The 47126-nt window shown below is 61.0% G+C and carries 44 protein-coding genes, 1 tRNA gene and 1 pseudogene (1 of these 46 running past the window's edge); 13 read left to right on the top strand and 33 right to left on the bottom strand.

Translation table 11 applies throughout. The features are described from left to right. Positions 1-75: 75 nt before the first annotated feature. The 4 genes from N6L25_RS14270 to N6L25_RS14255 form a co-directional block, all read right to left on the bottom strand. Positions 76-151, bottom strand: a tRNA-Phe gene (locus N6L25_RS14270). Positions 152-271: 120 nt separating this feature from the next. Then, positions 272-544 carry an oxidative damage protection protein gene (locus N6L25_RS14265; RefSeq protein WP_271981548.1) on the bottom strand — a complete coding sequence of 91 codons (273 nt, stop codon included), beginning with the start codon at positions 542-544 and terminating at the stop codon, positions 272-274. A 54-nt stretch (positions 545-598) separates the two neighbouring features. After that, positions 599-1675 (bottom strand): A/G-specific adenine glycosylase, encoded by a 1077-nt coding sequence (mutY, locus tag N6L25_RS14260; RefSeq protein WP_271981546.1) that lies wholly within the window; start codon positions 1673-1675, stop codon positions 599-601. Continuing rightward, entirely contained in the window at positions 1672-3909 is a 2238-nt protein-coding gene (locus N6L25_RS14255; RefSeq protein ID WP_271981544.1) for an AsmA family protein, read from the bottom strand. The genes mutY and N6L25_RS14255 overlap by 4 nt, the downstream gene beginning before the upstream one ends. Positions 3910-4121: 212 nt before the next feature. On the opposite strand from N6L25_RS14255, the gene N6L25_RS14250 reads away from it, so the two are divergent. The 5 genes from N6L25_RS14250 to hisF all read left to right on the top strand — a co-directional run bounded on the left by N6L25_RS14250 (position 4122) and on the right by hisF (position 7650). Next, a complete protein-coding gene (locus N6L25_RS14250) occupies positions 4122-4583 on the top strand; it encodes an SRPBCC family protein (RefSeq protein ID WP_271981542.1) in 462 nt (153 codons plus the stop codon). A gap of 226 nt (positions 4584-4809) precedes the next feature. Then, positions 4810-5403 carry an imidazoleglycerol-phosphate dehydratase HisB gene (gene hisB / locus N6L25_RS14245; protein ID WP_271981540.1) on the top strand — a complete coding sequence of 198 codons (594 nt, stop codon included), beginning with the start codon at positions 4810-4812 and terminating at the stop codon, positions 5401-5403. A 21-nt stretch (positions 5404-5424) separates the two neighbouring features. Continuing rightward, on the top strand, positions 5425-6066 hold the full coding sequence (gene hisH, locus N6L25_RS14240; RefSeq protein ID WP_271981538.1) for an imidazole glycerol phosphate synthase subunit HisH: 642 nt from the start codon (positions 5425-5427) through the stop codon (positions 6064-6066). Between the two features lie 45 nt (positions 6067-6111). Then, the gene (gene hisA, locus N6L25_RS14235) at positions 6112-6843 is read left to right on the top strand and encodes a 1-(5-phosphoribosyl)-5-[(5-phosphoribosylamino)methylideneamino]imidazole-4-carboxamide isomerase (protein ID WP_271981536.1); all 732 of its coding nucleotides are present in this window, start codon (positions 6112-6114) and stop codon (positions 6841-6843) included. A 33-nt stretch (positions 6844-6876) separates the two neighbouring features. Beyond that, positions 6877-7650 (top strand): imidazole glycerol phosphate synthase subunit HisF, encoded by a 774-nt coding sequence (gene hisF / locus N6L25_RS14230; RefSeq protein ID WP_271981534.1) that lies wholly within the window; start codon positions 6877-6879, stop codon positions 7648-7650. Between the two features lie 93 nt (positions 7651-7743). On the opposite strand, the gene N6L25_RS14225 is transcribed toward hisF, so the two are convergent. The 4 genes from N6L25_RS14225 to gpmM form a co-directional block, all read right to left on the bottom strand. After that, positions 7744-8529 carry a divergent polysaccharide deacetylase family protein gene (locus tag N6L25_RS14225; RefSeq protein WP_271981556.1) on the bottom strand — a complete coding sequence of 262 codons (786 nt, stop codon included), beginning with the start codon at positions 8527-8529 and terminating at the stop codon, positions 7744-7746. A 37-nt stretch (positions 8530-8566) separates the two neighbouring features. Further along, on the bottom strand, positions 8567-9958 hold the full coding sequence (locus N6L25_RS14220) for a S41 family peptidase (protein ID WP_271981532.1): 1392 nt from the start codon (positions 9956-9958) through the stop codon (positions 8567-8569). Positions 9959-10084: 126 nt separating this feature from the next. Beyond that, complete coding sequence (locus tag N6L25_RS14215) at positions 10085-11245, bottom strand: murein hydrolase activator EnvC family protein (RefSeq protein ID WP_271981530.1); 1161 nt, start codon at positions 11243-11245, stop codon at positions 10085-10087. 33 nt (positions 11246-11278) lie between these two features. Beyond that, the gene (gpmM, locus tag N6L25_RS14210; RefSeq protein WP_271981528.1) at positions 11279-12826 is read right to left on the bottom strand and encodes a 2,3-bisphosphoglycerate-independent phosphoglycerate mutase; all 1548 of its coding nucleotides are present in this window, start codon (positions 12824-12826) and stop codon (positions 11279-11281) included. 223 nt (positions 12827-13049) lie between these two features. Here gpmM and N6L25_RS14205 point away from each other — a divergent pair, with 223 nt between their 5' ends. Both N6L25_RS14205 and secB read left to right on the top strand, forming a co-directional pair. Next, positions 13050-13466 carry a rhodanese-like domain-containing protein gene (locus tag N6L25_RS14205; RefSeq protein WP_271981526.1) on the top strand — a complete coding sequence of 139 codons (417 nt, stop codon included), beginning with the start codon at positions 13050-13052 and terminating at the stop codon, positions 13464-13466. 162 nt (positions 13467-13628) lie between these two features. Then, positions 13629-14132: a protein-export chaperone SecB gene (secB, locus tag N6L25_RS14200; protein WP_271981524.1), complete on the top strand. Its 504-nt coding sequence runs from the start codon at positions 13629-13631 to the stop codon at positions 14130-14132. 177 nt (positions 14133-14309) lie between these two features. On the opposite strand, the gene N6L25_RS14195 is transcribed toward secB, so the two are convergent. From N6L25_RS14195 to traF, 6 genes are all read right to left on the bottom strand, one after another. Further along, a complete protein-coding gene (locus N6L25_RS14195) occupies positions 14310-15071 on the bottom strand; it encodes a hypothetical protein (protein ID WP_271981522.1) in 762 nt (253 codons plus the stop codon). Between the two features lies 1 nt (position 15072). Next, positions 15073-15537, bottom strand: coding sequence for a tRNA (uridine(34)/cytosine(34)/5-carboxymethylaminomethyluridine(34)-2'-O)-methyltransferase TrmL (gene trmL / locus N6L25_RS14190; protein WP_271981554.1), 465 nt, complete (start codon positions 15535-15537; stop codon positions 15073-15075). A 20-nt stretch (positions 15538-15557) separates the two neighbouring features. Continuing rightward, a complete protein-coding gene (locus tag N6L25_RS14185) occupies positions 15558-16736 on the bottom strand; it encodes an acetyl-CoA C-acetyltransferase (RefSeq protein ID WP_271981520.1) in 1179 nt (392 codons plus the stop codon). Positions 16737-16908: 172 nt separating this feature from the next. Then, complete coding sequence (locus N6L25_RS14180; RefSeq protein WP_271981518.1) at positions 16909-17652, bottom strand: pteridine reductase; 744 nt, start codon at positions 17650-17652, stop codon at positions 16909-16911. After that, on the bottom strand, positions 17649-18776 hold the full coding sequence (locus N6L25_RS14175) for a multifunctional CCA tRNA nucleotidyl transferase/2'3'-cyclic phosphodiesterase/2'nucleotidase/phosphatase (RefSeq protein WP_271981516.1): 1128 nt from the start codon (positions 18774-18776) through the stop codon (positions 17649-17651). The genes N6L25_RS14180 and N6L25_RS14175 overlap by 4 nt, the downstream gene beginning before the upstream one ends. A gap of 132 nt (positions 18777-18908) precedes the next feature. Beyond that, positions 18909-20153 carry a conjugal transfer protein TraF gene (traF, locus tag N6L25_RS14170; RefSeq protein ID WP_271981514.1) on the bottom strand — a complete coding sequence of 415 codons (1245 nt, stop codon included), beginning with the start codon at positions 20151-20153 and terminating at the stop codon, positions 18909-18911. Positions 20154-20494: 341 nt separating this feature from the next. Here traF and N6L25_RS14165 point away from each other — a divergent pair, with 341 nt between their 5' ends. Then, positions 20495-21046 carry an LPP20 family lipoprotein gene (locus N6L25_RS14165; protein WP_271981512.1) on the top strand — a complete coding sequence of 184 codons (552 nt, stop codon included), beginning with the start codon at positions 20495-20497 and terminating at the stop codon, positions 21044-21046. A 4-nt stretch (positions 21047-21050) separates the two neighbouring features. After that, positions 21051-22289, top strand: a complete 1239-nt coding sequence (locus N6L25_RS14160) for a flagellar assembly protein T N-terminal domain-containing protein (protein WP_271981511.1) — start codon at positions 21051-21053, stop codon at positions 22287-22289. 49 nt (positions 22290-22338) lie between these two features. On the opposite strand, the gene N6L25_RS14155 is transcribed toward N6L25_RS14160, so the two are convergent. The 15 genes and pseudogenes from N6L25_RS14155 to N6L25_RS14085 all read right to left on the bottom strand — a co-directional run. Next, entirely contained in the window at positions 22339-22797 is a 459-nt protein-coding gene (locus N6L25_RS14155; RefSeq protein WP_271981509.1) for a SufE family protein, read from the bottom strand. Continuing rightward, positions 22798-23340, bottom strand: a complete 543-nt coding sequence (sufT, locus tag N6L25_RS14150; RefSeq protein ID WP_271981507.1) for a putative Fe-S cluster assembly protein SufT — start codon at positions 23338-23340, stop codon at positions 22798-22800. A 61-nt stretch (positions 23341-23401) separates the two neighbouring features. Then, positions 23402-23755 (bottom strand): HesB/IscA family protein, encoded by a 354-nt coding sequence (locus tag N6L25_RS14145; protein ID WP_271981505.1) that lies wholly within the window; start codon positions 23753-23755, stop codon positions 23402-23404. A gap of 13 nt (positions 23756-23768) precedes the next feature. Continuing rightward, on the bottom strand, positions 23769-25049 hold the full coding sequence (locus N6L25_RS14140) for an aminotransferase class V-fold PLP-dependent enzyme (protein ID WP_442915249.1): 1281 nt from the start codon (positions 25047-25049) through the stop codon (positions 23769-23771). Between the two features lie 5 nt (positions 25050-25054). Continuing rightward, on the bottom strand, positions 25055-26341 hold the full coding sequence (gene sufD / locus N6L25_RS14135) for a Fe-S cluster assembly protein SufD (protein ID WP_271981501.1): 1287 nt from the start codon (positions 26339-26341) through the stop codon (positions 25055-25057). A gap of 12 nt (positions 26342-26353) precedes the next feature. After that, positions 26354-27124, bottom strand: coding sequence for a Fe-S cluster assembly ATPase SufC (gene sufC / locus N6L25_RS14130; RefSeq protein WP_271981499.1), 771 nt, complete (start codon positions 27122-27124; stop codon positions 26354-26356). Positions 27125-27202: 78 nt separating this feature from the next. Next, positions 27203-28651, bottom strand: coding sequence for a Fe-S cluster assembly protein SufB (gene sufB, locus N6L25_RS14125; protein ID WP_271981496.1), 1449 nt, complete (start codon positions 28649-28651; stop codon positions 27203-27205). 356 nt (positions 28652-29007) lie between these two features. Next, positions 29008-29457 (bottom strand): hypothetical protein, encoded by a 450-nt coding sequence (locus tag N6L25_RS14120; protein WP_271981494.1) that lies wholly within the window; start codon positions 29455-29457, stop codon positions 29008-29010. A gap of 150 nt (positions 29458-29607) precedes the next feature. Next, positions 29608-31326: a bifunctional protein-serine/threonine kinase/phosphatase gene (locus N6L25_RS14115; protein WP_271981492.1), complete on the bottom strand. Its 1719-nt coding sequence runs from the start codon at positions 31324-31326 to the stop codon at positions 29608-29610. Next, complete coding sequence (locus N6L25_RS14110; protein ID WP_271981490.1) at positions 31323-32792, bottom strand: MFS transporter; 1470 nt, start codon at positions 32790-32792, stop codon at positions 31323-31325. Before N6L25_RS14110 ends, N6L25_RS14115 begins: the two co-directional genes overlap by 4 nt. A gap of 403 nt (positions 32793-33195) precedes the next feature. Beyond that, positions 33196-34020, bottom strand: a complete 825-nt coding sequence (locus N6L25_RS14105; protein ID WP_271981488.1) for an ion transporter — start codon at positions 34018-34020, stop codon at positions 33196-33198. 113 nt (positions 34021-34133) lie between these two features. Next, entirely contained in the window at positions 34134-34589 is a 456-nt protein-coding gene (locus N6L25_RS14100; protein ID WP_271981486.1) for an EVE domain-containing protein, read from the bottom strand. A gap of 68 nt (positions 34590-34657) precedes the next feature. Then, entirely contained in the window at positions 34658-35104 is a 447-nt protein-coding gene (locus tag N6L25_RS14095) for a hypothetical protein (RefSeq protein ID WP_271981484.1), read from the bottom strand. A gap of 224 nt (positions 35105-35328) precedes the next feature. Then, positions 35329-36702, bottom strand: a complete 1374-nt coding sequence (locus N6L25_RS14090; RefSeq protein ID WP_271981482.1) for a nicotinate phosphoribosyltransferase — start codon at positions 36700-36702, stop codon at positions 35329-35331. A 200-nt stretch (positions 36703-36902) separates the two neighbouring features. After that, a pseudogene (locus tag N6L25_RS14085) lies at positions 36903-37967 on the bottom strand (bifunctional nicotinamide-nucleotide adenylyltransferase/Nudix hydroxylase); the annotation flags it as partial. Positions 37968-38079: 112 nt separating this feature from the next. Here N6L25_RS14085 and N6L25_RS14080 point away from each other — a divergent pair. Beyond that, on the top strand, positions 38080-38823 hold the full coding sequence (locus N6L25_RS14080; protein ID WP_271981480.1) for an NUDIX hydrolase: 744 nt from the start codon (positions 38080-38082) through the stop codon (positions 38821-38823). A gap of 102 nt (positions 38824-38925) precedes the next feature. Beyond that, positions 38926-39732 carry an amidohydrolase family protein gene (locus N6L25_RS14075; protein ID WP_271981478.1) on the top strand — a complete coding sequence of 269 codons (807 nt, stop codon included), beginning with the start codon at positions 38926-38928 and terminating at the stop codon, positions 39730-39732. Positions 39733-39735: 3 nt separating this feature from the next. Here N6L25_RS14075 and N6L25_RS14070 read toward each other — a convergent pair whose 3' ends face one another. Continuing rightward, a complete protein-coding gene (locus N6L25_RS14070) occupies positions 39736-42159 on the bottom strand; it encodes an EAL domain-containing response regulator (RefSeq protein WP_271981476.1) in 2424 nt (807 codons plus the stop codon). Positions 42160-42536: 377 nt separating this feature from the next. On the opposite strand from N6L25_RS14070, the gene N6L25_RS14065 reads away from it, so the two are divergent. Beyond that, positions 42537-42914 (top strand): nuclear transport factor 2 family protein, encoded by a 378-nt coding sequence (locus N6L25_RS14065; protein ID WP_271981473.1) that lies wholly within the window; start codon positions 42537-42539, stop codon positions 42912-42914. A 100-nt stretch (positions 42915-43014) separates the two neighbouring features. Here N6L25_RS14065 and N6L25_RS14060 read toward each other — a convergent pair whose 3' ends face one another. Together N6L25_RS14060 and N6L25_RS14055 are read right to left on the bottom strand one after the other, a co-directional pair. Further along, entirely contained in the window at positions 43015-43851 is an 837-nt protein-coding gene (locus N6L25_RS14060; protein ID WP_271981471.1) for a phytanoyl-CoA dioxygenase family protein, read from the bottom strand. A gap of 64 nt (positions 43852-43915) precedes the next feature. After that, complete coding sequence (locus N6L25_RS14055) at positions 43916-45085, bottom strand: aromatic ring-hydroxylating oxygenase subunit alpha (RefSeq protein WP_271981469.1); 1170 nt, start codon at positions 45083-45085, stop codon at positions 43916-43918. A 196-nt stretch (positions 45086-45281) separates the two neighbouring features. Here N6L25_RS14055 and N6L25_RS14050 point away from each other — a divergent pair, with 196 nt between their 5' ends. Beyond that, positions 45282-46322 carry an AraC family transcriptional regulator ligand-binding domain-containing protein gene (locus N6L25_RS14050; RefSeq protein ID WP_271981467.1) on the top strand — a complete coding sequence of 347 codons (1041 nt, stop codon included), beginning with the start codon at positions 45282-45284 and terminating at the stop codon, positions 46320-46322. 146 nt (positions 46323-46468) lie between these two features. Here N6L25_RS14050 and N6L25_RS14045 read toward each other — a convergent pair whose 3' ends face one another. Continuing rightward, on the bottom strand, positions 46469-47126 hold the 3' portion of the coding sequence (locus N6L25_RS14045; RefSeq protein WP_271981465.1) for a LysR substrate-binding domain-containing protein. 248 nt of this gene lie beyond the right edge of the window; only the last 658 of its 906 coding nucleotides appear in the window; the start codon falls outside the window, past its right edge; its stop codon occupies positions 46469-46471.

Raw genomic sequence — 47126 nt, 5'->3', positions numbered from 1 at the left:
AGATTGTCGGTGGACACTACGTGGACACCAGAAACGACAAAACCCGCTAAAAAGCGGGTTAAGTCATTGAATTAGTGGTGCCCGGACGCGGAATCGAACCACGGACACGGGGATTTTCAATCCCCTGCTCTACCAACTGAGCTATCCGGGCATGTTGCGGTAGTGCTCTGCAACGGGGCGCTATTAAACCGGTTTAGCGGTATTGAGTCAAGGCTGATCGATAAAAATTTCTGAAACTTTTCCGGGCTGTGCAAAGCCTGATCAATTGCGTTCAGGCCTCGGGTGGCACGTAGCCTTCGGCCTTGTCGAAGGGCTCGTTGTCGAGGAAGTGTTCCATCTGGGCCTGCAGGTATTTGCGGGTGTTGGGCTCCATCAGGTTCAGGTGCTTTTCATTGATCAGCATGGTCTGCTGGGACTGCCATTCCTGCCAGGCCTTTTTGGAGACGGTCTGGTACAGCTCCTCGCCCTTCTTGCCTGGCATGGGGGGGAAGTCCAGGCCTTCGAGTTGTTCCTGGTACTTGCGGCAGAAAACGGTGCGGCTCATATCGGCTCCTGTGGTGGTTGGCCTGTGAATCGGCGTGCCGGGAATGATATCAGATCACAGCAGGGCAGGCTGGTCAGAGTCCGGCCGGGTCAGCAGGGTGCGGATGGGAGCCGGCAGCCCCAGGCTGATGGCTTCGTCACGGAATAGCCAGCGCTGGTCGGCATCGTCCGCAATGGCGGCACCGACACCGACGCCGGTGGTCAGGCGGGCGGGCTGAATGTGCAGGTGGTAGTGGCTGAAGGTATGGCGAAAGCCGGTTTGCACCTCGGCCTCGCCGCAGCTCAGTCCCAGGGTCTGCTCACAGGCTTCGGGCAGCTCCTCGGCGGTGTAGGCCGGGTCCAGCTCCGGCAGTGACCACAAACCGCCCCAGATGCCACTCGGAGGCCGGCGTTGCAGCAGTATCCGGCCCTGGCGGTCCTCGAGGATCACCATCCAGGTGGTTTTTTCTGGCTTCGCCTTTTTTGGTTTTGAGCCGGGATAGCGGGCAACTTCATCGCGGGCGTTGGCCTGGCAGCTGGCTTGCAGCGGGCAGGCATCGCAGGCTGGCCGGCTGCGGGTGCACACCATGGCGCCCAGGTCCATGATCGCCTGGGTGTAGTCTCGGACCCGGTCGTGGGGAGTGTGGGTCTCGGCGTGCTGCCACAGCTGGTTCAGCACCGCGGTCTGGCCAGGCCAACCCGCCACGGCGTGGTGGCGGGCCAGCACCCGCTTGACGTTGCCGTCGAGAATGGTCGCCCGTTGCTGGAAGGCCTGCGCCAGGATGGCCGCCGCGGTGGAGCGGCCGATACCGGGCAGGGATTCCAGCTGGCTCTGGTCGGCGGGGAACTTGCCCGCAAACTGGTCGACCACCGTCTGAGCGGCCTTTTGCAGGTTGCGGGCGCGGGCGTAGTAGCCGAGGCCTGACCAGTGGCTGAGCACGTCGTCCACCGGTGCCGAGGCCAGTGCCCCGACATCGGGGAAACGTTGCATAAACGCTTCGTAATAGGGGATGACGGTTGCCACCTGGGTCTGCTGCAGCATGATCTCCGAGACCCAGACCCGGTAGGCGTTGCGATCCTGGTGCCAGGGCAGGGTCTTGCGGCCATGGTGGTCGTACCAGTCCAGTAATCGTTGGGCAATGCTGTCGTTCATCGGCCAAACAACCCTTTTAAAGCGTCCTTGACCTGTTCGGCCTCCTCGCTGTCGAGGCGGCGCTCCAGCTCTTCGGTCACCCGTTCTTCAGCGCGTCCGCGAGCCCGCTCCACTTCTTCCTGAGCCTTGGCCCGGGCAGCGTTGGCGGCGATGGTCTTGAGCGTATCGCGGAAACGGGATCCGTCGAAGGAACACAGTCCGGCGGGGTCTTCCGCGAAGTCACCCCGGCATTCCACCGGAATCACCACGTTTTCCACGTACTCGGTCACCCGGCAGGCTTCATCCCGGTGAATCTCGCCGATAATGCGCAGGCCGGCTTCGTAATCCAGCGCCGACGCCGCCAGATCGACGGTGCCGTTGCCCTCCAGTTTCATACCGGCCAGCGCCGCCACCAGGTCGGTGTTGGTGAGGGTGTTGCCGTCCACCTTGAGAGTACCGCGCATGTCGTTGAACGGGGTGCTGGTGCCCCAGCCGGTGGTGGCCAGGGTGTCCTGGTTGGCGAGGGCGACGCCCTGGCAGGCCATGCGGGTAAGATTCATGCGGGTGAATTCGCCTTCGGCGAGATTGAAGCCGATGTCACCCTTGGCGTTGTTGCGCAGCGCGGATATGCGGTTGCCGGCGGTTTTCAGGTCGATATTGAGGTTGGCGCCTCCGGCCAGCAGGTCCACTTCCGCCAGGTCAGTCAGCAGTGGCAGGGTCTGTACGTTATTGACCCTGGAGCCGATGGACCAGGTCGGATTGTCGGTGCGGGCGTCGAGGGTCGCGTTGGCGTTAAATCCGCCTTCGTACAGCTTGCCACTGAGTTCGTTGACCTTGAGTACACCGTTGTTCGCGGTCATTACCGCTTTGAGGTCGTTGATGGTCAGATTGCTGGCCACCAGTTCGCCCAGGCCCAGCTTGATGTCCAGGGCCAGGGTGCGCAGCGTATCCAGCGGCAGCAGGTCGCCCTCTTCGGTGCTGGTGGCTGTCTCGGTTGGCGTGCTGGGCGAGGAGGCGTTGTCGCCGGTCTGGGCTTCGTCCTCAGCGGCGGGTGGCAGGTAGCGATCAACGTTGAAGGTGTCGCCCTGCAGGTCCAGGGCGATGGCGCTGTTGGCCAGGGTATAGCGGGCATTGCCGGCGAAGGTGGTGTCATCCACCGTGATGGACAGGTTGTCCAGGTTGACTTGCCCGGCCGGCCCATTGACGTTCATCGACAGCGCCAGCGCCTTGAGCACGTCCGGGTCGGTGGTCTCGATGGCCGGCTGGCCCAGGGCCTCCAGCAATTTCTTCAGGGAGAAGCGGGCAATGTTCAGGTTGCCGCTCAGCTCCGGCGTGTCGCCGAAGCCGGTCACGTTGAGGTTGCTGGTCAGCTCCAGGTTCGCCAGGGTTACGGTGAGGTCGTTTACCGCGGCGGTCTCGTTTTCAAGGTCGGCGACGGCGCCGCCTTTGATCACGGCCTGCACCGTCTTGTTGCCGAATGGCTCGCCGCTGAGGGCGAAGCGGGAATTAAGGTTGGCCATGGCAAATCGGTTCAGCGCTTGGTTGACATCCAGGTCGGCACGGAGGCTGCCGTCTACCGCAAACTCGGGCTGGCTGGTGGCGAAGCGGAAGGCCATTTCCATCGGGAAGCCCTTGCCCAGGGTGATCTCGCTGGCGCTGAGGCTGACGTTTTCCAGGGTCACCGACTGGCCGCTGCTCTTGTCGTTGTAGAGCACGCTGGCGTTGGTGACCTGTACGCTCTCCACATTAAAGTTGAGCGGCGCGCCTGCGTCCGCGGTCTCTGTCTCGGTCTCGGTATCGATACCTGCTTCAGCTGCCGGGGCGGGCCGTTCCGTGGATGGAACCGAATCGGCGACAGCTTCGTCTGACTGGGGCATGATGCGGGTCCAGTTGCCGTTGCCTTGCTGATCCACCACCAGGTGGGCGTTCAGGCCATCGAGCACGAAGGTGTTCACCTGTGGTGACAGGGTAATCAACGACCAGAAATCGACCTGGGCAATCAGTCTTTCCAGGCGCACCAGGGGGTCGTTCTCCAGGGTAGCTTCGACACCATTGAGTTCCAGGCCGAGGGGAATAAATGACCAGCCGATCTCGCCCTCTAATATGAGATCAAGATTGGTGGTGTCCTCGACGGCCTTCTCGATCTGGGGCTTGTAGTCGTTGGGGTCGATAACGGCGATGGCAACCGCAATCGCCGCCAGCGCGAGGACGATCAGGCCAATGACGGCTAAGGCCAGATAACGTACTGTTTTCATGGTGTCGGCATCCTTTCGGGTGAGATCCGGGGAAATGGCGCAGATGTCTGCAAGGATAACCTAGGCGCCCCAAAATAAAAGTTGCACTGTATGACAATCCATTAGGATTCATACAGAATAATTACTTAAAAACGTGGCCGGGATGGCCCGCAGCGTTCGCTCGGTGAACGGACTAGAGACATTATTTCAACATTGAGTTTAAGGAGAGATTTGTGGCTATCACTGTGTCCATTGAATTGAGTCGGGATTTCGAGATTTCGGCTGCCTATGGCGATGTGTTCGAATTGTTGGCGGATGTACCCCGTTCGGCGGGCTATTTCCCCAAAGTGGATAAGCTGGTGGATCTGGGTGATAACGCCTATCGCTGGGAGATGGAAAAAATCGGCGTCGACAAGCATGCGATTCAGTCCGTCTATGCCTGCACCTACAGCGCCGACCGAGATGCCGGCACCATTTTCTGGAAGCCGGTGAAAGGCGAGGGTAATGGCGTAGTGCAGGGCGAGTGGAGTATTCAGGCCAACGGTGACAATGCCACCACCCTGAAGTTCAAGACTTCCGCCGAGCTGACCCTGCCGTTGCCGGGACTGCTCAAGCTGGCCATCAGTCCGGTCATCAAGCATGAGTTCAATAGCCTGGTTGATACCTACGTGGCGAACCTCAAGAAGGCCTTCTAATGCCGTGCTGCGTGACGCGAGCTGAACGCGTTCTCGCAGCACTCCGTACCCCTTTTTAGTTCAGGGAGTCTCTCGCTCGGGCAGGCCTGCCTTGCGAGGCTCTCAGGCCTTGCTTTAAGACTCCCCAGAGAATTCAGGCCGTGGTGAGACGCTGAGTGCAAGAACAGGTATAATCCGCACACGAAAGTTATTTGGCATTGCGCCGTCTCATTGCACTGGAGTCCCCATGGCCGAACGCAAGGCTCGGGTAGAACGAAATACCCTTGAAACCCAGATTACCGTCGAGATCGATCTCGACGGAACCGGTAAAGCCACCTTCGATACCGGTGTCCCCTTCCTGGAACACATGATGGATCAGATTGCCCGCCATGGCCTGGTGGACCTGAATATCGTGTCCAAGGGAGATCTGCACATCGACGATCACCACACCGTAGAAGACATCGGCATCACCCTTGGTCAGGCGTTCAAGCAGGCCGTTGGCGACAAGAAGGGCATCCGCCGCTATGGCCATGCTTATGTGCCGCTGGACGAAGCTCTGTCCAGAGTTGTGATCGACCTGTCCGGCCGCCCCGGCCTGATCATGGACGTGCCCTATACCCGTGGCTCCGTGGGCGGATTCGATGTCGATCTGTTCGAGGAATTCTTCCACGGCTTTGTGAACCACTCCATGGTCAGCCTGCACATCGACAACCTGCGGGGCAAGAACACCCACCACCAGATTGAGACGGTGTTCAAGGCGTTCGGCCGTGCCCTGCGCATGGCGATTGAAATGGATGAGCGCATGGCGGGGATGACCCCGTCCACCAAGGGCTCGCTGTAACCTGCCGGAGTGATGCTTTAGATGAAGACCGTTGCCATTATTGATTACGGCATGGGAAACCTGCACTCCGTAAGCAAGGCGGTGGAGCATGTGGCGCCGGATGTCCGGGTGCTGGTGACCGACAACGCCGATCACATCCGCGAGGCTGACCGGGTGATTTTGCCGGGGGTGGGCGCAATCCGTGATTGCATGGCGGAGATCCGCCGCCTGGGCGTTGATGCCCTGGTGAAGGAAGTTGCCGTTGATCGTCCGCTGCTGGGCATCTGTGTCGGCATGCAGGCGCTGATGTCCCGTAGCGAGGAAAACGGCGGCGTGGATTGCATCAATCTGTTCCCGGCCCAGGTGCGCTACTTTGGCGATAACCTCCTGGAGCAGAACGCTGAGCGTCTGAAAGTTCCCCACATGGGCTGGAACGAGGTCTACCAGGCCGTCGACCATCCGGTGTGGCACAACATTGCCGACGGCGAGCGTTTCTACTTTGTTCATAGCTTCTATGCCGAGGCGGATCACAATCCGGACCTGGCCGGTCGAACCCATTATGGCGTCGACCTGGCGGCAGCGGTGGCCCGTGACAACATCTTTGCGGCTCAGTTCCACCCGGAGAAGAGCCATAACGCCGGCTTGCAGTTACTGAAGAACTTTGTGGCCTGGACCGGCACCTGAGCCGGTCCGGATACTGAATCGATAGACAGATACGGACTCCCTCTCATGCTGATTATTCCCGCCATCGACCTCAAAGACGGCAAATGCGTGCGCCTGCGTCAGGGGCGTATGGACGATTCCACCGTGTTTTCCGATGATCCCGTAGACATGGCCGCCCGTTGGGTGGACGCCGGCGCTCGTCGCCTGCACCTGGTGGATCTGAACGGCGCCTTTGCCGGCGAGCCGGTCAATGGCGAGATCGTGCAGGCCATCGCCAAGCGTTACCCGGACCTGCCGATCCAGATTGGCGGGGGTATTCGTTCCGCCGAGACCATCGAGGCCTACCTCAAGGCTGGCGTGCAGTGGGTGATCATCGGCACCAAGGCGGTCAAGGAGCCTGAATTCGTCACTCAGATGTGCAAACAGTTTCCGGGCCACATCATTGTCGGGCTGGACGCCAAAGACGGCCGGGTGGCTACCGACGGCTGGGCGGAAGTGTCCGAGGTCATGGCCACCGACCTGGCCAGGCGGTTTGCCAGTGATGGCGTCGATTCCATCGTCTACACCGACATCGCCCGTGACGGCATGATGCAGGGCGTTAACGTCGAGGCGACGGCGGCCCTGGCCGAAGCCGGCGGTATCCCGGTCATCGCATCCGGCGGCGTCACCAACATGGACGACCTCAAGCGACTGGCCGCCGTTGCCGACAAGGGCATCCTCGGTGCCATCACCGGTCGGGCGATCTACGAGGGCACGCTGGACGTGGCCGAAGCTCAGGCTTTCTGCGACAGCCTGTAAGACTGAACTTTCCACCTAGCGGAGTGCACCACCATGTCATTGGCCAAACGCATCATTCCCTGCCTCGACGTTGACAAGGGTCGGGTAGTGAAAGGGGTGAACTTTGTTGATATCCGCGATGCCGGAGATCCCGTGGAGGTGGCGCGCAAGTACAACGAGCAGGGCGCCGACGAGATCACCTTCCTCGACATCACCGCCAGCCATGAAAGCCGCGACACCACCTATGAAACCGTTGAGCGGATGGCTGCCGAGGTGTTTATTCCGCTCACCGTCGGTGGCGGCGTGCGCACCGTGGAGGACATCCGCAAGTTGCTGAATGCCGGGGCGGACAAGGTGTCCATCAACACCGCGGCGGTGTTCAACCCGGAGTTTGTCCGCGAGGCCGCCGAGCGATTTGGTAGCCAGTGCATCGTGGTGGCCATTGACGCCAAGAAGGTGAGCGGGGAGGGCGAGCCTGAGCGCTGGGAAATTTTCACCCACGGCGGTCGCAAGCCCACCGGGCTGGATGCGGTGGCATGGGCGAAGAAGATGACCGAGCTGGGTGCCGGCGAGCTGCTGTTGACCAGCATGGACCGGGACGGCACCAAAATCGGATTCGATCTCGGTCTGACCCGCGCCGTCAGCGACGCGGTGTCGGTGCCGGTGATTGCATCCGGGGGTGTCGGCGAGCTGCAGCACCTGGCCGACGGCGTCACTCAGGGCGGTGCCGATGCGGTGCTGGCGGCCTCCATCTTTCATTTCGGGCAACACACCATCCCCGAGGCCAAGCAGGCCATGCGGGAACAGGGCATCGAAGTACGACTCTAAAGCCCGCCAGGCATCGCCCCATAAAAAAGCAGGTCTCCCAGGAGGCCTGCTTTTTTGTTGAGTCTGCGTCTACTCCGGAGTGTGCAGACGTTACTAGCGGGTGGTGGCCAGCGCCGGGCTGATGCTCTGCTTCTCGCCTTCGGCAAACATTTCCCGGTTGTCGTTGCGCAACGCCCACACCGCGCTCACCGTGGCCACGGCAATGCCCTGCTGATCCAGCAGGGGCAGGTGTTTTTCCAGATAGTCGACGGTGACTGTGTGGGGGTGGCCAATGCCAATGGCGCTGCCATTTTTCCGCGCCAGGCGGATCAATTCCTGGAACTGCCGGTGGACGAACTCCTCGGTCTGCTCGTGATCCAGGAAAACGTCGCGTACCAGCGTGGGAATCTGATAGGCCTGGGCCACATCACTGGCTATGGAGCTGGCGATGGTGCGGCTGTCAACGAAGTACAGCGGGTAACGGTAGAGCTCCGACATTACCCATTCCATGGGTTCCATCATCTGAGTGAGCCGGCTGCCCATGTGATTGTTGACGCCCTGAACGTGGGGAATGGATTGCAGGGCCCGACGCAGGGTCGTGATGGTGCCTTGGCGGTCCATCTCGCTGGTCAGCCCGCCCGGCCCCAAAGCGAAGTCGTGGGTGTTCGCCATGGGGGCGTGCAGCATGATCTCCTTGTTGTTACGGTGGGCCTGCTCCGCGAGCCAGGAGGTGTAGCGACGGTAGGGCAGGAACGCCAGGGTAATGGGCTGCTCGAGCGCAATCAGCCGCTCACCCTCGTGCCTATTGTGGCCCACATCGTCGATGATGATGGCGATGGTGGGTGGCAGCTGGCCGGCGCTATCGCTGTTGGACTCCGCCCAGGTCAATGCGGGCGCCATCAAGACGCCGATCAGCAACGCAATTCGTACCATCCGTTTACTGCGCTCCATGCTGTCTTTGGTCCAGGATCTTCATGCCTTTGAGCAGGTTGAGGGCAGACCGGAGCTGGAAGTCCTGGTCAATGGGGGAGGGAACGTCGCCCTCGACGGCGCGGCTCTGGGAATCCGGCTCTTCTTCATCGCCGTTCTCAAGGTGTCCGCTGAGATCCGCCTCGGTGAAAAACGGGCGCCGCTCCAGTTCGGTCAGCTGCGCCGGACGTACCTCGATATCGGGGACAATACCGCGGGCCTGAATCGAACGGCCATTGGGGGTGTAGTAGCGGGCCGTGGTCATCTTGATGGCGTGGGTTTCGTCCAGTGGGATAACGGTCTGCACCGAGCCCTTGCCAAACGACTGGGTGCCCATGACCACGGCACGGTGGTGGTCCTGCAAGGCGCCAGCGAGGATTTCCGAGGCTGAGGCAGAGCCGCCATTAATCAGCACGATGGTTGGGGTGCCGGAGGTGATGTCTCCCTGAGTGGCACTGAACCGCAAGCGGGAACTCTGGATCCGGCCCTCGGTGTAGACAATGAGGCCTTCATCGAGCAGGGCATCGGCGGCCTCCACTGCGGTCTGAAGGATGCCGCCAGGGTTGTTGCGCACGTCGATGATCAGGCCATCGAGGCTGCCGCCATTTTGGGTCATCAGGTTGGTAATGGCGGCGCGGAAGTCTGCGCCGGTTTCTGACTGGAACTGGGTAATGCGGACATAACCGTAGCCGTTCTCCAGCATGCGGAATTTCACGCTGTTGACCTTGATAATGGCGCGTTCGACATCGATTTCGATCGGCGCGTTCTCGCTTTCCCGCAGGATGGTGAGGGTGAGAATGGTGCCGGGTTTGCCGCGCATCAGGTTGACCGCCTCCTCCAGCGACATGCCCTTGACCGGCTGATCGCCGAGCTTGATGATCAGATCGCCGGCCAGCACGCCGGCTTTCTGGGCGGGGGTGTCATCGATGGGGGCGATGACCTTGACGAAACCGTCCTCCATGCCCACTTCAATGCCCAGGCCGCCAAACTCACCGGTGGTGCTTTCTTCGAGTTGTTCGTAGTCCTGCGGGGCCAGGTAGGTGGAATGCGGGTCCAGGTCGGCGAGCATGCCCTTGATGGCGCTCTCGAGCAGTTGCCGGTCGTCAACATCCTCGACGTAGGCTTCCTTGATGCGGCTGAACACTTCGGTGAATTTGCGCAGGTCGTCCAGGGGCAATTGTTCTTCCGGATCCGGTAGGCGGATCTGCACTTGCTGGCCGTTGTTGATCTCTTCCAGCAGGCGCTTTTGTGCTTCGGTGTCATCCTGGCCCTGGGCGAAGGCGGGAAGGGCGATCAAACAGGCGGCGCCAATCAGCGCGTGCAAACCTTGCGGGTACCGATTACTTCTTGCCTTTCCCATTCAGCTGTCCTGTTCCAGTCAAATAATGAAAAGTTTTCTTATGCTTAGCCAACAGTATGGCGTCCTGGGCGGGCTTTGTCAGCCCGCGGAAATTGGACTCGCCGCCCACCGGATGCCCGTGAAGGCTCAGCGTTGGCTAAGCCAGCGTCTGGGGTTCTGGGGGGTGCCCTGGTGGCGGACCTCAAAGTACAGCGCGGGTTGATCGGTACCGCCGGTCTGGCCCGAGATGGCGATGGCCTGGCCCGCCGTAATCCAGTCGCCCGGACTGGTGAGCAGGCTGCTGCTGTGTCCGTAAAGGCTCATAAAGCCGTCGCCGTGATCGATAATGGTTAGCAGGCCGAAGCCTCGCAGCCAGTTGGCGAACACCACCCGACCATAATGCACCGCTTTCACCTCGGCGTCACTGCTTGTACTGATCAGCAGGCCATTATGGCGAAGCCGGCCCTGAGCCAGGCTTTCCCCGAAGTTGCGAACGACCCGGCCTTGTACCGGCCAGGGCAGCTTGGCCCGTAGCGACTGAAAGGGTTGCGATTCGTTGGGTGCGGGAATGCTGGCGATGGCGGCCTGTACCTCCCGCAACAGCCTCTCCAGTCGTACCCGATCGGCCTCCAGTCGTTCCCGGCGGTCCTGGCGGGTGCCGATCTCGGCCTTGAGAGCGACCAGGGTCCGTTCGCGCTCGGCACGGCTGTCTTGCAGTTGCCGCTGGCGTTGGGCCACGTCCTGTTCCAGTTTGGCCAGGCGGGTTTCGGTGGCGTTGGCTTCGTGCTGGGTGGAGCGCAACTGGCGCAGGTTGGCGTTGAACGCCTCGAGCCGACGGACCGTGTCCTGGCTGAGGTATTCGTAGTAGGTCATGGTGCGGGCGACATCCTGAGGGTCTACCTCGTTCAGCAATACCTTGATGGCCGGGGTGTCCCCTTCCATCCAGGCCGCACGAAGCTGGCGCTTGAGGCCGTCGCGTTGGCGGTCGAGTACCGCGATCAGGTCCCGTTCCTGCTGCTGCAGTGCGGCCAGGCGATTGCGTTGCTGCGCCAGCTGCTGGCGCAGTTCCCGGCGTTGCCGGGTCAGCCGACTGATCTGCTGTTCGGCGCGGACCAGGGCCTGCTGCAGATCGGAACGCTCTTCTTCGGCATCTTGCAGCCAGTCGTCGATATCGGCGATCTGTTCCTTGAGTGCTTCAATCTGTTGCGGTGAGACGTCGTCGGCGAGTGCCGACGCGCACAGTAACAGCACGCCCAGGCAAAAGCCCGGGAGTGCTGTGGATCTGAGGCGTCGGAGCGGTTGCTGCATGGACATACCGACCGGTCCGCAGGACCGGCCCGCCTACTGGGGTTCGACCAGGCTGTGCCCGGTCATCTCCGCCGGTGGTTCGAGGTCCATCAGGCTGAGTAGCGATGGTGCGACGTCGCTGAGACTGCCGTCGTCCTTCAGCCGCAGCTTGCGCGGGCCAACGTAGACCAGCGGTACCGGGCCAATGGTGTGGGAGGTGTGCAGTTGGCCGGAATTGGGGTCGGTCATCTGCTCGCAGTTGCCGTGGTCGGCGGTAATCAAAGCCTGGCCGCCCACTTCCTCAAGGGCCTCGGTGACCCGCTGCACGCACTGGTCCAGACATTCGGCGGCTTTGATGGCGGCGTCCAGCTTGCCGGTATGGCCCACCATGTCGCCATTGGCATAGTTGCACACCACCAGGTCGTACTTGCCACTCTTGATGGCCGCCACCAGTTGGTCGGTGACCTCCGGTGCGCTCATCTCCGGCTGCAGGTCATAGGTTGCGACCTTGGGCGAAGGCACCAGGATGCGGTCTTCGCCCTCGAACGGTGTTTCCAGGCCACCGTTGAAGAAAAAGGTGACGTGGGCATACTTCTCGGTTTCAGAGATGCGCAGTTGGGTCTTGCCCAGTTTGGCCATGACTTCGCCGAGGCCGTTGGTGAGCGCCTCCGGCGGGTAGGCACAAGGGGTCTGGATATCGGCGGCGTACTCGGTGAGCATGACGAAATCCGCCAGCTGCGGAAGCTTGCGGCGCTTGAAGCCGTCAAACCCCGGCTCGACGAAGGCGCGGGTCATTTCGCGGGCGCGGTCGGCACGGAAGTTCATGAACACCACGGCATCGCCTTCATTGATGGTGGCTTCGCTTTCCCCTGGGGCGTGAATCCGGGTCGCTTTGACGAACTCGTCGTTTTCGCCCCGCTCATAGGCCATGTCGAGCGCTTCCTGAGGGTTGGTGGCGGTGAACTCGGCCTCGCCCAGGGTCATCAGGTTATAGGCTTCCTCGACCCGGTCCCAGCGGTTGTCCCGGTCCATGGCGTAGTAACGGCCAACAATGGAGGCTACCCGGCCAACGCCGAGGGACTTCAGGGCGGCGGCGGCTTTTTCCAGCGACGGCTGGGCGCTGCGTGGCGGCATGTCGCGGCCGTCGAGGAAGGCGTGAACATAGACTTCCTTGGCGCCCCGTTGGGCAGCCACTTCGGCGGCGGCGAGGATGTGGTTCTCATGGCTGTGGACGCCGCCCGGAGAGAGCAGGCCCATCAGGTGGACGGCGCGACCGTTAGCGACGGCCTGGTCGATGGCCCGGCAGATCACTGGGTTGTTGGCAAAGGCGCCGTCTTCCAGATCCTTGTCGATGCGGGTCAGGCTCTGGTACACAACCCGGCCAGCGCCCAGGTTCATGTGACCGACTTCGGAGTTGCCCATCTGGCCCTGGGGCAGTCCGACAAACATCCCGGAGGTGTTGATCAGGGTTTTCGGTTGCTGCTGCCAGATCTTGTCCCAGAACGGCGTCTCAGCGTTGCTGATAGCGTTGTCTTCCGCCGGGTCCCGGTGGCCCCAGCCGTCCAGAATAATCAGTGCAGTCGGCTTGCGCGTCACAGTCATCACTTTATCCGGTGTAAATGGCAAAAAGGTGTTTGGCCAATATGCGTGTGGCAAAAAATGCGTTTGGCAAAAAATGGAAGCGCTAATTCTACCCGTTTTGCCCAGCACAGGCTACGCAACCGGGAGCTGCCGTTCCCCGGCTGGGCCAGGGGCGGTGCCCCGCCTTCTGTCGCCGCCGGAGGGCGTGTATAATCGCGCCAAAATCATTCAGCAGGGTTTGTTCATGGACAGGTTGTTCGAGTTTATAGTCAATCACTACATTCTGGTGTCGGTATTTGTCGCACTGCTGGCGGCCCTGTTTCTCCTGGAATCCCGCCGCGGTGGCCAGAAGATCTCTGCCCAGGCTGCGGTCAGCCTGATCAACCGGGATGAAGCCATAGTGCTGGATATCCGCGATCGCAAGGAATACGGCGAGGGACATATCACCGGTGCCCTGCATATTCCATTGAACAGCCTCAAGGATCGCATGGCGGAGCTGAACAAGCACAAGGAAAAGCAGATCGTGGTGGCGGATAAAATGGGGCAGCACGCGGCCATGGCCGTCAAGCAGCTGACCGCCGAGGGTTTTGAGAAGGTGGTTCGCCTTAACGGTGGCGTTGCCGACTGGAAAGCCAGCAATCTGCCATTGGTTAAAAAGTAGGCGAGTGGCGCCGGCGGCGGTCAGGGCTTGAACCCTTGAATTGATGGCCAATCTGCCGCACTGTTTCACATCAGTACGCGGAGCCAGTGGGTACACTGTCGCGGTCGCGCTTTTAACCCAACAGGGCAATTGCTGCCCGATCAGAGATTGAAAGGATAAAACATGGCTGACAACCCGCAGGCCGCAGCAGGCAGCGAAAACGCAACTCAACCGCAGTTTGCCCTGCAGCGGATCTATGTGAAGGACCTGTCCTTCGAATCACCCAATTCGCCGACCGTTTTCCAGGAGCAGTGGAAGCCCCAGGTCAACCTGGATCTGAACACCAGCCATACCAAGATCAGCGACAACCAGTTCGAAGTGGTGCTGTCCCTGACCGTCACCGCCAAGGTGGGCGAAAAAGTGGCTTACATCGTGGAGATCCAGCAGGGCGGGGTGTTCATGGTTCAGAACATCGAGGGCCCGCAACTGGGGCAGATGCTCGGTGCTTACTGCCCGAATATCCTGTTCCCCTACGCTCGCGAGGCCATTGACGGCCTGGTCAACAAAGGTAGCTTCCCGGCCTTGATGTTGGCGCCGGTGAACTTCGATGCCATCTACGCCCAGGCGCTCAAGCGCAAGCAGGACGAAGCCCAGGCCCAGGCGGCTCAGGAAAGTCAGACTCACTGACCGGTGAGCTGGCAGTTCGCCCAACCGGTCGGTTACGACCGGTTGGGCGACCCTGCTCCCGGTTTCCCTCCTACCGAATTCGGCCCTCACGCCGGATCTCTTCCCTAAGAAGTCTCTGACTAGCTCCGAATCGGCTCCGCGTGCCCTGAAGGCTGCATCAGCAAGGCGTGGTTCGCCTTAACGACTGCCCGTGAGTTGCTCGGCCAATATCGCGTTCAGCAGGTCGTCCACATGGCCTTCGGCCTTGAGTCGCTTTAGCGACGCCGACAGACACGGCAGGTCGGCGACCCGGGAGCGGTGAATGTAATGATAGACCGGCGCCTCCAGTATCGGCTCCCCGATGATCAGGGCATTGTTGTTGAATGTCGCCTTTTGAGCGTCCCAGCTCAGGGTAAGGCCGACATCTATCCGGTCATTTTCCAAAAGGAGCACCAGGTGCTCAGTGCTGTGGGCCAGTAAGGTGGACTTTCCCGTGGGCAGCAGTGGCGGCACCATGCGATAACCGTTGATGTAGCCAATGCGGTCGACGGCGACGAGGGTGTTTTGGGCGGGAATGCCTGGGTCGAGATAAATCGGCACCAGCTGCAGCAGGGTGAGAGGGGGTTCCAGGGCGACGAGCGGACCATTCTCGTTGATGACATCTCGCACCCTGGCCAGTTCGCCGTCGGAACGGCCGGCTTCGGCCAGGCTGAGGGATCGTGCCGGTGGCGCCTCAAGAAACTTGACGGTGAGCCCGCAGCCCTCGTAGATGGCGGAAATCAGCTGTTGGCCGGCATGCACTGAGGCTTCCGAGGTGTCTTCCAGGGAGGTGATCCGGCGCAGGTTGGCGGCCTCGTCCTCGGCGGTAACGGGCTGCCAGGAGAGTGCCAGCGCACAGACGACCAGCGAACGCCAGCTCATTCCCGGCGCTGCCGGGCTTTCGAAACGGGTCGATTTCACCTCACAGGCCTCCAATGAAATCCAGCTGGCGCCAGGCTTCATAGACCACCAGCGCCACCGCGTTGGACAGATTAAGGCTGCGGGAGTTCGGCTGCATGGGCACCCGCAAGCGCTGATGTGATGGCAGTTGTTCGCGGACCTGGCTGGGCAGGCCCCGGGTCTCCGGGCCAAACATCAGGTAATCTCCCTCCTGAAATTGTACCTGATGATAGGACTGAGTGCCTCGGGTGGTCAGGCCGAACAGCCGGGCGGGCCGTTCGGTGTCGAGAAAACTCTCATAGTTACGGTGCACCTTCACCGTGGCGTACTCGCTGTAGTCCAGCCCGGCGCGACGCATCTGCTTGTCCTCAAGGCTGAACCCCAGCGGTTCAATCAGATGCAAGCGACAGCCGGTGTTGGCACAGAGCCGGATGATATTCCCGGTGTTGGGCGGAATCTCCGGCTCGTACAGTACGACATTCAGCAGTGGCGCCGACGGCTCCGTCATCAGCGTTCCACGGCCAGTGCCACGCCCATGCCGCCCCCGATGCAGAGGGTGGCCAGACCCTTGTGCGCATCCCGACGGATCAACTCATGGATCAGGGTCACCAGGATGCGACAACCGGACGCGCCAATGGGATGGCCAATGGCAATGGCACCACCGTTGACGTTGACCTTGCTGGTGTCCCAGCCCAGTTCACGGTTGACCGAGAGGGCCTGGGCGGCAAAGGCCTCATTGGCTTCCACCAGGTCCAGGTCGTCCACGCTCCAGCCGGCCCGTTCCAGGCAGCGCTGGCTGGCCGGAATCGGACCGGTGCCCATGATGGTGGGGTCGACGCCGGCATTGGCGTGGGCGCGAATGGTCACTAAGGGCGCCAGCCCCAACTGCTCGGCTTTTTCGGCGCTGCACACCAGCACTGCCGCGGCACCGTCGTTCAGTGAAGAGGCGTTGCCGGCGGTGACCGTGCCGTCCTTCTTGAAGGCGGGGCGCAGCTTGGCCAGGCCATCGGCAGTAATGCCGTCCCGAGGATTCTCGTCCCGGGTAACCACGATGGGGTCGCCCTTGCGCTGGTGAACGCTGACGGGAACGATCTGGCCATCAAAGTAGCCTGCGGCCTGGGCGGCGATCGCCTTTTGCTGGGAGGCGGCGGCGAAGGCGTCCTGTTCCTCCCGGCTGATGTCGTACTTGTCCACGATGTTCTCGGCGGTGATGCCCATGTGGTAGTCGTTGAAAGCATCCCACAGGCCGTCATTGATCATGGTGTCGATCATGGTCCAGTTGCCCATGCGCTGGCCGTTGCGGCTGTTGGGGACCACATGGGGGGCCTGGCTCATGCTTTCCTGGCCGCCGGCAATGATCATCTCGGCATCGCCACAGCGGATGGCCTGCACCGCCATATGCACGGCCTTGAGACCGGAACCGCAGACCTTGTTGATGGTGATGGCGGGGACCGAGGCCGGCAGGCCGGCATTGATCGCTGCTTGCCGGGCCGGATTCTGACCGCAGCCAGCGGTGAGCACCTGGCCCATGACCACTTCGTTGACCTGATCCGCTGCGACTCCGGTGTCTTCCAGCAGGGCGCTGATTACGGCGCTGCCGAGCTGGTCGGCGCGCAGGCTGGCCAGGGCGCCTCCGAAGCTGCCGACGGCGGTTCGCTTGGCGGCAACAATCACAACATCACGCATGGCTAATCTCCAAAATGATAAAGAGGGCGGGGAGCCTGATGTAGCGGTTCCCGTATCGATATGCCCTGCATTGTAGCGGAAACGGAAAGGTGGACCAACGCACCGCCAGCCGGGTGTGAGATAGCGGTGGAGCCGGGAGTTTGCCGGAACGGGAGCGGTGTTGGACGGGCTGTTACATGTTCAGGCTACGGCCGCCGTCCACCGCGAGGATCTGTCCCGTCACGAAGGGCGCATCGCAGAGCAGGAAGGCCACGGCCCCGGCGATATCGTCCGGGGTGCCGGTACGGCAGAGCGGAGTCTTGGCGAGAATGGCCTGCTGGTAGTCCGGGTCTATCGCTTCGCCATTGTCTGGCCAGAGGATGGCACCGGGAGAAACGCCGTTAACCCGCACATTGGGGGCGAGATCCCGTGCCCAGGCCTGGGTCAGGCTGGCGAGTCCGGCCTTGCTGGCGCAGTACAACGGGTGGTTTGCCAGCGGTCGCTGGTGGTAGATGTCGAGCAGGTTCACGATGGCACCATTGCTCTGCTGCAGGGCATTCAGGCACTGCTGAACCAGCAGGAAGGGCGCGCGCAGGTTGGTGTTGAGAATGGCGTCCCAGTCTTCGGTGCTGGCCGTGGCGGTCGGGGTCGGGTAGAACAGCGAGGCGTTGTTGACCAAACCGTCGAGCCGGCCCCAGCGGGCGATGGCCGCCTGCGCGAGTTGTTTGATGTCGTTGGCCTGGCTCAAGTCGGCCGCCAGTGCGATGGCCGACCCCGGGCGTGCCTGGTTGAATCTTTCGACCAGGGCCTTGGCCTGTTGCGGCCGGCTCCGGTAATGGATGATCACCCGCCATCCGCGCTGGTGCAGGCGGCTGGCGGTGGCGGCCCCCAGCCGGTGGGCGGCGCCGGTGACTAGGGCGACGGGTGTTTCGGTCACGGCGCCTCCTGTGACGATGCTAGCAGGGTCTGAATACGCCGGAGACGCTCCAGGCGGATTGCCTGGCCCAGAGTCTTTCCTTTGTGGCCTTGGGCCATCAGATCCTGGGCGTTGACTTGTGCGGTGTCGACGGCGGCCTGTTCCAGTGCGGCCAGGGTCGGGTGCAGGTGGCTGGCCTGGGCGCACCGCAGCACAACCAGCAGCCGGCTAAAACGCTCCGGCTTGCGCCAGGCATCCGCCAGTTCCAGCAGTTGCAGCAGGTCCTCGGCACCGAAACCTGCGCCTGCTGAGTTGGTGGCAAACCGTTCGGCGGCGGTGGTCGTTAAGCGGACCAGATCCTGGCATTCGTTCGGTGCCTTCATGGCCTTGGCGCGCTGTGACGCGACGTCGGTTGAGAGCGGCGACAGCATGGCGGCAAGGCGGACATCGGTGGCCGTGTCGTGAGCGCAAACACAGCGCAATGCGTCCAGCGCCTCGGCTAACCTGGATGCATCGAGTTCCGGCATCAGCACGGCCAGGGCACCACAGCTGTGCAATACTTCGAAGAATACCGCCGGCGCCTGTTCCTGCAGTGCCCGCTGCATTTCCTGCCAGACCCGTTCCGGCACCAGGTGATCGACTTCGCCCTCGCTCACCATCTGCCCCATCAGAGTGGTCGTTTCCTCCGCCACGCGGAAGCCCAGAGGTGCAAAACGGGCGGCAAAACGGGCGGTACGCAGGATACGCAGGGGGTCTTCGGCAAAGGCCGGGGAAACATGGCGGAGCTGGCGCGCGGCCAGATCCTGGCGGCCGTTAAACGGGTCCACCAGCTGGCCGTCGGCATCCCGGGCCATGGCGTTGATGGTCAGATCCCGCCGCTGCAAATCTTCCTCCAGCGTCACGTCCGGCGCGCTATGGACCACGAAACCATGGTAGCCGTGGCCTTGCTTGCGTTCGGTCCGCGCCAGGGCGTATTCCTCATTGCTGTCTGGATGCAGGAATACCGGGAAGTCTGCGCCGACTTGGCGATAGCCCTGGGTCAGCATCTGCCCGGGGGCAGCGCCGACCACGACCCAGTCGCGATCCTTGACCGGAATGCCTAGCAGTTCGTCACGGACCGCGCCGCCAACAAGATAGATGTCCATTCAGGGACCTCGGTAAGGAACTGGGCCAGATTATCAGGGCTTATGCCGGAGAGGGCAAATGGCAAGGGTAAATGAGGCGGGGAGGGCGATCACCCACCGTGAGCGGTGGATGATCCAGGCGAGCGGGGGCGGTTAGAAGGCCGCTCCCAGTTCAATGGCGGCGCCGAGGTCGGCGTCGCTGATCAATGCGCCGATGTCCAGGTGCGCGCCGAACGGCGCCAATCCGATGCCGGCGGTGAACTGGGTTTTTTCCTCGACACCGCGATGGTCGCCATCGCTGGCCAGGTTGTGGCGCAGGCCCACCCTGACCTGGGCGTAGCGCATGGCGTCAAACTCGGCGCCGACGGCCAGCCACCGGGTATCGTCACTGAAACCAAAGCCTTTTTGTTCGGAGAGATCCAGTTCCGCGGTGACCACATGGTAGTCGCCGAAGTGCGCCAGGCCGGCGGAGATTTTCGGTTCGATCTCCAGTTCGGCGCCGCTGGTGGACTCCAGGTCCATGGGGAGCAGGTTCTTGACCGCCAGGCCGGCGTTCCACTGGCGGTCTTCGCCGAACCGGTAGGCGGCGCCCAGGTCCAGGTTGAACTGGCTGTCGTCGGTTTCGTTTTCGTCGGCGTCAAAATCGTCGTCATCGAAGTTGCTCACCCGCTGCACATACTCGAAGGTGCGCAGCTGAACGTACTTGGGCGAAATGCCCAGGGCCAGGTTGTTGCCGTTGGCCAGCTCCAGGGCGCGGGCAAAGCTGATGCCAATTTCCGCCGTGGAGGCGGCGATAACGGTGCCGTCGGAGGTGAGTTCGGATTCCACGTCCCGTAATCCGGACGCCACCAGTGCGGCTTCGCCAAGGTCTTCTTCGATTTCCTGGAGGATGGCCAGGTCGTTGGCGGTGACATTACCGCGGGTGGTGACCCGCAGGCTGCCGTCGGTGAACACGCCGACGGAAATGGTTTCCATGGGAATGGCCAGGCTGAGGCCAGCGCCCACATCGATGCGGGCGGTGTCGCGACTCAGTGCCGCCAGTTGCCCGCGCAGTCGTCCTGCATTTTCCTGGACTTCCACCACGGTGTCGCTGTTTTCCAGCTGATCGAGGGTGTCCTGAATGTCGTTAATCTGGTCCACCACTTCTTCCTCATCGGCGGCGCGGAGGTTGATCGACGGCAGGATCAGGCCGAAGTCGTCGGCCCAGTCGTGGTGTCCGTTGGCCAGCATCGCCGGGTTGGCGATGTTGGCCGTGGCTGGATGGGCCACCGCCACGCCGGTGCCGCCCATGGCAAACGAGCGGGCGGTCTGGAACGCCTGGGGGGCGCCGAGCGAGGCGGTGCTGGTAACGGTCAGCCCGACGGCCAGGGCCAGGCGTGAAATTCGGATACCGGTCATAAGGTCAGTTACTCCTATCGGTTTGGCCGGAACACTTCATAATGGTGTAGTGAAGACGAACAATCTCAGGCCAGGGTTCCGAATCCATAAGCATGGATACAGGTCAAGCCAGCGTAAACCAGATGTTGGAAGGCATCACCGGCAATGCGGTAACGGAATGTTTCATATCTGTTAAGGCGTCTCGCAAGGCTGGCTGCCGGGAGGCGAAACTTTGCCGCTTTCACGCCGAGGTGCATCAATAAAATGCTGCAGTATTATTGAAAAACAATGGGTTAAGCGATTTGGCGTGGATTTTTCATGGTGGCGCCAAGATCATCGAATTTTTTGGGGAGATTACGCACATGACTTCGCAGGGGGCGGCTCGGGTGCTGGTGGCGGCGGTATTGGCCGGGGTTGTGGCGGGCTGCGCGCCAACTGGCCAGTACAAACAGCAGCAGGTGTCGGAGCAACCGCAACTGGAGGCGATTGTGGTTCGGGAAAACGGCTATGGTACCTATCAGAACGTCAGCCGCGACCGTGTCGATGCCCGCGCACGCCTGCTTGCCCGTCGGGCCTCGAAACTGGACGCCTACCGCAATCTGGCGGAACGGGTTTACGGCACGGTGATCTTCGGCAGTTCAACCGTGAGTGACTTCGTGCTGAACAACGATAATTTCCGCACCTATGTCGACAGCTACATTCGTGGCGCCAAGGTGGTGGCGGTGAATGAGCACAGCGATGGCGTCGTGGAAACCGTGATGGAGCTGAAACTGGAACCCCGCTTCCGGGAGTGTGTTTCCCTGGCTTCCAATGACCGGCTGCAAAGTGACTGCCCGATTCCCATGCCCAGGGGCAACGACCGCTCTGGTGATATTCAGACCCGTGCGGTTGACTCCCTCTACTATCTGGATTGAATGGATGAAGCGAATATCTCTGCGCTCACTGCTGTTGGCTCGCTACGGCCGTCGCCTGTTTTTCCATGGCCTGGCGTTGCTGGCATTGATGCCCGTCGCGGCGCTGGCGGTGGTGCTGGAAGGCACCGGACACGCGGTGATTCAGGGGGGCAACCTGGAGCTGGCCCGTGAGGAAGCCCGGCGTGCGGCCCTCCGTGACGTGGCGCTGCAATACGAGGCCCGCATCGACAGCCGCGATACCGTCACCAACGGTGTGGTGACCGAATCGGAACTGGTGGTCGCGACCTCGGCCCAGGCCCGTAGTATCGAAATTCTCAGCGAGCGCCAGGTCGGCAACCTGATGCGGGTTACCCTGCGCGCTGACATGTCCCAGAGCGCCAGCTGCGAGGTTGGCACGGCTGCGCGTTTGAAAAAGCGGGTGGCGGTAGCCGGTTTCCCGCTGCTGGCCCCGGAACAGGCGGTCCTTGGCGGCATTGACGACGCTGGCGAAACCTTGCCGCAACAGCTGAGGGCGCGTTTGCAGCAGACCGGGCGGCTGGAAGTGCTGAGCGCTTCCACCACCCAACTGATGCTGGATACGGTGAATGCACCCACGGCCCAGGCATTCGACAACCGCTTGAGTAACGTATCGGCGTTGGCCCGGGATCTGGACGCCCAATTCGTGGTGGCGGGTGTCATCCGCAGTGTGGCGGTGGAAGATCCGCAAGCCTGGGGGTCGTCGGTGCTGGACCGGCTCCAGCGCGGCTTGGGCGTAGTCAATCGGCACCGGCGGTTCGTCGCCGACCTGATGGTGTTTGACGGCTTCAGTGGCGCGCCGGTGTACCAGAGTCGGTACGCCACTCGCGGGCTTTGGGACGCCGCCCCGGCCAGTTCCGCTGGATTTGATTCCGAAGGATTCCACCGCACCGGCTACGGCGAGGCGGTTACCGGTGTGCTGGATGACATGGCCACGGCGATTGCGGCTGCGGTGCGCTGCCAGCCCTTCATCACCCGTGTCACCCGGGTCGAGGGTCGGCGGGTCACCCTGGCGTCTGGCTCCACCGCAGGCCTGCGCCCCGGGGATGAGCTGCATCTGTACCGTAGCTACAGCTACTTCGATACGCCGGGCGCAGCGCCGGAGCTGAAGGACAGTCAGGCGTCAGTGACGATCAACAGCGTGCATCCGGATTTCAGTAACGGGGAGATGCCGATGACCGGTGCGCTGGTGAATATTCAGCGCGGCGATCAGGCGGTGGTTTGGTAGCGCGCCGCGCTCGCGTGGGGCCGGGGGAGGCTTCACGCCGGCGGTAAGCCTAGGCGGCCTCGCGGGCGGCGATGTCGCGAATCTTGCCGATCATCGCCCGCAGACCGTTGCCGCGGGTTGGCGAAATGTGCCGAAACAGGTCGAGCCGCTCGAACAGCTCGTCGATGTCGGTGGTCAGCAGGTCGCGGGGCTGCTTGCCGTTCAGCGCCACCAGGATGATGGCGGCCAGGCCCCGGACGATCATGGCGTCGGACTCGATCATCAGGTACAGCTTGCCATCGCTGTCGTCCTGGTGGTGGATCAGCCAGACCTGGCTTTGGCAGCCATGGACGTAGTTTTCCTCGACTTTCTCGGCTTCCGGGAATGCCGGCAGCTGTTTGCCCAGATCGATGATGTAGGCGTAGCGCTCTTCCCAGTCGTCCAGGAACTCAAAGGCGTCGAAAACGTCCTCCAGGGTGACGTCCTTGCCCAGGGGGTTGTCGCGGAACTGTTGTTCGGTGGCGGTCATTTACAGCATTCCCAGTTCGAGCTTGGCTTCATCGCTCAGCATATCGTTGTTCCAGGGCGGATCAAAGGTCAGCTCGACCGTGACCTTGTCCACATGGGGGACATGCTCCACCTTGCGTTTGACGTCTTCGGTGATGACCGGGCCCATACCGCAGCCGGCGGCGGTCAAGGTCATCTTGATGTAAACGTGATTACCTTCCGGCGTGCCGTTCATCACGTTGCATTCGTAGATCAGTCCCAGCTCCACCACGTTAACGGGAATTTCCGGGTCGTAGCAGTTACGCAGCGCTTCCCACACCTGGTTCTCGTTGACGCTGCCGTCTTCCGGCGTGTCGAAGCTGCTCTGCAGCGGTTGCTTGCCGAGGGCGTCGGCGTCGTGGCCCTCGATGCGGGCCAGGTTGCCGTTCACCGCCACGGTGAAGCTTCCCCCCAGCGACTGGGTGATGGTCACAAAGGTATCCGCCGGAATCATGATTTCGGTGCCGGCGGGGACCAGTCGGGCTTCCACCTCGCGCTTGGTGAGCACCACTTCCCGTTCTTGCATGCGCTGGATGACCTCGTTTAGCTGTCGTTGCCGATTAGCGGTTGCCTGGTGCCGAGGGCGTTCAGGTAACCGTGAAACTTTCGCCGCAACCACACTCTGCCGTGGCGTTGGGGTTGCGGAACTGAAACAGGGAGTTGACACCCTGGGTGATGAAGTCGATCTCGGTGCCGTTCACCATGGGCAGGTGTTCATGCTTGACGAAGATGTCGACACCATCAACGGTGAAGATGTCGTCATCCACCTCGGGGCTCTCTACCCACTGGGTCTCGTATTTGAACCCGGAGCAGCCGCTTTTCCGGATGGCCAGCCGGATGCCTTTGGCCTCGGGCTTTTTCGCCAGCTGCTTGCGAACATGGGACACCGCGCTCGGCGTCATGGTCACGCCCACGGTGGGGGTAAACGTTTCGGCTGTCATGCATTCACCTTCATCAGACAAACAGACGCTGAATTTTTTGCAAGGCGGCGAACAGTTGGTCCACCTCCTCAAGGGTATTGTAAAACGCGAACGACGCCCTGGCTGTACCGGGAACCCCATAGAAGTCCATCAATGGCATGGCGCAATGGTGGCCCGTGCGGATGGCGATGCCCTGCTGGTCCAGCAGGGTGCCGATGTCGCTGGGGTGCAAGCCGTCGATCTTGAACGACATCACCGGCACCTTGTGACGGGCGGTGCCAATCACCGCCATGCCCGGGATCGAATCCACCAGGCCATTGGCTTTGGCCAGCAGCGTTTGCTCGGCGGCCTCGATGGCTCGGCGATCAAGGCCGTTGAGGTAGTCGATGGCCGCGCCCAGACCCACCGCCTCGGCGATGGCCGGTGTGCCGGCCTCAAATTTGTAGGGCAGAGTGTTCCAGGTGGTTTTCGCGAACGATACCCGCTCGATCATCTCGCCGCCGAACTGATAGGGCGGTAGCTCCTCCAATAACTGCTCACGGCCGTACAACACGCCGATGCCGGTCGGTCCGAACAGCTTGTGGGAGGAGAACACGTAAAAGTCGCAACCCAGCGCCTGCACGTCCGGCCGGTAATGAGGCACCGCCTGGGCGCCATCCAGCAGGGTCAGGGCGCCCACCGCCTTGGCCTTGGCCACCAGCTCGGCCACCGGGTTGACCGTGCCGAGTACGTTAGAAACGTGAGTGACGGCCAGAATACGGGTGCGTTCGCTCAGCTGCTGATCGAAGCTGTCCAGGTCCAGCTCGCCTTCGGGCGTCACCGCGATCACTTTCAGGGTGGCGCCGGAGCGTTCGGCCAGCATCTGCCAGGGCACGATATTGGCGTGATGCTCCATGTGGCTGATCAGGATCTCGTCACCGGCGGACAGCTTGGCGGTCAGTCCGTTAGCCACCAGGTTGATGGCCTCGGTGGTTCCCCGCGTCCAGACGATTTCCCGGGTACTGGCGGCGTTGAGGAAGGCGCGCACGGTTTCCCGTGCGCCCTCGAAGGCGGCGGTGGCGCGGTCACCCAGGGTGTGGGCGCCGCGGTGGACATTGGAGTGCTGCTCGCGGTAGTAGCGATCCATGGCTTCCAGAACGACCTGGGGCTTTTGGGCCGAAGCGCCGTTGTCCAGGTACACCAGGGACTTGCCATTCACTTTCTGCTCGAGAATGGGAAAGTCCCGGCGAATGGCCGCCACATCCAGCGGCGCCGCCGCCGGCAGGTGTTCTGAAGTCTGTTGTCCTGAAGAATGTGCCATGGAAAGGTCAGTCATACCGCTCAGGCCTCTGTAAACGTCTGGTCGATAAAGTGATTGAGCCGCGCCTGGGCTGTCGCCCGTACTGATTCGACAGGAATCTGTGAAATCAATTCATTAATAAACGCCATGGTCAGCAGGGTACGGGCGTTGCGGCGATCGATGCCGCGGGACACCAGGTAGAAGATTGAGGTTTCGTCGAGCTGGCCAATGGTGGCGCCGTGGGCGCACTTGACGTCGTCCGCGTAGATTTCGAGCTCGGGCTTGGTGTCGATTTCCGCGCCGGTAGAGAGCAGCAGGTTCTTGTTGCTCATATTGGCGTTGGACTTCTGGGCATCCTGGTGAATGTGGATGCGGCCGTTGAACACGGCATGGGACTGGTCGGCGGCGATGTTGCGGTAGGTCTCCTCGCTCTCGCAGTGGGGAGCCACATGCTCGATCACCGTGTGGTTGTCGTAATGCTGCTTGCCCTGGGTGACCACCACGCCGTTGAGGCGGCAATTGGCACCGGATTGCTCCAGGCGCACCTGGAGGTCGTGGCGACGCATGGGGCCGCCGAAGCCGACGCAGTGACTGTCAAAGCGCGAGTGGGCACCCTGGCGTACGCCTGTGGCACCGATGTGCTGCACGTTCTCACCCTCGGCGGACAGCCGAACATTGGTGACCTGGGCGCCGTCGGCCAGGGTGAACTCGGTGACCGCGTTGACCATGGCCGGTTCGTCACCGTGGGAGATGTATTCCTCCACCACCGTAATCTGGCTGTGGCGACCGGCATCCAGATAAATGCGCGGATAGGCCGAGCCACTGCAGTGGGCGTCGGTTTCGCTGATGACGAACAGCGGCTGGTCCAGTACCGCGTTGGGCGCCAGTCGGATCAGCAGGCCGTCCTCGAAACGGGCCGAATTCAGCCGCGCCAGCTGCACCGCCTCGGCGTCGAGGGTGTTGTCCAGGCGCTCGGCCAGTTCACGGGCCTCATCGTCGTCGAGATCGGCGAATCGCTTGATCTCGATGCCATCCACATCGGGGTAGTCGCTGGCCTCGGGCACCATGATGCCGTTGTGGAACACCACGTGGTAGCCGGATACCGCCAGGGCGCTGCCGCTCTTGCCGGCGGCGGGCAGGGTGCCGGCGAGGGCCTCGGTCAGTTGCAGATAGCGACTGGAGTATTTCCAGTTCTCGGTCTTGCGGGTCGGCAGCGGCATGTCGGTCAGGGCCGTGCCACGCTGAGCTCGCAGGTCGAGCAGCGGCTGGGGCAGCGACTGTCCGGTCGGGGTCAGAAACGCGCTGGATAGGGTCGGTGCTGGTTTCATTCCTGCTCTCCCTTAGCCGGCCACCTGGGCTTCGTCTTCATCTTTGACGCCCAGCCAGCCGTAACCCTTCTCTTCCAGTTCCAGGGCCAGCTCGCGACCACCGGACTTGATGATCCGACCGCCGGCGAGTACGTGCACCTGATCCGGTACGATGTAATTCAGCAGGCGCTGGTAGTGGGTCACCATCAGGATCGCACGGTCGTCGGAGCGCAGGGCGTTGACGCCATCGGAGGCCACCTTGAGGGCGTCGATGTCGAGGCCGGAGTCGGTCTCGTCGAGAATCGCCAGCTTGGGCTGCAGCAGCAGGGCCTGCATCACCTCGTTGCGCTTCTTCTCGCCGCCGGAGAAGCCTTCATTGACGCCGCGCTTGAGGAAATCCGGGTTCAGGTCGACCTGCTTGGACACCTGTCTGGCCAGTTTCATGAATTCGGCGGCGTTCATTTCCTCCTGCCCCTGGTGCTTGCGCATGGCATTGACCGCGGTACGCAGGAACTGCAGGTTGCTGACGCCGGGAATCTCCACCGGGTACTGGAACGCCAGGAAGATGCCTTCACGGGCGCGTTCTTCGGTTTCCAGTGCCAGCAGGTCTTCGCCGTTGAACAGGATCTCGCCGGAGGTGACCTCGTAGGCGTCGTTACCGGCCAGGACCTGGGACAGGGTGCTCTTGCCGGAACCGTTGGGGCCCATGATGGCGTGGACTTCGCCGGGTTTGATCTCCAGGTTGATACCCTTGAGGATCTCTTTGCCCTCAACGGAAGCGTGCAGGTTCTTGATGCTCAGCATGCGTCGGATTCTCTCTCGTTAAATCTGTCTGAATTCTGTTTCCGCAGGCGGACCTGGGTCCGCCGAACCGTCCGGGGCTTAGCCGACGGAGCCTTCGAGGCTCACTTCCAGCAACTTGCCCGCTTCCACCGCGAATTCCATTGGCAGTTCCTTGAACACTTCCTTACAGAAACCGTTGACGATCATGGACACCGCCTGCTCCGGATCAATGCCACGCTGGCGGCAGAGGAACATCTGCTCGTCGCTGACCTTGGACGTGGTGGCCTCGTGCTCGACGATGGCGGTTTTGTTCTGGCTTTCGATGTACGGGAAGGTGTGGGCCGCACAACGGTCGCCAATCAGCAGCGAGTCGCACTGGGTAAAGTTACGGGCGGCCTCGGCGCCGGGCCCGAATTTCACCAGGCCCCGGTAGGCGTTACTGCTGCGGCCGGCGGAAATGCCCTTGGAGATGATGGTGCTGGAGGTGTTCTTGCCCAGGTGGATCATCTTGGTGCCGGTGTCGGCCTGCTGGTAGTTGTGGGTCAGCGCTACGGAGTAGAACTCGCCGACGCTGTTGTCACCACGAAGGACGCAGCTGGGGTACTTCCAGGTAATGGCGGAACCGGTCTCGACCTGGGTCCAGGACACCTTGGAATTTTTGCCAATGCAGGCGGCACGCTTGGTGACAAAGTTGTAGATGCCACCCTTGCCGTTTTCATCGCCGGGGTACCAGTTTTGTACCGTGGAGTACTTGATCTGGGCGTTGTCCAGCACCACCAGTTCCACCACGGCGGCGTGCAGCTGGTTTTCGTCCCGCATCGGGGCGGTACAGCCCTCCAGGTAGCTGACGTAGCTGTCGTCGTCGGCGATGATCAGGGTGCGCTCGAACTGGCCGGTGTTGGCGGCGTTGATGCGGAAGTAGGTGGACAGCTCCATGGGGCAGCGTACGCCCTTGGGAATGTAGACAAAGGAGCCGTCGGAGAACACCGCCGAGTTGAGCGCCGCGAAGTAGTTGTCGCCGGCGGGGACCACGCTGCCCAGGTATTTCTGCACCAGCTCAGGGTATTTCTGCACCGCTTCTGAAATCGGGCAGAAAATGACGCCGGCTTTTTCCAGCGGCTCCTTGAAGGTGGTGGCGACGGACACTGAGTCGAACACCGCGTCCACGGCCACGCCGGCCAGCTTGGCGCGCTCATGCAGAGGAATGCCCAGCTTTTCATAGGTTTTCAGCAGCTCCGGATCGACCTCGTCCAGGCTCTGGGGCATGTCTTCTCTTTTCTTCGGCGCGGAATAGTAGGAGATGGCGTTGTAGTCCACCTTCGGGAAATTCACATGAGCCCAGTTCGGTTCGTCCATCTCCAGCCAGCGACGATAGGCTTTCAGGCGCCACTCCAGCATGAATTCCGGCTCATTCTTGATGGCCGACAGGCGGCGGATTACGTCTTCATTGAGACCGGGCTCGAAGGTTTCGGCTTCAATCTCGGTCACGAATCCGTGTTCGTATTCCCGTTTGATCAGCTCGTTCACCTGTCGGTCGGTGTTCGCCATGATCGTCGCTCCGTATTCTTTCTCATCAGGGGCCTCTCGGCCCGGGTGGCGGATACCGGACCTGGACGCGGTATCGGCGGATGTCATCAGTTTGAGTGCCGCAGTGGTCGTTCAGCCGGTGTGCTCTGGCTGTCTTCGCCGTGCAGTCGATTGTTGGGTGACGGGGTTCCTGTCGTCTTGCAGCTGCGCTAAGCCTGCCTGGATATTGAAAAAAGCAGGGAAAGCCAATCCTCTGGCGAGTGATTGTACAATATCAGACCAAATTAGTCAGGTATTATTGTCCCGCTGCTCGGGGGCTTTGGCGCCGGGCGATTATAGCGTAATCAATGGGGGCGGGCACCAAGGGCGAGGCTCAGCTATTGGTCGCTGTGATACAGCGATTCAATATCCGTGGTATGGCTGATTCCCACCAGTTTCCAGCTGTCCTGTGGGCGGTAAAACGTAAACGACCAGGCGATGGCGGCGGTGTTGAACTTCTGCAACCAGGTTTCGCGGTAGAAATCATTGCCAATGGTTTCGGTTCGGACATGGGACGATGCCAACGGCTGTCCGACCCGCTCGGTGACTCGCTTGAAATAATCGACCGCGTCCCTGGCGGATTGGTCATAGGGCGCGGTCGCAACGCCCAGGTAGGGGCGCAGCAGTTGGTAGGCCGTTTCGATGTTATTGGCCCGTACCCGTGCCATAAAGGCCGAGGTCTGGGTATGCAGGGCGTCCTGGCTTTCCAGCGGGGCGTCGTTGGCCGCCAGGGCGCAGGCAGGCAGTGCGAGTATCAGGGTCAACGACAGGGTCAAAAACAGGCGCACGCTTTGGTTCTCCATGATCGGGTTCGGGGCTTTATCCCATCGGCCGGGCGATCCGATGACTCGGATGCGCCCCTACCGTGGCCCAGTCTAGCCTCTTGTCAGCAAGGGTTTCCATGGTGACGGTCGCAAGGCGGGCTGGCTCATGTCGAATTAATAGTTCGTGAACACAATCCACAGCGCCAGTGCCAGCACCAGGTTGCCGAGCAACGACAGCAGTGCCAGGAAGCGCCAGCGGTCGGCTGGGATGCGGTCCACCAGGGGTTCCGAGCCGACCGGGATCAGCTTGGGGTTGGGGTGCTCCAGATCGTGGAGAAACTCCGACAGTGCCGGGTAACGATCCTGCGGCTTCAGGGCGACGGCTTTTTCCAGGCAGGCATCCAGCCACTTGGGCAGATCCGGGTTGACCGACCGCGCACTGCGGTAGCGCAGCCGGTTGCGCACCGACGGCTTGGGTTCCTTGGCGTAGGGCAGTTGGCCGGTCAGCATCTCGTAGGCGATCACCCCCAGGGCGTAGCGGTCCGAGGCCGGCGTGGACAGGTCACCTTCAAGGCATTCCGGTGCCGCGTAGCTGGCGGTGCCCAGATAGCTGTCGCGATCCCAGGGTACGTCGATTTCCTCGATGCCACGGATGCGCACCGAGCCCAGATCGATGATTTTGACCGTGCCATCGCCATCGATCACGATGTTTTCCGGTTTCAGATCCTGATGGATCATTTCCAGCCGGTGCAGGGCGCGCAGGCCCGAGGCGATCTGGCGGACTAGATTGCGGACTTCCGCCGGTTTGGGCAGCGGGTGATCGTTCATCCACTCCCGCAAGGTCGGACCGCTGACGAAATCGGTGAGGCAGTACAGGCACTGGCGGTTCTGGGGTGGGTCGATCGACTTGACCACATGGGCGTTGTTGATGCGTTTGGCAACCCAGGCCTCGGTCATGAAGCGGTCGATATAGCCCGGGTCGTCCAGGTAATTGGGGGAGGGCGTTTTCAGGATCACCGGATCGCCACCGTCTACCGGGTTGGCCATGTACACTTGAGTCCGGCTGCTGGCGTGGATTTCCCGCACAATGCGATAACCGTCCAGTACCTGACCGGGCTCCAGCGGCGGCGGGAAGGGCAGTGCGGACAGCCGTTCGTAGTGGGACTCCAGGTCCTCGGCAGGCAGGTGGTCGACGGCGATGACCTGGGCGCTGAGGTTGTCGGTGCTGCCCTCGTCAAAGGCCTTGGTCACCAGCGCCTGGGCGGCGGTTTCCGGATCGTCCTCCTGCAGGCAGGCCAGCAAGGACTGACGATTCAGGGTGCCGTGCACGCCGTCAGTAGTGAGGATCAGCCGGTCGCCAGATTCCAGGCGGACCCGGCAGACGTCGATCTCCACGTTCAGTTCCACGCCCATGGCCCGGGCGAGGGCCTGCTTGTCGGGGCCGACCAGTACGTGGTGATCGCGGGTCAGGCAATCCAGGTCGTTATCGCGCAGCAGGTAGACCCGGCTGTCGCCGACGTGAAAGATGTAGGCGCGATTGTTCTTGATCACCACGCCGCTGAAGGTGCACACCATGCCCCGGGCATCGCCGTGGCTGGCGTGGCCGCGACCATGAAGCCAGCGATTGAGCGCGCCCAGGACCCGGCTGGCGGCGGTTTCGACGCTCCAGGAATCCGGGGTGCTGTAGTAGTCGTGAAGAAACCCTTTGACACAGGTTTCTGCCGCTTCCCGGCCGGCCTGGGACGCACTTACGCCATCGGCAACGACAGCGCAAACGCCCTTGAGGGCCAGCGCTTCCCCTTCGGGATAGCGGGCCCCCAGGCTGTCCTGGTTTTCAGGCTTGCGGCCAGCAATGCTGTGCTGGCCGAGCCGGAGCAGCAGGTTTTCACTCATGATACTTCGATCATCCGCACGGAACCGTCGGGCATGACTTCGCTGGTTTGCGGGCTGGGTTCATCCATAAAGATACCCACCATAATAAGAATCGCGATGGCAAAGATGCCCAGCACCACGAAGAACATGGCTGGCGATACCAGCGACAGTACCAGCAGGAACACCACCCCGCCAACGTTGCCGTAGGCGCCGGCCATACCCGCGACCTGACCGGTCAGACGGCGCTTGATCAGCGGGACCGAGGCGTAAACCGCGCCGCAGCCGGCCTGTACGAACACCGAGCAGAACAGTACCAGCAGCACGGCCAGGGCCAGCGGCCAGTCGCTGTTGATCTGACCCATCATCAAATAGCCGCCGGCGATACCGGCCAGGGTGAGCAGGATGGTCAACTTGCGGCCGAACCGATCCGCCACGTAGCCGCCGCCGGGGCGACCAATCAGGTTCATCAGCGCGAAACTGCCGCCCAGCATGCCGGCCAGCACCGGGGAAATGTCGAACGTGTCCAGGAAGTACAGGGGCAGCATGGACACCACCGCCAGTTCAGAGCCAAAGCTGGCCATATAGGTCAGGTTGAGCAGGGCCACCTGCTTGAACGGGTAGCGGTCAAACTCCGGTACCGGTTTGTTGAAGACATGGCCGTTGACCTGCCAGATGCGCAGCAACTGGAACGCCAGCATCAATACAACCACACCGTACAGGATGTAGGTGGTGCTCTCACTCAGCATGTTCAGATTGGTGGGGCCGAGTTTCCAGACAATCAGCGCCAGGGCGATGGACAGCGGCAGGTTCATCAGCATGTACAGGAAGAAGTCGCCTTTGCTGGTCACCTCCATGGCACCACCTTTCTTCGGTTTGAAATAGGTGGAGCCTTTCGGGGTATCGCGCACCATGGCGTAAAACACGCCGGCGTAGGCAATGGCGATCAACCCGGTGGTGCCCACGGCGCAGCGCCAGCCGTCGTCACCGCCAAAGAACAGTGCCAAGGTAGGCAGGGAGAGACCGGCAAAGGCCGCGCCGAAGTTTCCCCAGCCGCCGTAGATGCCTTCCGCCAGGCCCAACTCGCGAGCGGGATACCATTCGCTGATCAGGCGGATGCCGACCACGAACCCGGCTCCGACAAAGCCCAGCAGGAAGCGACTGATGGCCAATTGCTCGAAGGTTTGCGCCAGCGAAAAGCCGAGACAGATGACGCCGGATATCACCAGTACCAGAGAGTAGACCTTGCGGGGACCGAGGGCGTCCACCAGCATGCCGATCAGGATCCGGGCCGGAATGGTTAATGCTACGTTCAGCAGCAACAGGGTGTTGACCTCGGCGTTGGTGAGGCCAAATTGCTCGCGGATGGCTGCCATTAATGGGGCATGGTTAAACCACACCAGGAAGGTAATGAAGAAAGCCATCCAGCTCAGGTGGAGGATCCGGGTTTTTCCCTCAAACGAGAAGAACCGGAAGGATTGTTCATTCATAGGTCAGCCCTACCTAAAAGCGGTTCGATACATCCGGGCGGTTGCGCAGAGCCGAGGAAAGTTGGCCGGGGCGGGTTGCCCCCTGGTGGGGCGGGATCGTCAGACTGCCTGACGACTAAGCGCTGGCCAGCGCCTCCTTTCCTTCAGCAGTGACGCCATTGCCAGCAGCCGGTTCCGGATACGGAAAATCTATGGGAGGTAAAAGCAATTGCTGTACCAGAGTGCGTAAAGGTGGGTAAATAAAAGGGCGTCGAGTCCATTTGCGGGCAATGGAGCGGACGGGGCGCACCAGGGACAAGCAAGATCGCGGGTTCGTGCCCGCCAATGGTGCGCGAATGGCGAGACAGCCAGCCGGCTGCCCCACCGTGGTGATCCCGAACCCGTGTGGGAGCGTCGCTTGGCGTCAGCGCTTCTGGTTTCGCACCAGATCGGTCAGCTCCTGCAACTGCTGTTGCACTTCCACCAGTCGGCGGGCCATTTCGTCCCGTTCGGCATGGGCCTTCTGGGCCTGTTTGGCGTTCTGCTCCTCGCTCATGACTTCCAGGATCGCCCCCACCATCATGTTCAGGAATACGAACGCGGTCAGGAAGATGAAGGTGAGGTAGTACAACCAGCTCAGTGGGTAGACATCCATGGTGGCGTACATGACGTCGGTCCAGTCCTCGAAGGTGGCCACCCGGAACAGGGTAAGCATGGCCACCGCCACATCGCCCCACAGGGTTCCGTCGATGTCGGCAAAGAACATCGCGCCCATGGCGGCGTAGATGTAGAAAATGATGAACATCAGCAGGGCAATGTAGCCCATGCGGGGAATGGCCTTGAGCAGGGAGTTGATCAGGAAGCGCAGCTCCGGTACCACCGAGACCAGGCGTAACACCCGGAACACCCGCAGTAATCGGCCCAGGAGTACCGCCTCGGAGTTGTCCAGGGGGATCAGACTGCCAATCACCACCAGGGTGTCGAACAGGTTCCAGCCATCGAGCAGAAAGCGTTTCTTGTCCTGATGCACGCCAAAGCGAAACAGCAACTCCACCAGGAAGAACAGGGTAATGCCGTTATCCAGCACCGCCAGGATCTCGGCCAACAGCGGCGGAATGTCGTAAGTCTTGGCGCCAATGGTCAAGGCGGAAAGGATGATGATGGCAATGACGGTGCCCTGGAAAACCTTGCTGGACTCGATCCTGCGCAGCTGATCGAGAGCCGATACGGGACTCAGTTCCGACGACATGGACGGCCGATGCTCCTTATGAACAACAATGGAATTGGGAGAGAGTTCTAATGGACGGAATTCTAATGGTCAGTGGGTCGATTGGGTAGCACGCAGAGACGATCTGGAGTTATTCAGAGGCTCCCAAGGATCGCGTGCCACTCCGCCTCGGTCACCGGCATCACCGACAACCGGTTGCCCTTGCGTACCAGCGCCAGATCGGCCAGTTCCGGCAGCGCCTTGAGGCGGTCCAGTGTAATCAGTGTCGGCAGCTTCGCCACAAACTGCATGTCCACCGCCTGCCAGCGGGGTTTCTCCGGCGAACTCTTGGGGTCGAAGTATTTCGAATCCGGGTCGAACTGCAGCGGGTCGGGGTAGGCGTCCTGCACCACCCTGACAATGCCGGCGATGCCGATATGCTTGCAGCTGGAATGGTAGAGAAAGAGTTCGTCCCCGCGCTGCATCTGCGCCAGGAAGTTGCGGGCCTGGTAATTGCGCACGCCGTCCCAGGGAATCACCTTGGCCGGATCACGGGCAAAGTCGTTGATGCCGCATTCCGACGGTTCCGATTTGATCAGCCATTTCGCCATGGTCAGCGTTCCTCCTGGAAAGGTGCCCAGTTTAGCAAGCCCTGCGCCGTGCCGGTATGCTCCGGGAATTACCAGATGGCCAGCAGCGCCCCGGTCCCCAGGACGGCGGCGCCGCCTACCTCGGCGACGATCAGCGACACCATGAACAGTGGGGTGAGCCAGCCTGGCAACCTGCGTTTGCCCAGGCGGTGGGGTTTGCGCAACTGATTGCTGGTGTCGTCCAGCACGCCGTGCACGATGTAGGTGGCGATGGCAAAGGCGAAGAATGCCAGTGCGGCCACGGCGGCCAGGGTGTTGGTCAGTTCAGGAAATACGCTCAATTTGGCGAAGTAGGCCAGCAGCAAGGCGGCGAAAGCGTACATCAGCGAACTGCGGTGAGCGACGTTAACGTACACCGGAGCACTGGCGTTGGCGCTGGCGGCCATGCAGCGGTACTTCCAGATACCGGTGAGCAGGCCGGTCATGAAGAAGATAAAAGCGGCGGTGATGCAGAGTTTTTCGGCCAGGGTCAGCACGATGAAACCTCGTTATTGTGGATTCGTTGTCGCGGATTCGCTGCTATCGATTCGTTGTTATAGATAGGGCCGATGGTATCCCAGGTCCGCCGGGTAGGTCTCTCTCATTGGTGACGAAGTGTCACAGTCAGCTGGGCCACGTTATGGTCAATTGGGTCGCAAGGTGCGGCAGGCAGCCACGAACCTCAATGGCTCGGAAGGTCCGTGGCAGTGGGCGTGGCGAATCAGCGTTCAGCACGCTGGCGAATGCTGTCCCAGTCGGCGCCGGTGAGGGCGTCTCCGTTGCGGAACACGGTCGCCAGCCGATTGATGCGACCAGCCAGGGCATCGGCGCGAACGGTCCTGTAAGTCCCATTTTCCTGAACCAGGGCCAGACGCCCGCGCTTTGAGCGCTTGCCCGGGTCGGTGATGGGATCCTTGTAGACGTCCTGCCACTGCTCACCGATCTGGATGGCGGAGGCTTTCATGGCAAATCGCTGGGTATCCCGGTTGACCTTCTGCAACAACTCAGCGCCCATGCCGAAGGCAATGTTGTCGGCACTTTGGCCTTGGGCCTTCATGGCCGTCAGAATGGCGCGAATGCTGTCGGCATTGACCCCATCACCCTGGATCACTCGAATGCAGTCCGGCAGTACCCGGTAGCCTTTGTTGTTGACGGTGTAGCCGAACTTCGCCATCAGGCGCTCGATGGTCTCGGGCACGATCGCCTCCGGAACGCCGGAATCGGGCCGAATGACCAGCGTGCCGCCGTTGTTCTGCACGCGTTCTTTCAGCTCGCTGCCCCACAGGTTGTCGATGGCGTTCCACAAGTCGTAGGAATCGCTGACCACCGCCACCGTACGACCCTCGCCGCCAAACTGCTCCAGCATATTGGCGTAGGCGGCGGTTTCGCCGTCCCGACCCCAGCTGGTGATGGTGCTGTGCTCCGCCGCCGGGATCGAGAAGCCGGCCATGTCGGCACCGTAGTACCGCCGCGCGGCCATGATGGCCGACAGGTTGTCGGTGCCCTGGAAGCTCAGCAAGTGGCCCATGCCGCCGAGGGCGGAACTTTCCTCTGAGCTGGCGCCCCGGGCGCCGAAATCGTGGAGCTTGAAGGGTAAGCCCGCCAGCGAATCGCAGGTGTCCTTCATGAAGCCTTCGATAATGCTTCGGCAGGCTCGGGACACCGTAGCCACGGTGGTGGGGTACCAGACCGACCGCAACAGGGCGGTCTCAACATAACTGGTGAGCCAGGCGCAGTTGGGGTCGGTATTACGAACCTGAACCAGTACGTTGCCCGTCGGGATCTCTGCACCCTCCGGCGCTGCTTCAATTTCAAGCGGTAAGAAGCCTTGGTAGACATCGCGAATGTACTCCCAGCCAGTACGGTTGAACGGAACGCCGTGGGCCCGGCAAACGGCATCGGCCTCATCGATGTCCGCGGTGGTGATGGGGCGGCTGAGGTATTCCTTGATGAACGCCTGTAAGCCGAAGAACACGGTGGACGAATAAATCCCGCCGCGGGACTCGATGTAGCTGGAAATGAACCGGGTGTTCGGCGGGTACTGCTGGTAGTGGGAGGTCTTGTAGGAATCGGTATTCAGGATCAGGTTACGCATGACGGAAATCCTCCAGTCGGTGGTGATCGGCGCTGGTCTATCCGGCGCCGGGGTCTGTTGATGTTTCGTCTTCAGACCCTGGGGCAGCGATCCGCTGCTCGGGTGTTGTCTGTTACCCGATGGCTTTATATTGGCCTAGAGCCACTAAATGAGTCAAGCCTTATTTTGGATTTGTTTTTCAGCGAGTGCCGGGGCGTCGTTCAGGCGGCCCCGATCAGGTCCTGGATGATGAAGTAGTGGTCTTCGAATAGGGTTTGCGGGTCCAGCTCGGCCAGCGGCACCCAGCGCGCCGTGCGGGCATCGTCGCTGCCTTTCACCTTGGGCAGTTCGGCCTGCGGCGCCAGCTCAAAGTAGAAGCCGTGGGTGATGGTGCGGCCCCGGGCCGAGCGGTAGGGATCGTCGTAGACCCGCTGTTCCCGGATTGAGCCCTTCAATACCGGTGCGGGCACCTTCAGGCGGGTTTCTTCGCGGAGTTCCCGCAGGCAGGCGTCCAGCAGGCGCTCGCCCGGATCAACAAAGCCACCGGGCAAGGCCCACAAGCCCTTGCCCGGATTGGCCCGCCGTTCCACCAGCAGGATATGCCCGGACTGCACCACCGCGCCATCGACAGTTACGAAGGTGGGGGCATAGGGCGCGTTGATCCAGGCGGACTGGTACTTGCGCACGAACGCCAGTTCGTCCCGTACCTGGGCATAACCGGGGTTGCACTGGGCAAAGTCGCGCAGCCAGGTCGTGACACCGGCGGGCAGGAGGTGGTCATCGGTGAGTTGCGGCAGTAACGTGTCCGGGGCTTCGGAAAAGAAGCGCTCCCTTAGCGGTGTGGCACTGAGGTTTGCCACGTTATCGACGGAAATGCTCGACCACTGGGGAAACAGGCTCAGGTAGTAGCCGGTGGCGTCTTTCTTGTGGCCGATCAGCGCCGTTTTCATCGGCCGGTGCGGGGTGGTGTAGTGAGCGGTGGCCAGCCCGGCCACAGTAGCCTGTACGTTGCGCACCCAGATCTCGTCATTATAGGGAGAGTCCATCAGCGGCAGGCACAGCAGCCGTTGATTCTCCTCTTCCGTCAGACAGGCCCGGACCATCTCCTCGCGCTCCTGGTGGGTCCAGGGGTTCCGGGCGTTACGGGCCTGCCAGGCGGAGCCGATCAGCAGGATCAGTTTGTCGGCCCGCTCCAGGCCGGTGCGGATGACCTGCAGGTGGCCATTGTGTAAGGGTTGGAAGCGACCAATAAAGACCGCGAAATCGAAATCTCGTTGCATGCAGCAAACTCCTTGCTGGTTGGGTGGGCGGCCGGTCTGTCCGGCTGCCGGTGAGGCTGACGCGTGCCAGTGCCCGTGTTATTGTTGGCATAAAGCCACTAAGTTGCAAGGGGAAATGATGGCAAGCCGCGACCATGCCGACGAACAACGCTTCCTGGACGAATACAACCCGCAGGACTACCTCAGCCCCTTGGTAACGGTGGATGTGGCGATATTTACCCTGATCGAAGGGCGCCTGCACGTGCTGCTGGTACAGCGGGCCAACCACCCGGAACGAGGTCGCTGGGCCCTGCCCGGTGGCTTTATCGATGCCGGGCAGGACCAGGCGCTCAGCGCAGCGGCAGCACGAAAATTACGGCAGAAAACGGGGGTAACGGCTCCTTACCTCGAACAGGTCTGCACCGTGGGCGATAACGCCCGTGACCCCCGTGGCTGGTCGGTCACGGTGCTCTATATGGCGCTGATGGCCCATGCACCGACGGCCGCGTTCGTGGACTCGGTGGCCGATACCCGTTGGTGGCCGCTGGCGGACGCCATGGCGCACGACCTGGCGTTTGACCACCGCCAGTTACTGGCTGCCGCCCGTCAGCGCCTCAGTGGCAAGACCGCCTACACCGTACTGCCGGTCCATACCCTGGACACCCCCTTCACCCTGACCCAGTTGCAGCAGGCTTTTGAGGAAGTACTGGGGGCGCCACTGGAAAAGAAATCGTTCCGGCGCCGTATCCTCAGCGCAGACATCCTCGATGAAGTCGGCGAAGCCCCCCCGCCCGGAGGTCGCGGTCGCCCAGCAGCGCTGTTCCGACCGAAAGCGGGGTTGGAGGACCATGCTTTCGTCAGGGTGGTGGGGGAAGGGAAGTAGTCAGAGGTAACGGCGCCTTGTAGGCGCTCAGCGAGCACATGGTGGTTCGATTGAAAGTGAACTAGGCTGTGGTTGACACTGGTTCCCACTTGAAGGAGTCCCATGATTGTTGACGCATGGGCACAGCATCCCACGTTAAGGCATGCGCAGGATCCGGTCTTTGAATCTTTGCGCCGGTGGACCCAATCCCCGATGCCCACCGCTGAGCTTCCGGTAAGCACAACTCTGGCGATGATGGCTCAGGCTGGGGTTGATCGTAGCCTCATCAGCGCCTGGGTCGCTCCCCGCAATGTCATGATTTCAAACGATGAGGTCGCAGGCTTCGTCGCTGAGGCGCCAGACCGACTGGTGGGTGTGGGGGCGGTGGATATATCGAGGCCTATGGATGCGGTGCGGGAAGTCCGACGCTGTATCAGCGAACTGGGGTTCAAGGCCATACGGGTTCTGCCCTGGCTCTGGGAAGTGCCGCCAACGGATCGTCGGTTTTATCCGGTTTACGCTGCGTGCTGCGATCTAGGGGTTCCGTTTTGCACACAAATCGGCCACACCGGTCCACTCATGCCCTCAGAAGTCGGGCGGCCAATCTACCTGGATCAAGTGGCCCTGGATTTTCCCGAACTGGTGATCGTTGGTGGCCACATTGGATACCCCTGGACCGATGAAGCCATTGCGGTCGCGACAAAGCATGAGCATGTTTATATCGATACCTCCGCCTACACCGCCAGGCGATATCCGCAGGCGCTGGTTGAATTCATGGGTGGTCATGGACGTCGCAAGGTCCTCTTCGGCACCAACTACCCAATGATCATGCCCGCCAAAGCGCTTGAGCATCTTGATGAATTGTCATTGGACGACGAAGCACGGAATCTTTTTTTGGGCGAAAACGCATGTCGCGTGTTCAAGTTGTGAGTCTCAAAACTCGAAATTCATTGCCACTTCCGGCGCCTGAATGAAGTGTCCCTGGAAATTGCGAATGCCCCGGTCCCAGAACCAGGCCAGGGCCTTGGCATCCTCTACCCGGGTCGCCACGACCGGCAGGCTGGATCCGAACGTTGCGGAGAGTTGATTGAGCAGGTTTTCCAACGCCGGCGTCTGTTCGGCGTTGGCGCCGTATTTCGGGGCCAGTTTTACGAAATCCACGGAGCGCAGTTCTTTCAGTAATTCAACCGACGCGGTGCTGGTGTCAACGTGTTCGATGATCAGCCCGCACTCCATGTCCCGTAATGCATTCAACAACTGTTTAGCCCTGGCAACATCTTTAATCACGGCCGGATTCGAGAGGGCCAGGTAGATCCGACGTTTCCCCTCGATGCGGGCGTTACGCATGCCGCTGCGGAGGTGCGGCACCATCTTCGCCACTTCGGCCATCGGGGTGGAGAGTTTGATGGCCACGGAATGGCTGGCCGCGGCTTTGCCGGTCTGCTTTGACAGCTCGCTGACCGCATGTTCAATCACCCAACAATCCAGGTCATGGAGGGTTCCGTGGTTGCCATCGGCCATTTGGGGCATGAATTGGCCTGGCAGGTACACGGCGTCGTTTTCGTCTACTAGCCGCACCAGGGCCTCGAACAGGGTGTCGCCGGAATCCATATTCACGATCGGCTGATAGTGCAGTTTGAAGGCCCGGGCTTCGAGCAGTTCACGGATACGCTCGTCCAGCTTGCTGTCCTCGGACCGTTCAGGTGCCTGCTGCCACACCACGCAGCCGCCTTCTGTTTGCATCGCCTCGCCACAGGCTTGTTCAACTTCCAGCAGGGCCTTGTCTTCGTTCATAGCCTCGGTCAGCGGTAGTACCCCCATACTTAGGGCGACCGGGATGGGCGGTTCGCCCAGGCACCAGTTTGCGCTGTTCAGACGTTGGTAGAAGCTTTCCAGAAACGCACTGGCATCCTCGACTGCGGGTGCGTTGACCTGAAACAGGAAGCTGCCTCCACCCAAGGCACAACCGGAGTCGCCGGTGCCCAACTGGTTCGCGAAGTGATGTTCCATGCGAGCGGTTAAGCGGGCCAGGGCACGAGCGCCATATTGCGCGCGCAGGTACGCTTCACGGCAGATGCCGAGTTGCAGCAGGTAACGGGATTGGTTGTCTGGCTTGACCTCAATGTAGGCAAGTAAGGTGGCCAGCTCTGTCAGGAAATAGTCGTGGTTTTGCAGGCCCTGGCGTTCTTTACGCTGACTGACCAGGTTGATGCGGGCTGTGATCCGTTGCGCCTGCGCCAGGTGGTGTTGCAGGGCGGCCAGAAACTGTTTGTTATCCAGTGGCTTTCGGAACACCTCGTTGCCGGCCATGCTGTGCTGCTCCAGCTGTTCGGACACCGACTGCGAGGCAGATACAAACAGAATGGGGATGGTCATGAAGCGGGCATCCTGGCGGAGTACCCGAGCCAGTTCGACCCCCTGAACGCCGGGCATCTCCTGATCCAGTACTATGGCATCCGGCTGAAATTGCTCTACGCGCTCGAGTATACGCACCGGCTGAGAGAGGCCTTCCACTTCGTAGCCTTCGTCGGAAAGCAGGATTTTGTAGTAGGCGAGCAGGTCCGTGTCATCGTCCACCCAAAGTACACGCGGTCTCGTTGTGGTGGTGTTCGCCAGCAACTGGTTAATACGGTTTTCCAGTGCTTCCAGGTCCAGGGGTTTGGTGAGATAGGTATCCGCACCGGCTCGAAGGGCCCGCATGCGCGCCACCATGTCGCTTCTGGCCGACATCATGATTACCGGGGTGTTGGCATCGAGCTGGCTCTTCAGGCGTTCCAGCCAGGCGATGCCTTCCAGCGCGCCTTCGGGAAAGCTGAGATCCAGCAGAATCAGATGGTGGCTGTGGTCGTCCGTTCGCCTGCTGTAGGCCTCGGGGGTCTCGAAAATTTCCACCGTGAAGCCGCGCTGGTCCAGCCAGGCTTTCAGGAAAGCAGCCTGACTTAGGTCGTCTTCGATTACGGCAATGCGGTGGTGACTTTTGACGGCCTTTACCGGCGGTATCGCCACGGATTGCGGGGTGGCGGTGTTGATTGCTTGATCGAGAGCGCGTTCCAGGCCACGCAGTGAGGCTTCGATTTGGTTCCGCTCCGATGGGTTTGCATCTGGCTTGTTCAGCATTTGCCGCAATTGGGCTTCCAGTACGCGGGCGCAGTGGCTGATTTCCGGAAACTGAAAAGTGGCGCCACTACCGGAGAGCTTGTGGGCACACTGCTCCATGAACGTCAGTGCCTTGGTATCCCAGCTAACGTGCTGGAGTCGGTTCCAAACCGTCCGCAGCTCGTCCAGGCGCTTGGGTAAACTCCGTACATACTGCTGCTTGAGCTCTTCGTACTTCTGTCCCAAGTCGACTCCCGCCATTACCGAACCTCTTGTGCTGCGCGTGGATGATGGACGCGTGATCAGGGCTGATCAGTGTAAAGGTGTTTTCGTCCACCACTGCGAAGGTGTGATGTGGGTCACAAGTTACAGGTTTGCATCAGGGATCTCGAGAGCCCGCAGGAAAAAAATATCCAAGGAATTTCTCTTGGAAAGTGGGGCGTCCTGGCCCAGAACTTCGGCTGACCTGCTAAGTTCAAAGGTAGATCCTGACTTTGGCTTCTGAGAGCTCGGAGTATGCTGCCATCTGGCGCACTTGTCGTCGCATCATTTGGGTTGTCCAAGTGAATAAGTGCTCAATTTTAAAGCAGTTACGCGAATCCAGGGAGCCGTCCCCAGCTCGGATATGGAGTCCATTCATGCAGCCAAAAGACATCGTGGCGCAGTTCATCGCCGATATTCATGACCAGCGCCTGGATGAGGCAAAGACCTTGCTGGCCGCTGAGGGGTTTGAGTATGTGGGGCCGAACATGCGATTTCTGAGTCGGGATGACATGCTGTCCTACCAGTTCGGTATGGTTGCCATCCAGAAAGACCTGATCCTCCGCCAGCTCAGTGCCGATGGGGAGCACGTGTTTGCGATCCTCGATTACCGGACCAACTTCGAGCCGATTGGCGATGTGCGCCTGGCAGTCTGGTTTCGTGTCCGGGACGACAAAATCCAGACGGTTGAAGCCTTCTACAATGCGGCGGTGGTTGAAAACATGCTGGGGGGCAATCTGCCTTCGGCGGACTGAGATTGCGGAACCGCGCAGCGTATTCGATCAGTGGTGGACAGCGCACAGCTACCGGTGGCCAGCGCCCCTAGCATAGGGGGGAATTGGACAACCCGGCCGGTTACTCCAGCGTACGCAGAGGGTGCATACCTTCCACCATGCCCATGAACGGTGGGTAAATGGAGTAGCCGACCAGCGCCTGGAGTTCCGGCGAGAGTGATCGCACCGTGTCCTTGGACAGTTCGAGCAGGTAGTTCTCCTGCTGGCGCATGTAAGCCTCGCAGTACTGGTGAGTGATGGCGAAACGAGCAGCTTTCGAGTGGTTTTCGCCACCGCCATGCCAGGTGGTGCCCAGGAAAAACACAACCGATCCGGCTGGCATCACCGCAGATATGGCCTCGTCCCGCTTGGCAATCCGGTCATCGCCCCAGCGATGACTGCCCGGTACGATCACCGTTGCGCCGTTGTCTTCGGTGAAATCGTCGATGGCCCAGACCGTGGCGGCGCCGAGCGGCTGCCGTGGCCGTGGTAGCCGATAGAAGCCGTCGTCGTGGTGCAGCCCCTGGGGTGCTTCGCCCGGAAGGATGTTGATGATTTGGCTCTGGGACAGCAGGAAACCCGGTTCAAACAAGCGGTCCATCAAGCCGAGGAAGCGAGGGTGAGTCGCGAGCTGGTCAGTCAGCCGCGTCTTCGACAGCACATTGTAGACCCGCTGAGTCTGGTGACCTTCAAACGCGTTGCGACCGGTTTGGCCGAGCAGGGCAAGGCCCTCGGACTTGATCGCAGCGCAGGTCTCTCTGGGAATCAGGTTCTCGATAATGACGTAGCCGTCTCGCATCAGGGTCTCGAAATCCCGTTCGATGGCCGGCGTATTACGCTCTAGTCCCGGTTTCAATTGCCGGTGGGTTTTGGCGTGGTCGGTTTTGTTGTATTGGCCAACATCAAGCGGTTGGGGCATTGGCAGAGCCTCTTGTTGGTTGTCTTGGGCAGGGCGCGATCCACTGCACACCCACGCCAGTCCTTCATCCGTTGTTGAATGCCTGAAGCTGATCCTCCACCCAGCGGTTATAGGCGGCCAGTGCCCCTTCGTTGCGGCCAAAGGTCAGGCTTTGATTCGCGCCACTGTTCAGGCCAGCCTGGATGGATTGGCCAAGCTCGAAATCTTCGTCGAGGGTGGCGATGGAAATCTCCAGATTGCGTTGCCAGTAGGCGTGTTCTTCTGCGCTCAGCTCCTCGCGCGGTGTCGGAATGAGCGACGTCATGATGATGTCGGTTTCATCGACGCAGACGGGAATCATTTGAATCCAGTCGATATGAGCCTTCTGAACCAGGAAGGTGGTTTGCGGTGCCAGTCCGTAGACGATGTGGGTGATGTCTCTCAGTCGGGTATCGGCCAGTGACGCCTCGGTGACCTCCTTCAGTTTTTCCGTGGGCATCACGACCCGGAAATGCGCGCCGAGTTGATCGGTTACGCAGGTATTGCTCAGGAAGTAAGGGCCAATGCTGTCCTTATGGGCGAACTTGAAATGGTAGGTTTCCAGGCCGCCCTCGTTGACGATTTTCCAGTTACAGCGCCAGCGTCGGCGGTGTTGGTCGAAGGTGTGTAGTTGGTCTAACCCCAGCCACGACAGATCGGCGGATACCGGTTCAAAGTGCTGCGCCACCTGTTGTTCCGCGGCTTCCCGGGAGTCTGCCTCGGGACACAGCCAGATGAAACCGTAGGCCTCGATGCAGGGAATGGCCACCAGGCCACGCTCGCTTTTGTTCAAATCCGGAAAGCAGGTTTGCTCAAACGGCACCGAGATCAGCTCGCCCTCTGCACTGTAACGCCAGGCGTGGTAAGGGCAGGAGAAGGCTTTGGCGCAGCCGGATGCCCGGGACTCGACCTGGGCACCGCGGTGGCGACACACGTTGTGAAAGGCGTTGACGTTGCCGTCTTCCCCGCGGGTGAACAGAACAGCGCCAACATGGGTGTCAATCGTCCGGAAATGATGAGGCTCGGGCAGCTCACTGCTGTGCAGGTAAGCGATAGGAAGCCGCTGATGAATGGCCTTCAGTTCTTGTGCAAAACGATCCGGGTCGGTGTAGCGGTCCGTTGGTGAAGCGTGGCTCTGCGGAGACAGCGTCGTGGATTTTTCTTCCAGCAGGCTAAGGCATTGCATCAACAACTGGTGTTCGTCGGACCGGTTCATGGGACCCTCACAGGATTTGCGAAATACGTTAAGAATGATTCACCCGAATCGTGCAGCGGTTCGTGCACGGACCCTTTACCTGTGACGTTACCGGCCGGTTAGGTCGAAAAACAGGTTTCAATCCTGCACGTCACTTGTCCAATCATTGCAATTCCGGGTAGATTTTCAGAAACAAGATGCAATCCAGGAAGAAGCTATGACGTCCACCTACAGGTCACTGCAAGACCTGCTGATGACCCAGACCATTCCCGTCGCCTTTCTGACTGATGTACTGGAAGGGGTGGGGATGGCGTCAAATACCGCTGAACGGTTGCTGGCCCAGGAAGGCCTCTCCCGCCGGCAACTGGCCGTCAGCGGGCACCGTTTGTCCGTTCTGGAGTACGGGGGATTTGTTCGACGGGTCATGGCGGAGTGCGGGGACCTGTTCCTGGGCTTTCTGGAGGCCCCGATCCCTCGCCGGGCCTTTGGGGTATTCGCCATCGGTGGGGTTGGCTGCCGTTCCCTGCAGTCATTGACGGATTACGGCAATCTTTTCTTTGGGCTGTTCACCGACCAGTTTCGCTGGGAACTCCAGCGCTCTGCGGGCACCGTTACCCTCCTATTGAGGTTCGACGAACGCGCGCCGATCAGCTATCGCTTTATTTACCAGAGCATGCTGTTGATCTGGCTGCGGCTGATCAGCTGGTTCATCGGTGAGGAACTCAAGCCCAAGGCCGTCCATTTCAGCTTCCCGGAGTTGCCAAGAGACAGTCATCTACAGTATCTGTTTGGCGACAACCTGGTGTTCTCCGCCCCGGTGAACCAGATAGTGTTCGATGCACCCTCCGTCGACGTCCCGTTTACCGCCACCGAGGACCAGGTCCGCCTGATGCTGCGGGACAACCACAACATGATGCTGGTGCGGAATACCTCGGAACCTTTCACCGCGCAAACCCGACGGCTGCTGGTTCTAAACCGGGAAGAGGGTTGGCTCGCACAAAGTGCTATCGCAGGCAGACTGGGACTATCGGAGAACCTGTACTGGCGCAAGCTCAAGAAAGAGGGCACGACGTATAGTGACATCCTCAACAGTCTGAAGCGGGATTTTGCCCTGCGTTTATTGGCGGACCCCGCTCTCGGGATTGAGCAGGTTGCGTACCGGCTGCATTTCGCAGAGCTGAGTGCATTCGACAAGGCGTTCAGGAAATGGACTGGATTGACCCCCAGCGATTACCGGCAGCAGTTGTTCGGTGCCTGATATTGGTAATGGGGTTGGGAACACCGGTTCGGCTATTTTCGAAAACTAATTCTGTCCCGGTTTTCATTGATATGTTTGCATAGATCACAAATGCCTGTGGCACGTTAGCGCATATCCGTCGGTCGGCGAGTGCGGGTCGTTGTAGTTTATGCGGGTGCGGTCGATAGACCGCCCAGCGTGTCTTCAAGCCATTGCCGAGCTGCCGGCAAGCCCGGATGTTCCTCCAATGCTGGCGGGTACACCAGCCAGATGCCCATCCCGATAGGGATGGGCCTTGCCAGCAGCGACCGCAAGCTGCCCCCATCAATGCGCTTCTGGATAATTGGCAGCAGGCCCAAGGCAACGCCGGAGCCAGCTTCTGCGGCCGCAACGGCCGAGAAGGAATCGTTGAAGAACACCTGCGGATTGGCGCTCAGGTCAATGCCCATGGCTTGGGCGGCCTGGGCCCAGTCGTCCACATGGGTGCGGCTGTGTATCAGCGTCAGTCGTGCCAGCTGATTGGTATCGGCGGGGCGCAGCGGTGCCAGGTCCGGGTCAGCGCCGTTATCCACTACCGTGACACTCAAATCACACAGCTTGTGCGCGGTGAGGCCGGGCCAGTTGCCGGGTCCCACGCGCACGGCAATGTCATCGCGCTCGGTACCCAGCTCCACCGGCAGTTCGCTGGTTTCAATACGCAGGTCGATGTTCGGATGGGCGATGTTGAAGCGGGGTAGGGCTGGAATCAGCAGGTCGTAGGCCACCAGTGTCATGGCGGAAACTCGCAATGTGGGAGTACGCAGGTCGTTGCTGATGGCGCGATGG

This window comes from Marinobacter sp. SS21, assembly GCF_028369065.1.
Classification (GTDB): Bacteria; Pseudomonadota; Gammaproteobacteria; order Pseudomonadales; family Oleiphilaceae; genus Marinobacter.
Note: the sequence above shows the minus strand (reverse complement) of the source record. Positions and strands in the feature narration are given on the sequence as shown.

Excerpts from the sequence above, each read along its gene's own strand:
- N6L25_RS14175 (WP_271981516.1), bottom strand. The coding sequence starts at position 18,776 with ATGGACATCTATCTTGTTGGCGGCGCGGTCCGTGACGAACTGCTAGGC.
- N6L25_RS14265 (WP_271981548.1), bottom strand. The coding sequence starts at position 544 with ATGAGCCGCACCGTTTTCTGCCGCAAGTACCAGGAACAACTCGAAGGC.
- N6L25_RS14215 (WP_271981530.1), bottom strand. The coding sequence starts at position 11,245 with ATGCAGCAACCGCTCCGACGCCTCAGATCCACAGCACTCCCGGGCTTT.
- N6L25_RS14185 (WP_271981520.1), bottom strand. The coding sequence starts at position 16,736 with ATGCGTGATGTTGTGATTGTTGCCGCCAAGCGAACCGCCGTCGGCAGC.
- hisA (WP_271981536.1), top strand. The coding sequence starts at position 6,112 with ATGCTGATTATTCCCGCCATCGACCTCAAAGACGGCAAATGCGTGCGC.
- N6L25_RS14065 (WP_271981473.1), top strand. The coding sequence starts at position 42,537 with ATGCAGCCAAAAGACATCGTGGCGCAGTTCATCGCCGATATTCATGAC.
- N6L25_RS14165 (WP_271981512.1), top strand. The coding sequence starts at position 20,495 with ATGACTTCGCAGGGGGCGGCTCGGGTGCTGGTGGCGGCGGTATTGGCC.
- mutY (WP_271981546.1), bottom strand. The coding sequence starts at position 1,675 with ATGAACGACAGCATTGCCCAACGATTACTGGACTGGTACGACCACCAT.
- hisH (WP_271981538.1), top strand. The coding sequence starts at position 5,425 with ATGAAGACCGTTGCCATTATTGATTACGGCATGGGAAACCTGCACTCC.
- N6L25_RS14155 (WP_271981509.1), bottom strand. The coding sequence starts at position 22,797 with ATGACCGCCACCGAACAACAGTTCCGCGACAACCCCCTGGGCAAGGAC.
- N6L25_RS14075 (WP_271981478.1), top strand. The coding sequence starts at position 38,926 with ATGATTGTTGACGCATGGGCACAGCATCCCACGTTAAGGCATGCGCAG.
- N6L25_RS14225 (WP_271981556.1), bottom strand. The coding sequence starts at position 8,529 with ATGGCGCCCGCATTGACCTGGGCGGAGTCCAACAGCGATAGCGCCGGC.
- N6L25_RS14100 (WP_271981486.1), bottom strand. The coding sequence starts at position 34,589 with ATGGCGAAATGGCTGATCAAATCGGAACCGTCGGAATGCGGCATCAAC.
- N6L25_RS14055 (WP_271981469.1), bottom strand. The coding sequence starts at position 45,085 with ATGAACCGGTCCGACGAACACCAGTTGTTGATGCAATGCCTTAGCCTG.
- N6L25_RS14050 (WP_271981467.1), top strand. The coding sequence starts at position 45,282 with ATGACGTCCACCTACAGGTCACTGCAAGACCTGCTGATGACCCAGACC.
- sufD (WP_271981501.1), bottom strand. The coding sequence starts at position 26,341 with ATGAAACCAGCACCGACCCTATCCAGCGCGTTTCTGACCCCGACCGGA.
- N6L25_RS14060 (WP_271981471.1), bottom strand. The coding sequence starts at position 43,851 with ATGCCCCAACCGCTTGATGTTGGCCAATACAACAAAACCGACCACGCC.
- sufT (WP_271981507.1), bottom strand. The coding sequence starts at position 23,340 with ATGCAAGAACGGGAAGTGGTGCTCACCAAGCGCGAGGTGGAAGCCCGA.
- N6L25_RS14145 (WP_271981505.1), bottom strand. The coding sequence starts at position 23,755 with ATGACAGCCGAAACGTTTACCCCCACCGTGGGCGTGACCATGACGCCG.
- N6L25_RS14140 (WP_442915249.1), bottom strand. The coding sequence starts at position 25,049 with ATGACTGACCTTTCCATGGCACATTCTTCAGGACAACAGACTTCAGAA.
- hisB (WP_271981540.1), top strand. The coding sequence starts at position 4,810 with ATGGCCGAACGCAAGGCTCGGGTAGAACGAAATACCCTTGAAACCCAG.
- N6L25_RS14090 (WP_271981482.1), bottom strand. The coding sequence starts at position 36,702 with ATGCGTAACCTGATCCTGAATACCGATTCCTACAAGACCTCCCACTAC.
- hisF (WP_271981534.1), top strand. The coding sequence starts at position 6,877 with ATGTCATTGGCCAAACGCATCATTCCCTGCCTCGACGTTGACAAGGGT.
- N6L25_RS14105 (WP_271981488.1), bottom strand. The coding sequence starts at position 34,020 with ATGTCGTCGGAACTGAGTCCCGTATCGGCTCTCGATCAGCTGCGCAGG.
- N6L25_RS14255 (WP_271981544.1), bottom strand. The coding sequence starts at position 3,909 with ATGAAAACAGTACGTTATCTGGCCTTAGCCGTCATTGGCCTGATCGTC.
- N6L25_RS14220 (WP_271981532.1), bottom strand. The coding sequence starts at position 9,958 with ATGGGAAAGGCAAGAAGTAATCGGTACCCGCAAGGTTTGCACGCGCTG.
- N6L25_RS14160 (WP_271981511.1), top strand. The coding sequence starts at position 21,051 with ATGAAGCGAATATCTCTGCGCTCACTGCTGTTGGCTCGCTACGGCCGT.
- N6L25_RS14205 (WP_271981526.1), top strand. The coding sequence starts at position 13,050 with ATGGACAGGTTGTTCGAGTTTATAGTCAATCACTACATTCTGGTGTCG.
- N6L25_RS14080 (WP_271981480.1), top strand. The coding sequence starts at position 38,080 with ATGGCAAGCCGCGACCATGCCGACGAACAACGCTTCCTGGACGAATAC.
- traF (WP_271981514.1), bottom strand. The coding sequence starts at position 20,153 with ATGACCGGTATCCGAATTTCACGCCTGGCCCTGGCCGTCGGGCTGACC.
- N6L25_RS14110 (WP_271981490.1), bottom strand. The coding sequence starts at position 32,792 with ATGAATGAACAATCCTTCCGGTTCTTCTCGTTTGAGGGAAAAACCCGG.
- secB (WP_271981524.1), top strand. The coding sequence starts at position 13,629 with ATGGCTGACAACCCGCAGGCCGCAGCAGGCAGCGAAAACGCAACTCAA.
- N6L25_RS14070 (WP_271981476.1), bottom strand. The coding sequence starts at position 42,159 with ATGGCGGGAGTCGACTTGGGACAGAAGTACGAAGAGCTCAAGCAGCAG.
- N6L25_RS14115 (WP_271981492.1), bottom strand. The coding sequence starts at position 31,326 with ATGAGTGAAAACCTGCTGCTCCGGCTCGGCCAGCACAGCATTGCTGGC.
- sufC (WP_271981499.1), bottom strand. The coding sequence starts at position 27,124 with ATGCTGAGCATCAAGAACCTGCACGCTTCCGTTGAGGGCAAAGAGATC.
- gpmM (WP_271981528.1), bottom strand. The coding sequence starts at position 12,826 with ATGACTGTGACGCGCAAGCCGACTGCACTGATTATTCTGGACGGCTGG.
- sufB (WP_271981496.1), bottom strand. The coding sequence starts at position 28,651 with ATGGCGAACACCGACCGACAGGTGAACGAGCTGATCAAACGGGAATAC.